This window comes from Pseudomonas sp. AC532 (assembly GCF_979258965.1).
Genome location: NZ_OZ409888.1, coordinates 2,416,716 through 2,474,386, shown reverse-complemented (window position 1 = coordinate 2,474,386; position 57,671 = coordinate 2,416,716). Strand labels below are relative to the sequence as shown.

43 protein-coding genes, 1 other RNA gene and 2 pseudogenes (2 of these 46 cut by a window edge) are annotated in these 57,671 nt (G+C 64.6%); 25 read left to right on the top strand and 21 right to left on the bottom strand.

All coding sequences use genetic code 11. The annotated features are described in order from the left end of the window. The 4 genes from fecA to ACZ0AV_RS11705 form a co-directional block, all read right to left on the bottom strand. Positions 1-601, bottom strand: partial view of a TonB-dependent Fe(3+) dicitrate receptor FecA gene (fecA, locus tag ACZ0AV_RS11720; RefSeq protein ID WP_499151177.1) — the start only. Its footprint begins 1,775 nt before the window's first position; only the first 601 of its 2,376 coding nucleotides appear in the window; the start codon lies at positions 599-601; its stop codon lies off the left edge, out of view. Positions 602-674: 73 nt separating this feature from the next. Beyond that, on the bottom strand, positions 675-1,634 hold the full coding sequence (locus ACZ0AV_RS11715) for a FecR domain-containing protein (protein WP_499151176.1): 960 nt from the start codon (positions 1,632-1,634) through the stop codon (positions 675-677). A 2-nt stretch (positions 1,635-1,636) separates the two neighbouring features. Further along, positions 1,637-2,149 (bottom strand): sigma-70 family RNA polymerase sigma factor, encoded by a 513-nt coding sequence (locus ACZ0AV_RS11710; protein ID WP_499151175.1) that lies wholly within the window; start codon positions 2,147-2,149, stop codon positions 1,637-1,639. An 82-nt stretch (positions 2,150-2,231) separates the two neighbouring features. Beyond that, a complete protein-coding gene (locus ACZ0AV_RS11705) occupies positions 2,232-3,209 on the bottom strand; it encodes an NADPH:quinone oxidoreductase family protein (RefSeq protein ID WP_499151174.1) in 978 nt (325 codons plus the stop codon). Between the two features lie 141 nt (positions 3,210-3,350). Here ACZ0AV_RS11705 and ACZ0AV_RS11700 point away from each other — a divergent pair, with 141 nt between their 5' ends. Further along, positions 3,351-3,767 carry a flagellar basal body-associated protein FliL gene (locus ACZ0AV_RS11700; protein WP_499151173.1) on the top strand — a complete coding sequence of 139 codons (417 nt, stop codon included), beginning with the start codon at positions 3,351-3,353 and terminating at the stop codon, positions 3,765-3,767. Here ACZ0AV_RS11700 and ACZ0AV_RS11695 read toward each other — a convergent pair whose 3' ends face one another. Further along, positions 3,768-4,217 carry an EVE domain-containing protein gene (locus ACZ0AV_RS11695; RefSeq protein ID WP_499151172.1) on the bottom strand — a complete coding sequence of 150 codons (450 nt, stop codon included), beginning with the start codon at positions 4,215-4,217 and terminating at the stop codon, positions 3,768-3,770. A 120-nt stretch (positions 4,218-4,337) separates the two neighbouring features. Here ACZ0AV_RS11695 and ACZ0AV_RS11690 point away from each other — a divergent pair, with 120 nt between their 5' ends. After that, complete coding sequence (locus ACZ0AV_RS11690) at positions 4,338-4,478, top strand: hypothetical protein (RefSeq protein ID WP_499151171.1); 141 nt, start codon at positions 4,338-4,340, stop codon at positions 4,476-4,478. On the opposite strand, the gene ACZ0AV_RS11685 is transcribed toward ACZ0AV_RS11690, so the two are convergent. The 4 genes from ACZ0AV_RS11685 to ACZ0AV_RS11670 form a co-directional block, all read right to left on the bottom strand. Continuing rightward, complete coding sequence (locus ACZ0AV_RS11685; protein WP_499151170.1) at positions 4,475-5,071, bottom strand: 5-formyltetrahydrofolate cyclo-ligase; 597 nt, start codon at positions 5,069-5,071, stop codon at positions 4,475-4,477. The two genes, ACZ0AV_RS11690 and ACZ0AV_RS11685, sit on opposite strands and share 4 nt — an antisense overlap. 109 nt (positions 5,072-5,180) lie before the next feature. Continuing rightward, positions 5,181-5,359, bottom strand: a non-coding RNA gene (gene ssrS / locus ACZ0AV_RS11680) — 6S RNA. Between the two features lie 33 nt (positions 5,360-5,392). After that, complete coding sequence (locus ACZ0AV_RS11675) at positions 5,393-5,707, bottom strand: cell division protein ZapA (protein ID WP_499151169.1); 315 nt, start codon at positions 5,705-5,707, stop codon at positions 5,393-5,395. Continuing rightward, entirely contained in the window at positions 5,704-5,913 is a 210-nt protein-coding gene (locus ACZ0AV_RS11670; protein ID WP_499151168.1) for a TIGR02449 family protein, read from the bottom strand. Before ACZ0AV_RS11670 ends, ACZ0AV_RS11675 begins: the two co-directional genes overlap by 4 nt. Positions 5,914-6,058: 145 nt before the next feature. Between ACZ0AV_RS11670 and ACZ0AV_RS11665 the strand changes: the two genes are divergently transcribed. From ACZ0AV_RS11665 to gcvH, 13 genes are all read left to right on the top strand, one after another. Beyond that, complete coding sequence (locus tag ACZ0AV_RS11665; RefSeq protein ID WP_499151167.1) at positions 6,059-6,613, top strand: YecA/YgfB family protein; 555 nt, start codon at positions 6,059-6,061, stop codon at positions 6,611-6,613. 38 nt (positions 6,614-6,651) lie between these two features. Next, positions 6,652-7,986, top strand: a complete 1,335-nt coding sequence (gene pepP / locus ACZ0AV_RS11660) for a Xaa-Pro aminopeptidase (protein WP_499151166.1) — start codon at positions 6,652-6,654, stop codon at positions 7,984-7,986. A gap of 4 nt (positions 7,987-7,990) precedes the next feature. Next, positions 7,991-9,181, top strand: a complete 1,191-nt coding sequence (gene ubiH / locus ACZ0AV_RS11655; RefSeq protein WP_499151165.1) for a 2-octaprenyl-6-methoxyphenyl hydroxylase — start codon at positions 7,991-7,993, stop codon at positions 9,179-9,181. Continuing rightward, complete coding sequence (locus ACZ0AV_RS11650) at positions 9,178-9,660, top strand: DUF4442 domain-containing protein (RefSeq protein WP_499151164.1); 483 nt, start codon at positions 9,178-9,180, stop codon at positions 9,658-9,660. The genes ubiH and ACZ0AV_RS11650 overlap by 4 nt, the downstream gene beginning before the upstream one ends. Before the next feature lie 13 nt (positions 9,661-9,673). Continuing rightward, positions 9,674-10,894 (top strand): 2-octaprenyl-3-methyl-6-methoxy-1,4-benzoquinol hydroxylase, encoded by a 1,221-nt coding sequence (locus tag ACZ0AV_RS11645; RefSeq protein WP_499151163.1) that lies wholly within the window; start codon positions 9,674-9,676, stop codon positions 10,892-10,894. Positions 10,895-10,979: 85 nt separating this feature from the next. Then, a complete protein-coding gene (locus ACZ0AV_RS11640; RefSeq protein WP_499151162.1) occupies positions 10,980-11,480 on the top strand; it encodes a sigma-70 family RNA polymerase sigma factor in 501 nt (166 codons plus the stop codon). A gap of 3 nt (positions 11,481-11,483) precedes the next feature. Next, positions 11,484-12,419: a FecR domain-containing protein gene (locus tag ACZ0AV_RS11635; protein WP_499151161.1), complete on the top strand. Its 936-nt coding sequence runs from the start codon at positions 11,484-11,486 to the stop codon at positions 12,417-12,419. A gap of 117 nt (positions 12,420-12,536) precedes the next feature. Beyond that, positions 12,537-14,972, top strand: coding sequence for a TonB-dependent siderophore receptor (locus ACZ0AV_RS11630; protein WP_499151160.1), 2,436 nt, complete (start codon positions 12,537-12,539; stop codon positions 14,970-14,972). Positions 14,973-15,132: 160 nt separating this feature from the next. After that, on the top strand, positions 15,133-16,134 hold the full coding sequence (locus tag ACZ0AV_RS11625) for an extracellular solute-binding protein (protein WP_499151159.1): 1,002 nt from the start codon (positions 15,133-15,135) through the stop codon (positions 16,132-16,134). A 74-nt stretch (positions 16,135-16,208) separates the two neighbouring features. Then, a complete protein-coding gene (locus tag ACZ0AV_RS11620; protein WP_499151158.1) occupies positions 16,209-16,826 on the top strand; it encodes a hypothetical protein in 618 nt (205 codons plus the stop codon). A 128-nt stretch (positions 16,827-16,954) separates the two neighbouring features. Further along, positions 16,955-18,571 (top strand): ABC transporter permease, encoded by a 1,617-nt coding sequence (locus ACZ0AV_RS11615; protein ID WP_499151157.1) that lies wholly within the window; start codon positions 16,955-16,957, stop codon positions 18,569-18,571. A 207-nt stretch (positions 18,572-18,778) separates the two neighbouring features. Then, a complete protein-coding gene (gene gcvT / locus ACZ0AV_RS11610; RefSeq protein ID WP_499151156.1) occupies positions 18,779-19,873 on the top strand; it encodes a glycine cleavage system aminomethyltransferase GcvT in 1,095 nt (364 codons plus the stop codon). A gap of 85 nt (positions 19,874-19,958) precedes the next feature. Next, positions 19,959-20,342, top strand: coding sequence for a glycine cleavage system protein GcvH (gcvH, locus tag ACZ0AV_RS11605; protein ID WP_499151155.1), 384 nt, complete (start codon positions 19,959-19,961; stop codon positions 20,340-20,342). A 70-nt stretch (positions 20,343-20,412) separates the two neighbouring features. Here gcvH and ACZ0AV_RS11600 read toward each other — a convergent pair whose 3' ends face one another. From ACZ0AV_RS11600 to ACZ0AV_RS11565, 8 genes and pseudogenes are all read right to left on the bottom strand, one after another. After that, entirely contained in the window at positions 20,413-20,715 is a 303-nt protein-coding gene (locus ACZ0AV_RS11600) for a DUF2388 domain-containing protein (RefSeq protein WP_499151154.1), read from the bottom strand. 114 nt (positions 20,716-20,829) lie between these two features. Next, positions 20,830-21,282: an NfeD family protein gene (locus ACZ0AV_RS11595; RefSeq protein WP_499151153.1), complete on the bottom strand. Its 453-nt coding sequence runs from the start codon at positions 21,280-21,282 to the stop codon at positions 20,830-20,832. Positions 21,283-21,286: 4 nt separating this feature from the next. Next, positions 21,287-22,210 (bottom strand): SPFH domain-containing protein, encoded by a 924-nt coding sequence (locus tag ACZ0AV_RS11590; protein WP_499151152.1) that lies wholly within the window; start codon positions 22,208-22,210, stop codon positions 21,287-21,289. A gap of 73 nt (positions 22,211-22,283) precedes the next feature. Further along, positions 22,284-23,117, bottom strand: a pseudogene (locus tag ACZ0AV_RS11585) (methyl-accepting chemotaxis protein); the annotation flags it as partial. A 24-nt stretch (positions 23,118-23,141) separates the two neighbouring features. Next, positions 23,142-23,465: pseudogene (locus ACZ0AV_RS11580) on the bottom strand (HAMP domain-containing protein); the annotation flags it as partial. 475 nt (positions 23,466-23,940) lie between these two features. Then, positions 23,941-25,725: a type IV pilus assembly ATPase TfpB gene (gene tfpB, locus ACZ0AV_RS11575; protein ID WP_499151151.1), complete on the bottom strand. Its 1,785-nt coding sequence runs from the start codon at positions 25,723-25,725 to the stop codon at positions 23,941-23,943. Positions 25,726-25,881: 156 nt separating this feature from the next. Continuing rightward, a complete protein-coding gene (locus tag ACZ0AV_RS11570) occupies positions 25,882-26,631 on the bottom strand; it encodes a DUF502 domain-containing protein (protein ID WP_499151150.1) in 750 nt (249 codons plus the stop codon). Between the two features lie 51 nt (positions 26,632-26,682). Beyond that, positions 26,683-28,053 (bottom strand): CYTH domain-containing protein, encoded by a 1,371-nt coding sequence (locus tag ACZ0AV_RS11565; protein WP_499151149.1) that lies wholly within the window; start codon positions 28,051-28,053, stop codon positions 26,683-26,685. 297 nt (positions 28,054-28,350) lie between these two features. Between ACZ0AV_RS11565 and ACZ0AV_RS11560 the strand changes: the two genes are divergently transcribed. The 4 genes from ACZ0AV_RS11560 to argA all read left to right on the top strand — a co-directional run bounded on the left by ACZ0AV_RS11560 (position 28,351) and on the right by argA (position 32,969). Further along, a complete protein-coding gene (locus tag ACZ0AV_RS11560) occupies positions 28,351-29,028 on the top strand; it encodes a TIGR00153 family protein (RefSeq protein WP_499151148.1) in 678 nt (225 codons plus the stop codon). Positions 29,029-29,067: 39 nt separating this feature from the next. Next, a complete protein-coding gene (locus tag ACZ0AV_RS11555; RefSeq protein WP_499151147.1) occupies positions 29,068-30,333 on the top strand; it encodes an inorganic phosphate transporter in 1,266 nt (421 codons plus the stop codon). Between the two features lie 70 nt (positions 30,334-30,403). Beyond that, positions 30,404-31,552: an acetylornithine deacetylase gene (argE, locus tag ACZ0AV_RS11550; protein ID WP_499151146.1), complete on the top strand. Its 1,149-nt coding sequence runs from the start codon at positions 30,404-30,406 to the stop codon at positions 31,550-31,552. Between the two features lie 118 nt (positions 31,553-31,670). After that, positions 31,671-32,969: an amino-acid N-acetyltransferase gene (gene argA / locus ACZ0AV_RS11545; RefSeq protein ID WP_499151145.1), complete on the top strand. Its 1,299-nt coding sequence runs from the start codon at positions 31,671-31,673 to the stop codon at positions 32,967-32,969. A gap of 72 nt (positions 32,970-33,041) precedes the next feature. Here the strand turns inward: argA and rmf are convergent, their stop codons facing one another. The 4 genes from rmf to ACZ0AV_RS11525 all read right to left on the bottom strand — a co-directional run bounded on the left by rmf (position 33,042) and on the right by ACZ0AV_RS11525 (position 38,057). Beyond that, a complete protein-coding gene (rmf, locus tag ACZ0AV_RS11540; RefSeq protein ID WP_499151144.1) occupies positions 33,042-33,272 on the bottom strand; it encodes a ribosome modulation factor in 231 nt (76 codons plus the stop codon). A gap of 139 nt (positions 33,273-33,411) precedes the next feature. Next, complete coding sequence (gshA, locus tag ACZ0AV_RS11535; RefSeq protein ID WP_499151143.1) at positions 33,412-34,992, bottom strand: glutamate--cysteine ligase; 1,581 nt, start codon at positions 34,990-34,992, stop codon at positions 33,412-33,414. A gap of 343 nt (positions 34,993-35,335) precedes the next feature. Next, positions 35,336-35,725, bottom strand: coding sequence for a PaaI family thioesterase (locus ACZ0AV_RS11530; RefSeq protein ID WP_499151142.1), 390 nt, complete (start codon positions 35,723-35,725; stop codon positions 35,336-35,338). A 4-nt stretch (positions 35,726-35,729) separates the two neighbouring features. Then, entirely contained in the window at positions 35,730-38,057 is a 2,328-nt protein-coding gene (locus ACZ0AV_RS11525; protein WP_499151141.1) for a Tex family protein, read from the bottom strand. 329 nt (positions 38,058-38,386) lie between these two features. Here ACZ0AV_RS11525 and ompR point away from each other — a divergent pair, with 329 nt between their 5' ends. The 6 genes from ompR to ACZ0AV_RS11495 form a co-directional block, all read left to right on the top strand. Further along, positions 38,387-39,124: an osmolarity response regulator transcription factor OmpR gene (gene ompR, locus ACZ0AV_RS11520; protein ID WP_499151140.1), complete on the top strand. Its 738-nt coding sequence runs from the start codon at positions 38,387-38,389 to the stop codon at positions 39,122-39,124. A gap of 323 nt (positions 39,125-39,447) precedes the next feature. Continuing rightward, positions 39,448-40,761: an ATP-binding protein gene (locus ACZ0AV_RS11515; protein ID WP_499151139.1), complete on the top strand. Its 1,314-nt coding sequence runs from the start codon at positions 39,448-39,450 to the stop codon at positions 40,759-40,761. Between the two features lie 87 nt (positions 40,762-40,848). Beyond that, positions 40,849-44,640, top strand: coding sequence for a bifunctional diguanylate cyclase/phosphodiesterase (locus tag ACZ0AV_RS11510; RefSeq protein ID WP_499151138.1), 3,792 nt, complete (start codon positions 40,849-40,851; stop codon positions 44,638-44,640). Between the two features lie 92 nt (positions 44,641-44,732). After that, positions 44,733-48,146, top strand: a complete 3,414-nt coding sequence (locus tag ACZ0AV_RS11505) for an ATP-binding protein (RefSeq protein ID WP_499151137.1) — start codon at positions 44,733-44,735, stop codon at positions 48,144-48,146. Positions 48,147-48,228: 82 nt separating this feature from the next. Next, the gene (locus tag ACZ0AV_RS11500; protein ID WP_499151136.1) at positions 48,229-48,942 is read left to right on the top strand and encodes a response regulator transcription factor; all 714 of its coding nucleotides are present in this window, start codon (positions 48,229-48,231) and stop codon (positions 48,940-48,942) included. 168 nt (positions 48,943-49,110) lie between these two features. Further along, a protein-coding gene (locus ACZ0AV_RS11495; RefSeq protein WP_499151135.1) for a leukotoxin LktA family filamentous adhesin crosses the window boundary here: on the top strand, positions 49,111-57,671 show its start. It continues 10,768 nt past the right edge of the window; only the first 8,561 of its 19,329 coding nucleotides appear in the window; its start codon is at positions 49,111-49,113; its stop codon lies beyond the right edge, outside the window.

Below are 57,671 nucleotides of genomic sequence, written 5' to 3'. Positions count from 1 at the left end.
CACGGATGCCAAAGTTCAGTGCCAGATCATGGCTGCCGGTGCCATTGTTCTCCGGGGCGTTGACGCCGGGGATACGGTTGAGCACCTCGCGGGCACTGCCGGCACCCACCTGTTCGAAGGTCTCGCGGCGGATCACGTCGCGTGCCCCGGGATGGTTGTACACGTCGAGCGCATCGGCGCTGCCCAGCCAGTCGCCGACCACGCTGGAGGGCTGTAACTGCACCGTTCCACTGCTGGCGCTGGCTGTCAGGGGTTGCAGCCGATAGCCGCCATCGATGGCGCGTTCGGTGGTCAGCTCACTGCCCTGCAGCAGCCGGGCGAATCCTTCATCGACGCCATGGCTGCCCGTGAGGCCGGCACTGCTCTTGTCCGCGGTCAGTGCCGGGTCGAAGGACAGCAGCACGCCGCTCTGCGCGGCGAAGCGCGACAAGGCGGCGCCCAGCGGGCCGGCTGGCACGTCATAGTGGCGGGTTTCTGCCTGCGGCAGGCTGCTGTCGGCGGCCAGCGCCTGATCGACCGGCAGGGCGCCCAGTGTGCCGAGGGTCAGACCGATTGCCAGGGTGAGCGGGTGACGGGTGGGAAAGGACGTGAGCGAGACCATGTTGCCCTCCAATGGGTGGTGTATTGAAGGGCCAGTCGAGCGTCGAAAAGGTACAGGCCGCGGGAAGTTTTTTTCAGCGTGGCTCGATATGCACCCAGTAACGGGTGAAACGGCGGATGCGTACCGGCAGGTTGGCGGCCAGGGAATCGAGCGCGCGGTCACTGTCATCCAACGGAAAGGCGCCGGAGATGCGCAAGTTGGCGACCGCCGCTGCGCAGGTCACCCGGCCACGCCGCTGGCGCTCGAAGGCGCTGGCGAATTCGCCCAGGGGCATGTCATCGGCGATCAGCATGCCGTGCAGCCAGGCCAGCAGGTCGTCGCTTGCCACCGTCGGCGCATCGCTGCGCGTGCGGTAGAGGCGCGACGCCTGCCCGTTTTGCAACTGGCGCTGCCGGGCCGGATCGGCGCCCGGGGTGAGCAGCACGCTGCCGCTGAACACGGCCACCCGCGTGGCGCCGAGCTCCTGGCTGACCGAAAACCGCGTGCCGATCGGGCGTACGCTGCCTTCTGCGCTGCTCACCCGGAGCGGACGCGGGTCGCGGCCGGTTTCCAACAGCAGCTCGCCCTCCAGCAGGTTGACGAGACGCTCGTGCGGGGTGAATTCGAGGGTCACCGCGCTGGCACTGTTGAGGCTCAGCAGGCTGCCATCGGTCAGGCGCCATTCGCCCCGTTCGGCCAGTCCGGTTCGGTAGTCGGCGGTCCAGCGCTGCCAGGGTTGCTCGCGCAGCGCCAGCCAACCGCAGCCGCCCGCGCCGATCAGCAGCGCCAGATGCCGGACCGCGCGGCGCCGGTTGATGCCGGTCGGCACGCTCAACGTGGCTCTGGCCAGGTCACTCGGCAGGCCCTTGAAGTGCCCGCCTACGCCATTCGCGCAGGCCCAGGCCCGCGCATTTTCCGGGCAGGCGTCGAGCCACTGGCGCCAGCGCTGCTGGTCTTGTTCGCTGGCATCGCCGGCGTGCAGGGTCACGAACCAGTGGGCGGCCTGATCCAGAGCGGCATCCGATGGGGGCTGATGGGAGGGGCGGATAGTCACGCTCAGAGGCCCGGCTGCATACAATGGCGGATGGCCTTGAACATGTACTGCTTCACCGAGCTGAGCGACACGCCCAGGCGCCCGGCAATCTCGGCGTAGGTCAGGCCGTCGAGTTGCGAAAGCAGAAATGCCTGGCGCACCTTGGCTGGCAGGCCGTCGAGCAGGGCATCGATTTCCAGCAGGGTTTCCAGCAGCAGGTAACGCGTTTCGGGATCGGGCTGCTGGTCTTGCGGCAGGTTGGCCAGGCTGTCCAGGTACGCGCGCTCGAGGGCGCGGCGGCGCAGGTGGTTGACCATCAGGCCCTTGGCGACGGTGGCCAGGTAAGGGCGCGGCTCGCGAATATCGGCCAGATCCCGGCGCGCGAAAATGCGCAGGAAGGTGTCGTGGGCCAGGTCCGCCGCATCGAACGCGCAGCCCAGGCGCTGCTGCAGGCGCAGGCGCAGCCAGCTGTGGTGCTCGGTGTAGAGGCGGTGCGCCGCGTCAGGGCCGCAAGGCGAACTGGACCGGGTCGGCATGCGCGCAATATCCGGAAATAAAGCGCGCTTTATATAGCAGTAATTCTCATTTGCATAGCCCGTGTGTGCGATCGGCCCGGCCTCAGCGCACCCTCACCACCAGCTTGCCGACCGCCTTGCGCTGCGCCAATGCCTCGATAGCCGCACCACCATCCGCCAGGGCGTAGGTCTCCGATACCAGCGGCTTGAGCTTGCCTTCGGCATGCCAGGCAAACAGCTGGCCGAAATTGGCCGCGTTGTCGGCGGGCTGGCGCTGCGCAAAAGCGCCCCAGAATACGCCCACGGCTGCCGCCCCCTTGAGCAGCAGCAGGTTGACCGCAAGCTCCGGGATGCGCCCGCTGGCAAAGCCGACGATCAGCAGGCGGCCGTTCCAGGCAATGCTGCGCGCGGCCTGATCGAACAGGTCGCCACCCACCGGGTCGTAGATCACGTCGGCGCCCTGGCCATTGGTCAGGCGCTTGACCTCATCCTTCAGGTTCTGCGCGGTATAGTCGATCAATGCGTCGGCGCCCGCCTGTCGGGCAATCTCCAGCTTGGCAGGGTTGCTTGCCGCCGCGATTACCCGCGCACCCATGGCCTTGCCGATTTCCACTGCAGCGAGGCCCACGCCACCGGCAGCGCCCAGCACCAAAAGGGTTTCGCCGGCCTGCAGCCCGGCGCGTTGCCGCAGCGCATGCATCGACGTGCCGTAGGTCATGCCGAAGGCGGCGGCACTGATGAAATCCATGCTCTCGGGCATCGGCAGCACGTTATAAGCGGGCACCGCGACCTGCTCGGCGAAGCCGCCCCAGCCGGTCAGCGCCATGACCCGGTCGCCGGCGTGCAGGTGGTTCACCTTGTCGCCCACCGCACTGACCACGCCGGCCACCTCGCCGCCTGGTGCGAACGGGAAGGGCGGTTTGAACTGGTACGTGCCTTCGATGATCAGCGAGTCAGGAAAATTCACCCCGGCGGCATGCACCTCGATCAGCACCTCGTTGGCCTTCGGCCACGGGTTGTCGACGGCTTCCAGGCTCAGAGTATGGGCGGGGCCGAAGGCCTTGCAGAGCAGTGCTTTCATGGGAATCACCTCGTGTTTCCTGCAGTCTAGGAGCGGCCGCTTGCGGGTCAATCAGCATCGCTGCTTTTGATGGGCGCCCATAAGCATTGGGATCGGCCGCAGGCGTTGCTATGCTTGCCGGCAGTTCAATGGAGATCGCCCGTGAAAACCTTTCTGACCCTGCTGCTCGCCTGTGCGTTGTCGCTGCCTGCCTTCGCCAATGAAGAAGAAAAGAAGGAAGGCGAGAGTGCCGTGCCCCAGGTGATCTATCACAGCCTGACCCCCGCGCTGGTTGGCAACTTCGGCACCGGTCCCAAGCTCAAGTACTACAAGGCGGATGTCGCCCTGCGTGTGACCGGCACCGAGGCCGAGGCCAAGGTGACCCACCATGAACCGCTGATTCGCAATCAACTGGTGATGCTGTTTTCCCAGCAGACCGAGGAAAGCCTGGCCACGCCGGACGCCAAGGAGAAGCTGCGCCAGGAAGCACTCAAGCAGGTGCAGCAGGTGCTCAGCGACGAGGAAGGCCAGCCACTGGTCGAAGACCTGCTGTTCAACAACCTGATCCTGCAGGGCTGATCACCTCAACAGCAGAATCGCCGTCCACTGTGCCTGCGTCACCGGCATCACCGACAGGCGGCTGCCCTTGTGTACCAGCGCCAGCTCCTGCAGGGCGCTCTGGGCTTTCAGCTCGGCCAGCGGGATGACCCGCGCAAAAGCCTCGACGAAGGTCACGTCTACCGCCGTCCAGGGATTCTTCTCGGCGCTGGCCTTGGCGTCGAAGTAGTGACTGCTGGCGTCCAGCGCAGTGGGGTCGACGTACGGGCTGCCTGCGATGCGGGCAATCCCGGCTACGCCTGGCTGCGGGCAGCTCGAGTGGTAGAACAGAAACTGATCGCCTGCCTGCATGCTGCGAATGAAATTGCGCGCCTGGTAGTTGCGCACACCGTCCCAGCGTGCGGTACCCAGGCGCTGCAGGTCGTGGATGGAAAGTTCGTCGGGTTCGGATTTCATCAGCCAGTAGGGCATGAACTTTGCTCTCGGATCGGGGCAATGGACGTAGCCGGCAGTTGGCAGCGGCTACGTGGAAGCTGGTCGACGAATTCTACCTTGTCAGACCCGGTCGCTTGAGCCGGGAGGGGGCGATGCATGAGGCGCAAGCCGGATCTGTTGTGGGTACTGGTGGTGGTGTTCAGCCTGGGGATGGTGACCGCCGGTTACACGCAAAGCCAGTGGCAGCAAGGCACCACCTCGTCCGCAGCGCCGCACTGGAGTGCGCCGCCGCGCTAGTACCAGCCGTGGTCGGTGACCGTGGCATCCAGGGGGATGTCCCAACTGGCCATCGTCAGTCGGTCGACCTGCTGGCAGCCGTGGGCCAGCCCGAGCAGCGTCGGTTTGTGCCAATTTTTGCGCCGTGCGCGGTAAGCCAGGCTGCGGTCATAGAAACCGCCCCCCATGCCGAGCCGGCCACCGTGCCGATCAAAACCGACCAGCGGCAGCAGAATCAGATCGAGAGCCCATACCTTGCGCTGTCGTGTGCTGTCGCGGCGTGGTTCGGGAATGCCAAAGCGATTGGCTGCGAGCTTTTCGTGCGCATCGATGCGCTGAAAGACCATGCTGGTGCGTGGCCAGGCTTTCAACACTGGCAGGTAGACCCGCTTGCCACGGGCATGGGCGGCAGCCACCAGCCGCCACGGATCGATTTCTCCGTCGTTGGCCAGGTACAGCGCCACATGCCGGGCTCGGCGAAACAGCGGGTGCTGCGCCAGTTGCCGGTAGAGCGCCTTGGCTGCGCGTTGCTGGGCTGCCGGTGCGAGGCTGCGGCGCTGCTGGCGCAGGGCGCGGCGCAGCTGGGCGCGGGTGAGCGGGGCGGCCTCGATCATGCCGCAAGCACAGCGTCGGGGGCGATCATCGAAACCCTGGTGGGTGGCGAGGAATCGCGGGCAATAAAAAGCCCGCTGCCGGCGTAAGCCAGCAACGGGCTATAAATTGTGACTCCCCAGCATGCCGCTGTCGGTTTAGCCCTTGAACCCGAAAGTTCAAGGTGGAGGTTGCAGGAAACCTTAAGGCTTTCCGTCGAGCGGACATGCACACCGGCATCAACTGACAACCCCCAGGGTTGTGCGTATCGGCTCAGGGACATCACCAACTGGCGCACACTCCAGGGAGCTGCGGCCAGTATACCGCAAACTGACGACCGTTGATCAGACACCTCGGCCATCGGTGTCGTCGACCAGCGCATTGTCGACACGACCCAGCAGGTCACGCACGTGATCACGGGTCGCGGAGGCCTGTTTATCCAGGTGTTGCTGCTTGTGTAGCAGGTCGTGGGTGATGTTCAGCGCGGCCATCACGGCGACCCGGTCGGCACCGATGACTTTGCCGGCGCTGCGTATTTCACGCATCTTGCCATCCAGGTAGCGGGCGGCACTCTGCAGATTGCTGCGTTCGTCCGCGGGGCAGGCGATGCAATATTCTTTGTCCAGTATCTGGACGGTAACGGTATTCGATTGGGTCATGAGTCCTGCTCCAGGGCTTTGAGGCGCGAAATCATCGATTCGACCTTGTGCCGTGCCATTTCGTTCTTTTCGATCAGATGAGCGCGTTCTTCGCGCCACGCCTGCTCGCTTTCCTGCAGGAGACGGTTGTGTGCCTTGAGTCGCTCGACGCGCTGGATCAGCAGTTCCAGCTTGGCCGTCAGGGCTTGTAAATCGGCGTCTTCCATTGGCTCTCGCTTTGGCAGGGTTGTCCGGAGTGTATAGGCGCGGCTTCAGGAGGGGTCAAACCCGCTGATGGTCTTGGCGCGTCTGCCGGTGCTAGGATACAAGGCCTCCATTCTAGTGATTGCGTCTCCTGGCGCCTAGTGATCGATGCCGACTTCCAGTTCTCCCTACGCTGCATTCGCCACCTTGCTCGCCAGTGGCGGCTCTTCTGTTTCTCCCGCCGAACTGCATGGCCTGCTGCTGGGCCGCAGTTGCGCCGGCGCCGGGTTCGACGCAGGCCCCTGGCTGGTCGACGCCACCGAACTGCTCGGCAGCGAACCCCCGGAAAATGTCCGTCAGGCGCTGATCGGCCTGCAGGAAATGGTACGAGGCGAGCTGACCGGTGACGATGTCACCGTGGTCCTGCTGCTGCCCTCCGACGAGGCGCCGCTGGCCGAGCGCGCCGCGGCTCTAGGCCAGTGGTGCCAGGGCTTCCTCGGTGGTTTCGGGCTGACCTCGGGCGACGCCGCGCTAAGCGCCGAGGCCATGGAAGTGCTGCAGGATCTTTCCGCCATCGCCCAGGTGCAGAATGCCCTGGACGAATCCGAGGACGGCGAAAACGATTACATGGAAGTCACCGAATACCTGCGTGTAGCGCCTCTGCTGCTGTTCGCCGAGTGCAACAAGCCGGTGGCCCCAACGCCGAAGCCCTCTCTGCACTGAGTCTGACCTCCACCCGACCGACCGGAACCTGCGTGCCCATGACCAGCATCTCCAAAGCGGAATACGCCCGTCGACGCAAGGCGCTGATGGCGCAGATGGAACCCAACAGCATCGCCATCCTGCCGGCGGCTCCGGTGTTCATCCGCAACCGCGATGTCGAGCACGTCTACCGCCAGGACAGCGATTTCCAGTACTTGTCAGGCTTTCCCGAGCCCGAGGCGGTGATCGCGCTGATTCCAGGGCGCGAACACGGCGAGTACGTGCTGTTCTGCCGCGAACGTGACCCCGAGCGCGAGCTGTGGGATGGCCTGCGTGCCGGCCAGGAAGGCGCCATCAGCCGCTACGGCGCGGACGATGCGTTCCCCATTGGCGATATCGACGACATCCTGCCGGGGCTGATCGAAGGCCGCGAACGCGTCTATTACGCCGTGGGCACCAACCCCGAGTTCGACCGTCATCTGATGGAGTGGGTCAACGTCATCCGCTCCAAGGCGCGCCAGGGGGCCACGCCACCGAAGGAATTCGTGGCGCTCAACCACCTGCTGCACGACCTGCGCCTTTACAAATCCGCCGGTGAAGTGAAGGTGATGCGCGAGGCCGCGCAGATTTCCGCCCGCGCCCACGTGCGTGCCATGCAGGCGAGTCGTGCCGGGCTCCACGAGTACCACCTGGAAGCCGAGCTGGATTACGAGTTCCGCAAGGGGGGCGCGAAGATGCCAGCCTATGGCTCCATCGTCGCGGCGGGCAAGAATGCCTGCATCCTGCATTACCGCGAGAATGATGCGCTCCTCAAGGACGGCGATGTGGTGCTGATCGACGCCGGCTGCGAAATCGACTGCTACGCCAGTGACATCACCCGTACCTTTCCAGTCAGCGGCCGGTTCACGGCCGAACAGAAGGCCATCTACGAGATCGTGCTGGCGGCCAACCTGGAGGCCATCAAGCATATCGCCCCAGGGCGCCACTGGAACGAAGCCCACGAGGCCACGGTGCGGGTGATCACCGCCGGCCTGGTCAGGCTGGGCCTGCTCAAGGGCGACCTCGACGAACTGATCGAGGCGCAGGCCTACAAGCCGTTCTACATGCACCGTGCAGGGCACTGGCTGGGCATGGACGTTCACGATGTCGGTGAATACAAGGTTGGCGGCGAATGGCGCGTGCTCGAAGTGGGTATGGCGATGACCGTCGAACCGGGCATCTACATTGCGGTGGACAACCAGAACGTTGCCAGGAAATGGCGCGGCATCGGCATCCGTATCGAGGACGATGTGGTGGTGACCAAGACCGGCTGCGAAATTCTCACCGGCGACGTGCCCAAGGCCGTCGACGAGATCGAGGCGTTGATGGCCGCTGCCCGTACACAGGTCGCCTGAGGCCATGCTTCGGGTCGATCTGGCGATCATTGGCGGTGGGCTGGTTGGTGCCAGCCTGGCGCTGGCGCTGCAGCCCGAGGCGCGCAAACGCGGTTGGCGCATTGCGCTGATCGAGCCGTTCGCGCCTGGCGAGGCCTACCAGCCCAGTTACGATGCCCGCTCAACGGCGTTGTCCTACGGCTCGCGGCTTATCTACGAACGCCTTGGCGTATGGCCTGCAATCGCCGAGCGGGCAACGGCCATCGAGCGGATCCACGTGTCCGATCGCGGGCGCTTCGCCGCGGCGCGCTTGAGCGCTAGGGAGGAAAGCGTTCCCGCCCTCGGCTACGTGGTGGAGAACGCCTGGCTTGGTCATTGCCTGTGGCAGGCACTGGATGCCGAGGTGATCCAGTGGCGCTGCCCGGCGCAGGTCGAGCGAATGGACGCCGAGATGGATGGCTACCGGCTGACCCTCGATGACGAAACCCTGATCGACTGCTCGCTGGCGGTACTCGCCGACGGCGGGCGTTCTTCGTTGCGCGAGCAGTTGGGCATCACGGTGCAGCAGCGGCCGTACGACCAGACCGCGCTGATCGCCAATATCACCCCGTCGCTTGCCCACGGCGGCGAAGCGTTCGAGCGCTTCACCGAGTCCGGGCCGCTGGCGCTGCTGCCGCTCACCGAAAACCGCTGCGCACTGGTGTGGACACACCCGAGCCGCGACGTCGAGCGATTGCTGCACCTGGATGAGCGCGCCTTTCTCGCCGAGCTGCAGGCGGCGTTCGGCTACCGCCTGGGGGCCTTGCGCCAGGTCGGCGCGCGGGTGCCGTATCCGCTGGTGCTGGTAGAGGCGGCCGAACAGGTGCGCGCCAACCTGGTGGTGCTCGGCAACGCGGCCCACAGCCTGCACCCGATCGCCGGGCAGGGCTTCAATCTGTCCCTGCGTGACGTGCGCGCCCTAGCCGATACGCTGCTGGCGAGCGCCGTGCCGCTCGGCGACCTGGCCACGCTGCAGCGTTATGCTGGCGCTCAGGCCGCTGATCAGGCCGCCACCGTGGGCTTTTCGGATCAGGTCACCCGCCTGTTCAGCACCGATCAGCCGCTGCTGGCTGCCGGCCGTAACCTGGGGCTGCTCGGCCTGGAGCTGCTGCCGCCAGCCAAACGCTGGTTCGCGCGCCAGGCCATGGGCATGGGCACCCGCGGTAACGCGCAATGAGCGCCCGCCAGTTGGCGCGCAAGGCCCGCGTGCTGCGCTGGATCATGAACCTCTACCCGCCCTACCTGGGCGCCGGCGTGTGGATCCGGCGCATCGCTCCGGACTTTCGCCAGGTCGAGGTGAAGATGGCGCTACGCTGGTACAACCGCAATTACGTGGGCACCCAGTTCGGCGGCAGCCTGTATGCGATGACCGATCCGTTCTTCATGCTGATGCTGATGGAGAACCTCGGTCGCGATTATGTAGTCTGGGACAAAGCTGCCAGCATCGATTTCATCACGCCAGGCCGCGGCCCGGTGTTCGCCTCGTTCGCCATTGGCCAGGCCTTTATCGACGATGTGCGCGAGCGCACCGCAGCCGGTGGCAAGTACCTGCCCGACCTGCAGGTGGAAGTGCGTGACGGTGAGGGCGCCCTGGTGGCGCGGGTACACAAGACGCTTTACGTGCGGCGCAAACCGCGCCTGCAGCAGGCAGCCTGAGGGAATGGACGAGATGCGCGCAGACCTGATCATCGTCGGTGCCGGAATGGTCGGCAGCGCCCTGGCGCTTGCCTTGCGCCAGCAGGGGTTGGAGTGCCTGGTGGTGGACGGCGGGTCGCTGCAGGCCGAGCCATTTGACGCCGCTTCCGCCTACGAGCCCCGGGTCAGCGCCCTGTCGATGGCCAGTCAGCGCATTCTCGAGCGCCTCGGCGCCTGGTCGGGCGTGCTGGCGCGGCGCAGCTGCCCCTACCGCGACATGTACGTCTGGGATGGCAGCGGCACCGGCAACATCCATTTCAGCGCGGCCAGCGTGCATGCCAATACCCTTGGCCATATCGTCGAGAACCGCGTGGTGCAGGACGCCCTGCTGGAGCGCTTGCATGACGGTGCTGTCGGCCTGCTCGCCAATGCGCGCCTGGAACGGCTGCGCCATTCTGGCGACGACTGGCTGCTGACCCTCGCCGATGGCCGCGAGCTGCGCACACCGCTGGTGGTCGCAGCTGATGGCGCCAATTCGGCAGTGCGCCGCCTGGCCGGCTGCGAAACCCGCGAATGGGACTACCTGCACCACGCCATCGTCACCAGCGTGCGCTGCAGCGAGGCGCACCAGGCCACTGCCTGGCAGCGGTTCACCGACCAAGGCCCACTGGCCTTCCTGCCACTGGGCGAGCGTGATGGCGAACACTGGTGCTCCATCGTCTGGTCGACCACGCCGGAGCAGGCCAGCGAACTGATGGCGCTCTCCGATGAGGCGTTCTGCAGCGCTCTCGGGCAGGCATTCGAGCACCGCCTCGGTCAGGTTTTACAGGCGGATCGCCGGCTGTGCATTCCGCTGCGTCAGCGCCATGCCAAGCGATATGTCGAGCCCGGGCTGGCGCTGATCGGCGACGCCGCCCATACCATCCACCCGCTGGCCGGGCAGGGCGTCAACCTCGGCTTGCTCGACGCAGCGGTACTCGCCGAGGTGCTGGGGCAAGCCGCCGTGCGTGGTGAACGGCTGGCCGACCCGCGTGTACTGAGCCGTTACGAGCGCCGTCGCATGCCGCACAACCTGGCGATGATGGCGGCGATGGAGGGCTTCCAGCGCCTGTTCCAGAGCGACTCGCTCACGTTGCGCCTGTTGCGCAACACCGGGTTGGGCCTGGTTGACGGGCTGGACGAAGCCAAAGCGCTGTTCGTCCGCCAGGCGTTGGGCCTGAGCGGCGATTTGCCGGATCTGGCCAAGGCCCGCTAAGCATCCTGGGATTCTCATCCCTTGCGTGACGTTGATTACTGCATGACAATGCGATGCATTATCATCTTTAATCGCTGGTGCTGCCATGTCCGGCCCGGATCATTCCGCGTTGCATCTTCTCTACGTAGAACACAGCGGCTGGCTCAAGGGCTGGCTGCGGGCTCGCCTGGGCAATGCCAGCGATGCTGCCGACCTGGCTCAGGACACCTTTGTGCGGTTGCTCAGCGCCCGTGACGTGCAGGCCATCCGCGAGCCGCGCACCTACCTGAGCGCCATCGCCCGTGCGCTGATGATCGACAAGTTTCGCCGTCAGGCCGTCGAGCAGGCCTATCTCGATGTGCTGGCGCTGCGACCTGAGCCGATGGACATTTCCCCGGAAACCCGCCTGCTGATCCTGGAAACCCTGACGGCGGTCGACGCCATGCTCGACGGCCTCGGTGAGCGCACGCGGCGTATCTTCCTGGCGGTGCAGCTGGAGGGGCTCAGTTATGTGGCGACCGGCGAGCGCCTGGGCGTGTCGGTGACCACGGTGAAGAAGCACCTGATCCGTGCCATGACCCATTGCCTGTTGCTGATGGACGACTGAGCCATGGATCGCCAAATCCTCGAGGCCGCCGCCACCTGGTACGTGCAGCTCAACGCCGCGCCGCCGAGCGAAGCCGAGTGCAAGGCGCACCGTGAGTGGCTGGCGCAGCACCCGCGGCATCGTCAGGCCTGGGCACGGGTGGAGCGCCTGCAGCATCAGCTCGGTGGCTTGCCTGCCGATGTCGCGCTGCCCGCGCTGGACGGTGTGCGAGCGCGGCGACGGATGGTGCTGAAGACCCTGGGTCTGCTGCTCGCTTCCGGGGCGGCGGGCTGGGCGTCCTTCGAACTCGCACCTAAGCAGGGCTGGCTTGCCGATCAGCGCACGGCTACCGGCGAGCGCCGCCACTTGCAGCTGAGCGATGGCAGCGTGCTGGATCTGAATACCGCCACAGCGGTGGATGTTCGTTTTGACACCAGCCTTCGTCAATTGCATCTGCATCGCGGCGAAATACTCGTGCGCACCGCTGCCGACCCGGCTGTGCGGCCCTTCGTGGTGCACACCGCGCAGGGCAGCGTACGCGCGCTGGGGACCTGCTTCAGCGTGCGCTGCGAGGGCGACAAAACTCAGGTTGCGGTGCTGGAGGATGCGGTCGAGGTACGTGCGGCCCGGCAGGCCAGTCTGGCGGTGCGCATCGGCGCCAATCAACGGGTCGATTTAGAGGCCGCTGCGGTTGGTACGCCCAGCGTATTGCCCCCGGGAGCAGGTGCCTGGGCCCAGGGCATGCTGACGGTGATCGACTGGCGCCTGGATACCTTCGTCGCCGAGCTGGGGCGCTACCGTCCCGGCTATCTGAGCTGTGCCGACGCGGTGGCAGACCTGCGCCTGTCTGGCGCTTTTCGGATCGACGACACGGACATCATTCTGGAAAACCTGGGCGCCTCGCTGCCCATTCGGGTGCGTTACCTGAGTCGCTATTGGGCGCGTATCGAGCCTGCTTGAGCTGTTCTGCAAGAAAAAAGCTAGGTGGGGTTGCCGATTTTCATTCTCATTCGGCCAAGCACATGAAGCGGTTTTGCATCACCGCGGATCTGCCCAGCTCATGACAAGGAAATGACCATGCCCCGCTTTCTCTCGCCGGCCAAGCCGATGGCTCGCGCCGTTCACCTGGCCCTGTTCGGTCTGGCCTGTGCGCCGATACCCTTGCTCTGCGCCTTGCCGGGCCACGCCCTGGCGCAAGAGGCAGGGGGGCAGAGCTACCGTATTGCGCCGGGCTCGCTGGGTACCGCGCTGAGCCAGTTCGCAACGGTAGCCGGGGTGACGCTTTCATTCGCCGCCGTGCAGACCGAAGGGCTCGATTCGCCGGGCCTGCAGGGCGACTACGGCGTGGACGAAGGACTCGCGCGCCTGCTGCAAGGCAGCGGCTTGCAGGCCCAGCGCCAGGGCAATGGCAGCTATGTGCTGGTACCTGCCAGCCGGGGCCAGGGAATTGAGCTGTCCGCACTGAGCATTTCCGGCAAGGCGCCGGGGTCGACCACCGAGGGCACGGGCTCCTATACCACCGAATCGTCCAGCAGCTCGACACGCCTGAACCTGTCCCTCAAGGAAACGCCGCAATCGGTCACCGTGCTGACCCGCCAGCGCATGGATGACCAGAACCTCGACAGCCTCACCGATGCCCTGGAGGCCACCGCTGGCATCACCGTGATTCGCGAAAGCCTGGGCGCTGACAGCACCACCTATCTGTCGCGCGGCTTCGCCATCCGCAACTTCGCCATCGACGGCGTACCGACGTCGGCAGGCATGGACAACTACACCCAGAACACCGCCATGTACGACCGGATAGAGGTAGTGCGTGGCGCAACCGGGCTGGTCAGCGGCCTTGGCAACCCTTCCGCGACCATCAACCTGATCCGCAAGCGCCCGGGCATCGAGCCCAGGGTGCAGTTGTCGGCAGAAGCCGGTAGCTGGGATCGTTACGGCCTGGGGGTAGATGTCGGCGGCGCGTTGACCGAGAGTGGCAACGTGCGCGGGCGTTTCGTCGTCGATCACAAGGACCAGCATGCGTGGATCGACCGCTTCAGCCAGGAGGTGAGCACCTTGTACGGCATCACCGAGCTGGATCTGAGCGAATCGACCCTGCTGACCCTGGGCTTCAGCCATCAGACGACCAACAGCAACGCGCCGATGCGCACCGGCTTTCCGCTGTTCACCACCGACGGCGGAAGAACCGACATCAAGCGTTCGTTCAACAGCTCGCCTGACTGGACGTACTACGACCGTCAGCAGAGCACGCTGTTCACCTCCGTCGAGCATCAGTTCGCCAATGGCTGGAGCGGCAAGGTGGAGTACAGCCACGCGCGCAACGATTACGACACTGTGGTCAGCTACATGGACGGCCTGATCAATCCGACCACTGGCTCGGGTGCCTACATCATGCCGACCCGCTGGCAGGCGACACCCGAGCAGGACAATCTCGACGCCTATCTCACCGGCTTCTTCCCGCTGCTAGGCCGCGAACACGAGCTTATCGGCGGGGTCACCCTGGCGCGCCTCGAGGAGCGGGGAACCTCCAACTATGGCGGTTGGCAGCGCCCGGGCTCCGGTTATGCCGGCAGCATCGACAACATCTACGGCTGGAACGGCCAGGCGCCGAAACCGGTGTTCAACAAGATCGGTGAAAGTGACCTGACCGAAACCCAGTACGCCGCCTACCTGACGTCGCGCTGGCACCTGACCGATGCGGCCAGCCTGATCCTCGGTACGCGTGCGGTGGACTGGAATCGCGAAAGCAAAAGCCGTTTGTACGGCGGCGCCACCAGCAAAACGGAGCGTACCGAAACCGGTATCGTCATCCCCTATGCGGGTTTCGTCTACGACCTCAGCGACACCTGGACGGCCTATGCCAGCTACACGCAGATATTCAATCCGCAGAACGCCAACATCCGCGACGTCAGTGGCACGCCTTTGGATCCTCAGGAAGGCACCGGCTATGAGCTCGGGCTGAAGGCTGACTTCTACGACGGGCGCCTCAATGGCAGCCTGGCGGTGTTTCGCGTCGAGCAGGACAACCTCGCGGTGGCCAACGGCAGCTTGCTGCAGCCCAGCGGTTTCCAGGCCTACAAGGCGGAAAATGGCACCACCAGCGAAGGTGTGGAGCTGGAGGTCAATGGTGAGTTGGCCGACGGTTGGCAGCTCACCGGGGGCTACTCCTACAGCGTCAGTTTCAATGATGACGACAAACGTATCGTCACCGAGATCCCGCGTAACAGCGTGAAGCTGTTCACCAGCTATAGGCTGCCTGGCGCCCTGGACAAGCTTACCGTCGGCGGCGGTGTGAACTGGCAGAGCGAGAGTGGCTATGACCTCAGCTATGCGACCACGCAGAGCAGCTACGCGCTGGTCAATCTCATGGCGAGGTACCAGCTCACGCGGGCGCTGTCCGCGTCGGTGAACCTCAACAACCTGTTCGACAAGGAATACCTCACCACCACGGCGGCAGGTTTGTATGGCGCCCCACGTAACGTCATGACCAGCCTGCAATACACCTACTGACCCAGCCTCAGCCGCTGCCACGCGCTTGCGCAGGATTGGCGTGCGCCGGGGGCATGTGGTTTCGGGACGAACGGTAATATCTGGCAACGACCTGCAGGTGTGCGTCTTAGATGCGAGTAACTATCATCCTCGCTTCTTTCACTCCAACAAGGTTGTTGTCATGTCGGTACGTCGCGCGCTGCTAGCAGTATTTACCCTGAGTGCCCTGTCCAGCGCCGTTCAGGCGGCCGATGAGGTGGTAGTCTATTCCTCGCGTATCGACGAACTGATCAAGCCGGTGTTCGATGCCTACACCGCCAAGACGGGTGTGGCGGTCAAGTTCATCACCGACAAGGAAGCACCACTGATGGAGCGCATCAAGGCCGAGGGCGACAACACGCCGGCGGACCTGCTGCTCACCGTGGACGCCGGTAACCTCTGGCAGGCGGAACAGATGGGCATCCTGCAGCCGATGAAGTCGAGCGTCGTCGAAGCCAACATCCCGGCCCAGTATCGCGCCACCAGCGGCGCCTGGACGGGGCTGTCGGTGCGTGCGCGGACCATCGTGTACTCGCCGGAGCGGGTAAAGAGCGGCGAGCTGACCACCTACGAGGCACTGGCCGACAAGAACTGGGAAGGCCGCCTGTGCCTGCGTACCAGCAAGAAGGTCTATAACCAGTCGCTGACCGCCACGCTGATCGAGACCCATGGCGAGGCCAAGACCGAAGCGATCATCAAGGGCTGGGTCAACAACCTCGCCACCGACGTATTTCCCGATGACAACTCGGTGATCAATGCCGTGGCCGCCGGGCAGTGCGACGTGGGTATCGTCAACACCTATTACTTCGGTCGCCTGGAGCAGCAAAATCCGGATATCAAGGCCAAGCTGTTCTGGCCGAACCAGCAGGACCGTGGTGTGCACGTCAACCTGTCCGGCATCGGCCTGACCAAGCACGCACCAAACCCGCAGGCGGCCCAGAAGCTGGTGGAGTGGATGACCAGCGCCGAAGCGCAGAATCTGTTCGCCGACAGCAACAGGGAGTTCCCCGCCAACCCGAAGGTGAAACCATCGGCCGAAGTGGCCGCCTGGGGTGACTTCAAGGCCGACAGCATTGCCGTGGAAGTGGCTGGCAAGCGCCAGGCCGAAGCCATCCGCCTGATGGACCGAGCCGGCTGGAATTAATCACCTCGATTTGTTTGAATGCTGGCCGCGGTGTATGACCGCGGCCTTTTCATTCTCCTCACAAGGACGTTCTCATGTTGCTCGCTTCGTTGCCCCGTGTACTGGGCCTGTTTTTCGTAATGGCGGTGCTTGGCGGTTGCCAGTCATCGTTGATGGTGGCGCCAAGCGACGGCGTCGAACCGCAGGCCACGGCTGACAAGGCGCTGGTCGTGTTCATGCGGCCGTCGTCGATGGGCGGCGCCGTGCAGTCGTCGGTGTACGACACGCGCGCCACCGGCGACGACGTGTTCGCCGGCGTGGTCTCGTCCAAGAGCAAGGTCGCCTACCTGGCCGAGCCGGGCGAGCATCTGTTCATGGTGGTATCGGAAAACGCCGATTTTCTCGCCGCCAATCTGGAAGCGGGCAAGCGTTACCACGTTCTGGTAGCGCCACGGATGGGGGTATGGAAGGCGCGTTTTTCACTGTTGCCCATTCGCAATGACGCCAATGCCGAGAACAGCCTGCAGTCGAGCGATTTCAGCGACTGGGACGAGTCGACGAGCTGGATGACCATCGGCCCTGACGCCCGGAACTGGTACCAGAAGAATATCGACAGCATTCGTGCGCGCAAACTCGACTACCTGCCGAAATGGCAGAGCAAGAGTGCAGCCGACAAGGCCGAGCGCACGCTGCGTGCCGAGGACGGTATCTGAATTCGGCGCTGGTCTTTGCCGTTTGACGCCCCGGCCTGTCCGGGGCGTCGTGCTTTACCGGGTTGGCGCGTGCCGCAACGTGGCTGTGCAGTGTGGCAGGTTGGCAGCCCGGTCTTCGAGGAGTGCATGTGGCTCATCCGTCCCAGCGTCGCTGGTACCCCATCGCGTTTGCCGTAGCCCTGCTGGTGCTCATGCCGCTGGCCGTGTTGCTGTCCAGCTGGCACGAGGTGGACCGGCAGATCTGGTCGCACCTGTGGCAGACGCAGATGCCGCGGCTGATCGGCAATACACTGACGCTGGTGTTCGGGGTCGGCATCGGGGTGACGGTGCTGGGCGTGAGCCTGGCCTGGCTCATCAGCCTGTGTGACTTCCCGGGCCGCCGCTGGCTGGACTGGGCGCTGATGCTGCCCTTTGCGATACCCGCCTATGTGCTGGCGTTCGTGTTCGTCGGCCTGCTGGATTTCTCCGGGCCGGTGCAGACCCTGTTGCGCGAGTGGCTGGGCAGTGGTGTGCGCTTTCCGCGGGTGCGCTCCACCGCCGGGGTGATCATCGTCCTGGTGCTGGTGTTCTATCCCTATGTCTACCTGCTGGCGCGCAACGCCTTCATGGCCCAGGGCCGGGGCCTGATGGAGGCGGCGCGTACCCTTGGGCACACGCCCTGGCAGGCTTTCTGGCGAGTCGCCTTGCCGATGGCGCGGCCGGCCATCGGCGCCGGGCTGGCACTCGCGCTGATGGAAACCCTGGCGGATTTCGGTGCGGTATCGGTGTTCAATTTCGATACTTTCACCACCGCCATCTACAAGACCTGGTACGGCTTCTATAGCCTTGGCAGCGCCGCGCAACTGGCCTGCCTGCTGCTGTTCGCGGTGATGCTGGTGCTCTACGCCGAGCGCCGTTCCCGCGGTGCCGCGCGACCCGGCGCCGAGCGCGCGCGCACTGGCGCCTTGTACCGGCTGACCGGCCTGCGTGGCCTTGCGGCCAGCGCCTGGTGCCTGCTGGTATTCGCCTGCGCCTTCGTCATCCCGCTGCTGCAACTGCTGGTGTGGTTCTGGCAGCGCGGCCGCTTCGATCTGGACGAGCGCTACCTGGGGCTGATTCTGCACACGCTCTACCTGGGCGGCATGGCGGCGCTGATCACGGTCTCGGTGGCGTTGCTGCTGGCGTTCGCCCGGCGCATGGTGCCGACGCCCATGATGGGCGCCACCGTGGGGCTGGCCAACCTGGGCTATGCACTGCCCGGTTCGATGCTGGCCGTGGCCATCATGCTGGCCTTCAGCAGCCTGGACAACGGCGTGGTGATTCCCCTGTCGAGGTGGCTGGGCGGTGCCGGCAAGGCCATGCTGCTTGGCAGCCTCGGTGCCCTGCTGCTGGCCTACCTGATCCGCTTTCTGGCGGTGGCCTACGGGCCGCTGGAGACCAGCCTGGCGCGCATCCGCCCATCGCTGCCCCAGGCGTCACGCAGCCTGGGCGTTGGCGGCGTGGCGCTGTTCCTGCGCCTGTACCTGCCGCTGCTGACGCCAGGCGCGTTGGCGGCGGCGTTGCTGGTGTTCGTCGATGTGCTCAAGGAGATGCCCGCCACGCTGCTGATGCGCCCCTTTGGCTGGGACACCCTGGCCGTGCGCATTTTCGAGATGACCAGCGAAGGCGAATGGGCGCGCGCTGCGCTGCCGGCCCTGACCCTGGTGCTGGTGGGCCTGCTGCCGGTGATCGTGCTGATTCGGCGCTCGGCGCAGCGAATCGGATAAACGGTTCTCAAGCTGGTGCCAGAGCGGTTGCCGGGCCGTCGCGCCGGATTTGTTACAAGGCCTGCCAATGTCCGGGATGACCGGCCCCGACCATGCGGCTACAATGCGCGCCATTCGCTGCGGCCCGCCATGCAGCCACTTCCATGCTTACCTGGAATGGCCCTATCCGTGCGCGCTACAGCCTTGCAACGCCCGGAAGGAGATCCCATGGGACAGCGCACACCTCTTTACGACCTGCACCTCGCGCTCGGCGCGAAGATGGTCGATTTCGGCGGCTGGGACATGCCGTTGCACTACGGCTCGCAGGTCGAGGAGCATCACCAGGTGCGTCGTGATTGCGGGGTTTTCGACGTTTCGCACATGACCGTCGTCGATGTGCTGGGCGCAGACGCCTGCGCCTACCTGCAGCACCTGCTCGCCAATGACGTGGCGCGCCTGCAAGTGGCCGGCAAGGCCTTGTACAGCACCATGCTCAACGAGCAGGGCGGGGTAATCGACGACCTCATCGTCTATCGGCTCGACACGGCGCCGGCAGCACGCTATCGCCTGGTGGTCAATGCCGCCACGCGTGACAAGGACCTGGCCTGGATGCGCGCGCAGAGCGGCGATTTCACGGTCGAGCTGCACGAGCGCAGCGACCTGGCGATGTTCGCCATTCAGGGCCCCAAGGCGCGGGCCAAGACCAGCGAACTGGTCAGCCAGTCGCGGGCCAATCTGATCCACGAGCTCAGGCCATTCCAGGGCCTGCCCGATGGCGAGTGGTTCATCGCGCGCACCGGCTACACCGGTGAAGACGGCCTGGAGATCATGCTGCCGGTCGGCGAAGCAGTGGCGTTTTTCAATGACCTGGTGGGTGCCGGCATTTCGCCGATTGGCCTGGGCGCACGCGATACCCTGCGCCTGGAGGCCGGCATGAACCTCTACGGTCAGGACATGGACGAACAGGTGTCTCCGTTGGCCGCCAACCTGGCATGGACAGTGGCCTGGGAGCCCGCCGCGCGTGCCTTCATCGGCCGCGAGGCGCTGCAGCGTCAGTATCAGGACGGCCTGCATTCGCGGCTGGTCGGCGTGGTGCTGGAAGAGCGCGGCGTGCTGCGTGCCCATCAGATGGTACGGGTCGATGGCGTAGGCGAAGGCGAGATCACCAGCGGCAGCTTCTCGCCGACCCTGGGCAAGTCGATCGCCCTGGCCCGTGTGCCGGCTGGCACTGGTGACCGTGCCGAGGTCGAGATTCGCGGCAAGTGGTATCCGTTGCGCGTGGTGCAACCGAGTTTCGTGCGCCACGGCAAAGTGTTGATCTGATGATGTGCGCCTGACAGCGGCGGCCTGCACCTGCTAAATTTCCCTGACGGCGCGGTCGCCGTCCTGTCTGATGAGGAACGACAACATGAGCTCTATCCCCGCCGATCTGCGTTACGCCACCAGCCACGAGTGGGCGCGACTGGAGGCCGACGGCAGCGTGACCGTGGGCATTTCCGATCATGCTCAGGAGGCCTTGGGCGATGTGGTGTTCATCGAGTTGCCCGAGCTCGGCAAAGTGCTGGACGCCGGGCAGGAAGCCGGTGTGGTGGAGTCGGTGAAAGCCGCTTCAGACATCTATGCCCCGGTCGGCGGTGAAGTCATCGCGATCAACGAGGCGCTCGCCGACAGCCCTGAAAGCGTCAACAACGACCCCTACGCAAGCTGGTTCTTCAAGCTGCAGCCGAGCGACGCTTCGCAATTGCAGAAGCTGCTGGACAGCGCCGGCTACGCGGCGAGCATCGACGGCTAAGCTTTCGACGCGGCATGCAAAAGCCGGCCCCTGGGCCGGCTTTTTTATGGCTGTTCGGTAGCGAGCATTATCACTGCTCGGCAGTGAGAATCGCGGTGGCCAGCTCCAGGTCGCTGGCTTGCAGATCCGGATGATCGGCGCGGATCTTCTGCAGTGCTGCCTCCAGGTAAGGGCCACGGATCTCGCCGTTGCTGGCGATGTAGCTGGTGGCGTCATCCTGGGCAGGCACGATCATCTTGTTGTCCTTGAACGTCAGGTACGTCGAGGCGGTGGTTGCCCCCGATGACAGAACGTCGCGCAGATTGACAGCGTATACCTGGGTGGAAGCGGCCAGAAAAAGACCGGCGATCAGCAGCGAACTTGAACGGCGCATAGCGTTGACTCCTGTTGGTTTTCCTACTGCTTAAGAGTGTGCCGCTGCGCAGCTGGTTCCACTGTACGCCCGAATACCGCCCTGCAGGCTGCGCGAGCTCGTGCCTGCAGGCGGTCAGGCATTCACTGCGCAGACTTTCAGCAGCACGCCATCCTGACCGATGACCACCACTGGCGTGCCGGCCGGCATGTCCGGGCCGATCACCAGCCACAGCGAGTCGCCTGCCTTGATCTTGCCGCGCCCGCCGGCGATGGCTTCATGCAGAATGAACTGGCGTCCCTGCAGCTCCTGGCCGCGTTTGTTGAGGCCCGGCTGGTCGGAAGCTTCGGCGCTGCTGCGCTGACGTCGCCACCAGAACACCGCCGTGAGGATGGAAAAACTGCCGAACAGAATGAATTGCAACGCCCAGGGCAGGTCGGGCATCACGTAGGTCAGGACCCCGACACTGGCCGCGGCCACGCCGATCCACAGCAGGTAACCGCCGGCACCGAACACCTCGAGAATCAGCAGCACAGTGCCCAGTGCCAGCCAGTCCCAGAATGTCAGGTTCTGCAGATAAGCCAACATGATCTCAGCCCTTCTTGTCGCTGAACGTAGCTTTGACGATCTCGCCAATGCCGCCCACAGCGCCGATCATTTGGCTGGCTTCCAACGGCATCAGGATGACCTTGCTGTTGTCGGCACTGGCCAGTCGGCCCAGGGCGTCGATGTACTTCTGCGCGACGAAATAGTTGACCGCCTGCACGTTGCCCTCGGCGATGGCCAGCGACACCACGCGCGTTGCCTCGGCTTCTGCTGCTGCAGCCCGCTCGCGTGCTTCTGCCTCGAGAAACGCAGCCTGACGCTCGCCTTCGGCTTCGAGAATCTGTGCCTGTTTCTTGCCTTCTGCGGTGAGGATGGCGGCAGCGCGCAGGCCTTCAGCTTCGAGAATCTGCGCACGCTTGATGCGTTCTGCCTTCATCTGGCCTGACATGGCGGCCATCAGGTCAGCGGGCGGGCTGATGTCCTTGATCTCGATACGGGTGATCTTGATGCCCCAGGGCGCGGTGGCTTCGTCGACGGTTCTCAGCAGCTTCTCGTTGATGCCGTCACGCTGGCTGAGCATCGCATCCAGCTCCATGGAGCCGAGCACGGTGCGGATGTTGGTCTGCAGCAGGTTACGGATGGCGTGCTCGAGGTTGTTCACCTCGTAAGCCGCCTGGGCCGAATTGATCACCTGAAAGAAGCACACCGCATCGATCTGCACCGTGGCGTTGTCGGCGGTGATGACTTCCTGTGGCGGAATATCCAGCACGCTTTCCATGACGTTGAGCTTGCGGCCAATACGATCCATCACCGGCACGATGATGTTCAGGCCCGGTTTGAGCGTGGTGGTGTAGCGTCCGAAACGCTCCACGGTCCATTCGGAGCCCTGTGGGACGACCTTGAAACCCATGAACACGATGGCGAAGGCCAGGCCGACGAAGAGGAAGATGACTGCGGTACCGATTTCCATGTAGAGACGATCCCTGTTGTAGATAGGCAAATGAACGCCAAGGGTACTGGAGATTGCCCGGCAATGATGCGCTTTACAGCACGAAGCGCCTCACCGAGGCCTGCATGGCCTCGGCCGAGCTGTCCATCTTCGCCAGCATGCGGGCCAGCTCCTGCATGGCCAGGTTATTGCGCTGGGCCACCTCGCTGATCATTTCCACGCGCTCGGCGACCTCGTTGCTGGCCTTGGACTGCTCGGTAATGGTGTGGGAAATTTCGTCGACCCTCTGCGCCGCGTGCTGCACGCCAAGGCGAATCTCGCTGATCGAGTCGCTGGCCTGCCGGGCCATGCCCACGCCGTCGGCCACCCGGTTGACACCCTGCTCCATGCTCTTCACCGCCAGCGCGGTGGATTCGCTGATGCGCTGGATCATCACGGTGATCTCCTGGGTCGATTGCGCGGTGCGCCCTGCCAGGCTCCTGACTTCGTCGGCCACCACGGCGAAGCCGCGGCCGGCCTCACCGGCACGCGCGGCCTCGATGGCCGCGTTGAGGGCCAGCAGGTTGGTCTGTTCGGCGATGCTTCTGATTACCTGGATGATCGAATTGATCTGCTCGGAAGACTGGCCCAGTGCGGTTACCGTCTGCGCGGACTGATTGACCGCATCGGCGATGCCGTTCATGCCTTCGACCACGCCGAGAATGACCTGGCCACCGCTGCCTGTCAGGTGCTCCGACTGTTCGGCGATGTCTCGTGCGCTGCAGGTGTGTTCGGCAATCTGCGCGATGTTACCGATCATCTGCTCCATCGCGGCGGCCATGCTGGTGGCGGCATCGGCCTGTTCACCGGCGCCAGCGGCCACCTCGCTGGCGGTTTCGCTGAGGCTGTGTGAGGCGGTGCGCAGCTCCTCGCTCTCGGCGCGAATGGTCTCGATCATCCGGCGCAGGCCGCTTTGCATGTCTGCCAGCGCCTGCTGCAACTGCCCGGCTTCGTCATGGCTGTCGACGCTGATGGGGCTGCTCAGGTTGCCCTGGGCCATGGTGCGTGCGGCCCGGGTTATGTTCGTCAGCGGCTGCAGGACCGCCCTCAGCAAGTGCCGGGTGATCCACAGGATCAGCAGGCAGGCCACGGCGAGGCTACTCCACTGCCACCAGGAGGCCTGGCGTACCGTGGCTTCGCTGTCGGCTCGAGTCTGCGCCACGCTGGCTTCGATCTGCGCGCTGATTGTTTCGTTGCGCACCTCCAGTTCGCTGAAACTGCGCAGGAAATCGGGCATCAGTGCTCGCGCGGCCGGCGGATCGGAAAGGGCCTGATCGACGACCCGTTCGGCCGCGCGGATATAGTTCTCGAGCACCGGGCCCAACTGGTCGATGGCCTGGCGGATGTCGCTGGCCAACGGCAGTGTGCCGTTGCGCGTCATCGCCTGTCGGAAGCGCTCGCTGTGTTCGCGCAGGTCCTCGCGAACCTGGGTGGCCGCGGCCGTATCGCCGGGTGCGGTCAGAAAGGCGCCGAGCACATCGGCACGCAGGGCGTCGTGCATCATGTCGCCGTCGAGGTGATTGCGCAGTGCACTGGCATTCACCTCGTTGGCCACCAGCGCCTCGCCCAGCAGCGCCTGGCCCCACAGGCCAATGCCGCCGACCAGCAGCGTGGCCACGATACTCACGGCGCCACAGGCAAGCATCTTCTGGCGGATATTCATGGCGCCGCTCCTGCAGGATGATCTCGGCTGAGCTTAGCTCAGTCGCGGATTAACGCTGCTCGCTTTGCGGAGTGACGCGCAGTACTTCCTCGATGGTGGTCTGGCCGGCCGCGATCTTCTGCGCACCCGACAGGCGCAGGCTGCGCATGCCGTCCTTGAAAGCCTGGCGGCGCAGCGGTGTCAGGTCGGTGTCGTTGCTGATCAGCGGTTTCAGGCTGTCATTGAGCAGCATGATCTCGTAAACCCCGGCACGGCCGCGGTAGCCGGTTTCCCGGCATTCGGCGCAGCCCACCGCGCGGTGGGCACCGGTGGGCAGCGGGGCGTTCCAGGGGCGGGTCAGTTCCTGCCAGTCGGCTTCGTCGAGCTCCAGCGGCGCCTTGCAGTGCGGGCATAGCGTGCGCACCAGGCGCTGCGCCATGACGCCGAGCAGGGTCGCCTTGAGCAGGTAGTGCGGCACGCCCAGTTCGAGCAGGCGGGTGATGGCGCTTGGTGCGTCGTTGGTGTGCAGCGTGGACAGCACCAGGTGGCCGGTCAGCGCGGCCTGGATGGCCATCTCGGCGGTTTCCAGGTCGCGGATTTCGCCGACCATGATGATGTCCGGGTCCTGGCGCATCAGGGCGCGCACGCCGCTGGCGAACGTCAGGTCGATATTGTGCTGGACCTGCATCTGGTTGAAGGCGCCCTCGATCATCTCGATGGGATCTTCGATGGTGCAGACGTTGACCTCGTCGGTCGCCAGTTGCTTGAGGGTGGTGTACAGCGTGGTGGTCTTGCCGGAGCCGGTGGGGCCGGTGACCAGGATGATGCCGTTGGGCTGGCGGGTCATGCTCTCCCAGCGCTTGAGGTCGTCCGGGCTGAAGCCCAGCTGATCGAAGCCGCGCAACAGCACGTCGGGGTCGAAAATGCGCATGACCATCTTCTCGCCGAACGCTGTTGGCAGGGTGGACAGGCGCAGTTCTACTTCGTTGCCGGCCGGGGTCTTGGTTTTTACCCGGCCATCCTGGGGTTTGCGCTTTTCGGCAACGTTCATCCGCCCCAGGGTCTTCAGGCGGCTGACGATGGCCATGGTGACCTGGGCGGGGAACTGGTAGACGGTGTGCAGCACGCCGTCGATGCGAAAGCGTACGCTGCCCTGTTCGCGGCGTGGCTCGATGTGAATGTCGCTGGCGCGCTGCTGGAACGCGTACTGGAACAGCCAGTCGACAATGTTCACCACGTGGGCGTCGTTGGCATCCGGTTCCTGGTCCTGGGCGCCCAGATTGAGCAACTGCTCGAAGTTGCCGACGTTGCTGATCTTCGCATCGTTGTTGGTGGCCCCGCTGACCGAGCGGGCCAGGCGATAGAACTCCACGGTGAAGCGCTGGATGTCGGCCGGGTTGGCGACCACCCGCTTGATCGGGCGTTTCAGCACGTGGGTCAGGTTGGCTTCCCAGCTGTGCATGAACGGTTGTGCGCTGGCGATGGTCACGGAGTCGGCATTTACCGCCACGGCGAGGATCTTGTGGCGCTGAGCGAAGGCGTAGGACATCAGCGGGGTGACTGCGGCCGCGTCGATCTTCAGGGGGTCGATGCGTAGGTAGGGCTGGCCCGCCTGCTGCGCCAGCCACTGGGTCAGGCTTTCCAGGTCGAGCTTGCGGCCCGGTCGGGACAGGTCGTCCAGTTGCTGCGCCGCCATGAACTCCAGTGGATGCAGGTCGTTGTTGGCGCCGCTGCGGCGGATCGCCAGGCATTGCTCGGCGCTTTCCTGGGCGATGCGCCCCTGGCCGACCAGTTCGCGCAGCAGTTCGTTGAGGTCGAGCAGGCGATCGGGCGTGGAGGGCGAGAGGCTGGACATGCGGGCTCCTGAGTATCCGGTAAAGGGCGTGCTCCGTGCGGGGCGTCAGCATGCCTGATTGCCGCGGCCCTGACTAAGCGCCGGTTCAAGGTTTGCGCTGCGACTGCTGCCAAGCCTGGCAGGCGGCAGGGGCCTGAGGCGTCGTGGGGCGCCGGCTCAGGCTTTGGGTACCGACTCTGGCTGCGGTGCGCTGCCGGCAGGAAGCGCTTCAGGTTCGGGCAGCGTGTCCTGCGCCTGCCCCTTGCTGCCGTCCTCCTCGAGGCTCTGCACGGGCAGTGTCGGGGGCGGTGTCAGGCCCATGGAGACGTAGATGCTGGTCAGCGCGTCGACACCCATGTTGGCGGGTTTTACCCAGTCGGCAGGCACATAGAGCAGGCCGCCGCCAACTGGAATCGGTGCGGTCGGAACCAGAATCGCGAGGTGCGGACGGCCTTCCAGTTCCACAGGCTCCGAGGTGGGCTGCAGGGCCAGCACCGCCACCCCGTCACCGCCGCCAAAGAAGCACCACACCGGTCGCATGCTGGTGATGTCGGTATTCTTCTTGTCGAGCAGCCCGACGAAGCGATCGGCAAGGTTATAGAAGTTGCCGATCAGCGGCGTACGCCGCAAGGTCACGTCGATCAGCCAGCCAAGCGGCTTGCGCAGCCCCAGTTTCACGGCCAGCCCCAGTGGGTACAGGCTGATCAACAGCACCAGGGTGCCGAGCAGGTAGGCCAGAAACGGATTGCTGGCAAACGGTGTACCGAGTGCGGCGAACAGCCGGCCGATCGCGGTGGAAGGGCCGATCAGGTTGTTCAACAGGCTGACGATCCAGGTCAGCAACACCATGGTCAGGACCAGCGGCAGCAAGGCCAGCAGGCCGGCGAGCCAGGTTGCGATGATGGATTTCAGGCTGTGCTTGAACATCTGTGTAGTCCTATTGGGTGGGCATAGCGCGCTGCGATCTGCCCGAGTCCATCAGCCGTTTTTCAGCAGGGTTTTCCAGGGTTTCAGGCTCATAAGGATCTGCGCCTGGGTCATGCGCAATTCCAGTTCTTCTGGACTCAGCGGGCGCCTTGCCAGTTCAGCCAATTTGTTCAGCTCGCCGAACAGGCGGTCGGTCTCGGTAACCTCCAGCACGTTGCGCGCCAGGTGCAGCCAGAGCAACAGGCGCTCCAGGCGTGGCAGTTGCTCGGCGAGGTCTTCGGGCTGTTGCTGGTAGCGCTTGAGCTGCAGGTCGCGGCCTTCTTCGGCGATGAAGGTCGGCAGCCAGCTCTGCAGGGCAGCGGCGCCCTGGCGGTCGCCGCGTTTGGTGCGCGCGGCGGTCCAGGCGCGTGCGAGCAGCCAGCGCGAGGTGTTGAGGGACAATAGCCCCCAGCGCGTCTGCTCCAGTTCGGCGGCGAAGAGGGCAGGCGCATCCTGGCGAGCGGCGTCGTCCTGCTGGCCGGCCAGTACCCGTGGCCGCCAGTCTTCCAGCAGCGCATCGAGCACCTTGCGCAGCTCGCTGCTGCTGGCGCGTGGCGCAGCCTGGCCGAGGCTGCCGAGCAGGGCACGCAAGTCGACCAGGCAGTTCAGCCAGTCGACCAGCAGGCGCCAGTGGCCATTGTGCCGATACTGTTCAGCCAGACGCTGGCTGTTGCCGAGCAGGAACCAGCCGACAGCGGCGACTGCATCGTCCAGACTCTGCTCGGGCTGCAGCTCAGGCGCGGGCAGGTGCAGGTTGTAGCTGCCTTCGTCGAACAGGCGGTAGCCGCGCTCGGCCTTGCTGATGTCGCAGGGCATCAGTGGCAGGTCGGCCGCCAGCTCGGCTGCCAGTTCCAGCAGCGCCTCGGGCTCGCCCTGGCGCAGTTCCAGTTCCAGCTCGCAGATTTCTTCCTGCTGTTTGCCTGCGACGACCTTGCCCAGGTCCAGAGCTGCCTCGATGATCACCCGAGCCTTGCCGCGGCCCCAGGCGATCTCGGCGCGCTGGCGGACGAAGTTGGTGGTGAACACCGGCTTCAGCTGTTTCTTGTCGAGCGCCGCCAGGCTGGCCGGCCAGCAGCTGTCGTCGAGTTTCTTGAGGTCCAGCTTGGCCTTGGTCAGGTACCAGTCCCACTCGTTGCGTTCCGATAGGCCAGCCACGCTTTGCCCGCGACTCTTGAGGGTCTGAATCACTTGCTCGCCATCCTTGCGAATACGCAGGGCCACCCGGGCGCCAGCAAGGTCGCGCGCCTCGGTATCGAAATACTGGTTGGACAGCTCGCTCGTCTCCCAGCCCGCCTTGCTGCGTTTTTTGAGCAGGGGATGGGTTTGCAGGGCGGCCAGGGTTTCGCGACTGGCGCGCAGTTTGATTTCGGTTTCTTTATTCATGGCGAGGGCTCGGTGAAGCGGCGACGGCGGCGGGGGTGGCACGGTGCGAGGCGCTGCCCCACACGTTAGGCCGTACAGGGTAGTGGAAAAGCGCGACGGATGCAGGTCGGCGAGCACTGTTGGCGTTTGTATAGGCGAGGGGGAATGCAGTCATATCTGCATATTTCCTGATTTTTATCTGCTTTTCGCGTTGAATCAGTGACGAAATACGACTTTATGACCAAACGATGACACGCGCTGGCGAGCCTGGAACCTGATCCGTATACTTGCCGCCTTCTCAAAGCCGGGGTTCACCCTATGCCAGTCAATCCGTTTGCCAGCCTGTTTGGCCGTTCACCCATCGGGCCGATGCAGCAGCACTTCGCCAAAGCCCATGAGTGCGCGGCGAATCTTGTGCCGTTCTTTGAGGCCGTCATGGCTCAGGACTGGACCAAGGTGGAACAGGTACAACAGGAAATGGCCAGCCTCGAATATGAGGCCGACAAGCTCAAGAAAAGCGTGCGTCAGCACCTGCCCAAAAGCCTGTTTCTGCCCGTGCCGCGCTCGGATTTACTCGAGTTGCTGAGCGTGCAGGACAAGGTTGCCAACCGCGCCAAGGACATCGCCGGCCTGATGCTGGGCCGTGAGATGGCCATTCCGCAGGCGCTGCAGCCACTGATGCGCAGCTTCGTGCAGCGCACCGTGGATGCCAGCGCTCAGGCGCTGAAGGCCATGAATGAGCTCGATGAATTGCTGGAGACCGGCTTTGGTGGCCGCGAGGCGGCATTGGTCGAAGCCATGGTGCTGGAGTTGGAACAAATCGAACGCGACACCGACAAGATGCAAATCGAAGTTCGCCGTGCGCTGTTCAAGCTGGAAAAGGATCTCCCTGCTGTCGATGTGATGTTTCTCTACAAGATCATCGAGTGGATCGGCGACGTGGCCGATCGGGCAGAACGTGTCGGCAACCGACTGGAACAACTGCTGGCGCGCTGAGCGCCAGTGTCCTTTCTGGAATCTACGGGTTAACTATTTATGTCTCTGATTGCGGACTACGGCCTCGTATTGCTGCTGCTTGCCTGTCTCTTCGGCTTTTTCATGGCCTGGGGGGTGGGCGCCAATGACGTCGCCAACGCCATGGGTACATCGGTGGGCTCGCGCGCCTTGACGATCAAGCAGGCGATCCTGATCGCCATGGTGTTCGAGTTCGCTGGCGCCTACCTGGCCGGTGGCGAGGTGACCGAAACCATCAAGAGCGGCATTGTCGATGCGTCGATGATCTCCCCGGATCTGATGGTGCTGGGCATGATGTCGGCTCTGCTGGCGGCCGGCACCTGGCTGCTGATCGCATCGACCAAGGGCTGGCCGGTTTCCACCACCCATTCCATCGTCGGTGCGGTGATTGGTTTTGCCGCCGTTGGCGTATCCATGGACGCCGTGCACTGGAGTGGCGTTGGCCCGATCGTGGCCAGTTGGGTGGTGTCGCCGGTGTTGTCCGGGTTCGTCGCCTTCGGTCTGTTTGTCAGCGTGCAGCGGCTCATCATCGATACCGACAATCCCTTCCTCAACGCCAAGCGTTTCGTGCCGCTGTACATGTTCGCTACCGGTTTCATGGTCAGCATCATGACCCTGACCAAAGGCCTCAAGCACATCGGCCTGGACCTCTCCACCACTGAAGGTTTCTTGCTTTCCGTGGGCGTTGGTGCCGTGATCATGCTGCTCGGCATCGCCTTGCTCAGCCGCATCAAGGTCGACGTCGAAGCGGACAAGGCGTTTCACTACGCCAGTGTCGAGAAAGTCTTCGCCGTTCTGATGATCTTCACCGCTTGTGCCATGGCCTTCGCCCACGGTTCCAACGACGTGGCCAACGCCGTCGGCCCGCTGGCGGCCATTGTCGAGGTGATTCAATCCAGCGGTGACATGGCCGTTGGCGCCCAGTCCGCCGTGCCAGGCTGGGTGCTGCTGCTCGGTGCGGTGGGTATCGTGATCGGCCTCGCCACCTACGGCTACAAGGTGATCGCCACCATCGGCAAGGAAATCACCGAGCTGACCCCAAGCCGTGGTTTTGCTGCCGAACTGGCCACCGCCACCACCGTGGTCGGCGCCTCTGCCATCGGGCTGCCCGTCTCCACCACCCATACGTTGGTCGGTGCGGTACTGGGTGTCGGTCTGGCGCGCGGCATTGGTGCGTTGAACCTGGGGGTGATCGGCAAAATCTTCATGTCCTGGCTGGTTACCTTGCCGGTCGGTGCGGCGCTGTCGATCGTCTTCTTCTATATCCTGCGCGGCATTTTCCTCTAGGAAATCCCCTGGCGGTTTCATCTCGGCGGGCGATGCCTCTATCATGGGGCCTCGCCCGCGGAGACCGCTTATGCCCCTGCCTTCCTTGAAAGATCAGTTCGCTGCGCTGATCGCCACGCCTTCGGTGAGCTGCACCCAGGCTGACTGGGACCAGAGCAACGGTCCGGTAATCGAGTTGCTCGCCGGCTGGCTGCGCGACCTTGGCTTTACCTGCGAGATCCAGACTATCGAACCCGGCAAGTTCAACCTGCTTGCCAGTTATGGCAGCGGGCCGGGCGGGCTGGTGCTCGCTGGCCACAGTGATACCGTGCCCTTCGATGCCGCACTGTGGCAGACCGACCCACTGAAACTCACCGAGGTGGACGGCCGCTGGGTTGGTCTGGGCGCTTGTGACATGAAGGGCTTCTTCGCGCTGGTGATCGAGGCGGTCCGTCCGTTGCTCGAGCAGCGCTTCCAGCAGCCACTGCTGATTCTCGCCACCTGTGACGAAGAGAGCTCGATGTCCGGTGCGCGCGCGCTCGCCGAGGCCGGTCGGCCATTGGGCCGCGCCGCGGTAATCGGCGAACCGACCGGACTGCGGCCGATTCGCCTGCACAAGGGCGTGATGATGGAGCGCATCGACATCCTCGGGCAGAGCGGTCACTCCTCCGACCCGGCCCTGGGCCACAGCGCGCTGGATGCCATGCACGAGGCCATGGGCGAGCTGATGCAGCTGCGTAGCCAGTGGCAGCAGGAGTACCGCAACCCGCAGTTCAGCGTGCCGCAACCGACCCTCAACTTCGGCTGCATCCACGGCGGCGACAACCCCAACCGCATCTGCGGGCAGTGCTCCCTGGAGTTCGACCTGCGCCCGTTGCCGGGCATGCAGCCCGAAGCGCTGCGTGCGGCGATCCGCCAGAAGCTGCAACCATTGGCCGAGCGACACGAGGTCAGCATCGACTTCGCCCCGCTGTTCCCCGCGGTGCCGCCGTTCGAGCAGCGCGCCGATGCCGAACTGGTGCGCCTCGCCGAGCGGCTCACCGGGCATACTGCCGCAGCGGTGGCCTTTGGCACCGAGGCACCGTATTTTCAACAACTGGGTTGCGAGACCCTGGTGCTTGGCCCGGGGGATATCGACTGCGCCCACCAGCCGGGCGAATACCTGGATACCGACCGCCTGTTGCCCACGGTGCAGCTGCTGCGCCAACTGATTCAGCATTACTGCCTGACCCCGGCCTGATATGAGGAGCATGTCCCTGATGCCGTTGCGACGACGATAACGCACCGAGTACGCCTGCGAGGCCCCGCGCTTCGCGCCCATTGATGCTTCTTTCGTTTTCACAAGGGTTGCGCTGCACATGCACGACTACGTCAACTGGCTTCGCCACGCTTCGCCCTACATCAATGCCCACCGCGACTGCACCTTCGTGGTCATGCTGCCGGGGGAGGGGGTCGCTCACCCGAATTTCGGCAATATCGTTCACGACCTGGTGCTGCTGCACAGCCTTGGCGTGCGGCTGGTGCTGGTGCATGGCTCGCGTCCGCAGATCGAGGCGCGCTTGGCCGGGCGTGGCCTGCAGCCGCGTTACCACCGTGACCTGCGAGTGACCGACAGCGCCACGCTGGAATGCGTGATCGACGCCGTCGGCCAGCTGCGCATCGCCATCGAAGCGCGCCTGTCGATGGACATCGCCGCCTCGCCGATGCAGGGTTCGCGCCTGCGGGTCAGCAGCGGCAACTACGTCACCGCCCGGCCGATCGGCGTGGTCGATGGCGTCGATTACCACCACACCGGCGAGGTGCGGCGCATCGACCGCAAAGGCATCAACCGCCAGCTCGACGAGCGCAATATCGTGCTGCTGTCGCCGCTCGGCTATTCGCCGACCGGCGAGATCTTCAACCTGGCCTGCGAGGATGTGGCGATGCGTGCGGCCATTGACCTGGCGGCCGACAAACTGATCCTGTTCAGTAGCCAGCAGGGCCTGCTCGATGACGACGGCAGGCTGATTCGCGAGTTGCGTCCGCAGCAGGTGCCGGCCCATGTGCAGCGCCTGGGTAGCGATTACCAGGGCGAATTGCTGGACGCTGCCGCCCAGGCATGCCGCAGCGGGGTCAAGCGCAGCCACATCGTCAGCTATACCGGCGATGGCTCGCTGCTGACCGAACTGTTCACCCGAGACGGCGGCGGCACGCTCGTCGACCCCGAGCAGTTCGAATCGCTGCGCGAGGCCAATATCGGTGATGTCGGCGGGCTGATCGAGTTGATCAGCCCGCTGGAAGAGCAGGGCATTCTGGTGCGCCGCTCGCGGGAGGTGCTGGAACGCGAGATCGGTCAGTTCAGCATCGTCGAGCGTGACGGCATGATCATCGCCTGTGCGGCGCTGTATCCGATCGCCGACTCCAACTGTGGCGAGCTGGCCTGCCTGGCGGTCAACCCGGAGTACCGACATGGCGGGCGCGGCGACGAACTGCTCGAGCGCATCGAGGAGCGCGCCAGGGCCATGGGCATCAACACCCTGTTCGTGCTCACCACGCGCACAGCGCACTGGTTCCGCGAGCGCGGTTTCGAGCCCAGCAGCGTCGAGCGGATGCCGGCAGCGCGGGCATCGTTGTACAACTTCCAGCGTAATTCGAAGATCTTCGAGAAGGCGCTCTAGGCCGCCCTGGAGTCAGGTCGGCGCGGCAGCCTCCTGGCTTCTGCGGCCACCTTCATGTCGGCCCGGCGCAGGTCAGGCGCGTTTCTTGGCAGAGGCGCTGTCGGAGCGGTTGAGCTTTTCTTCGCTGAGCCGGCGCTGGCCTTCGCCATCGGTCCAGCCGGCCTCCCAGGCGGCAGCCGGTACGCTGCTGTCGAATGGTTGCGTGTGTGCCGCGTGGCCGGCCAGACCTGCCATGTAGCCCTGCTGGTAAGCCTTGGTAAGGCTTTCCAGGCTCCAGTGCTGGTCGTGTTCGCGGTGGGTCATGAGGTGGGTTCGCATTGAGTGCCTGTTTCAATGCTAGCCAAATCCATTGCCGAGAACCGGGCCGCCGGTCTCGGTTTTATGACCGCTGGCTGTTTTTGTGACGCAGTTGACGCGAATGGCCGGGCATGACGGCCCTTTCTCAGACGGCCAGTGCCAGGATGCTGGCCTGGTAGGCTGCGGCAAAGCTGTCGAAATCGCCGTCTTCGTGCGCTTCGAGTTCTGCCTGCTCATCGAGCGAACGTTGCGCCGCCTGCTCGAATTCGGCCTGCTTCTCCGGGCTCAGCGGCTGTGCACGAAAGTAGTCGGCGTGGCGTTTGCTCTGGCGCAGGGAGAACGCTGCAAAGCTTTCGCCCTGCTGCAACTCGCTCAGCACCTGGGCCGAAGGCGTCAGGCTGGCGTCGTTGACCTTAGCGCGCTGCGCCTGCAGGGCCAACGCATGGGTATCGCCGCCCTGGCTGGCGTCGAGGAGCCGGGTGATGGCTTCGATGCCGTCGAGCAGCTCGTGCGCCCAACCCTGCAGCACCACGGGCACGCCCTGGCGTTGCAGGTGCAGGCCGGGCCTGCGGCCTTCCTTGACCACCTTGAGGAAGTTGTCGGAGCAAGCGCTGCACTCGCCATTGCTCAGCGCCGGGCTGTCCTGCAGGGCGCAAAACAGCAGGAAGGCGTCCAGGAAGCGCGATTCGGCAAGGTCGATACCCAGCGGCAGGAACGGGTTGATGTCCAGGCAGCGTGCTTCGACGTACTGCACGCCACGCGCCACCAGTGCCTGGATCGGCCGTTCGCCGCTATAGGTTACGCGCTTGGGACGAATGTTGGAGTAGTACTCGTTCTCGATCTGCAGGATGTTGGTATTGAGCTGCAGCCACTCGCCATCCTTCTTGGTGCCGATGTCGACATACGGCGGGTAAGGCGTGCCGACCGCCTGGCGCAGGCTGTCGGTGTAGCTGGCCAGGTTGTTGTAGCAGGGGGTCAGCCCGGCCTGCGCTTCGCTCTGGTAGCCCAGGTCGCTCATGCGCAGGCTGGTGGCGTACGGCAGGTACAAGGTATCGGCGTCGAGCTCCTGCAACTGGTGGGCGCGGCCCCGCATGAAGTTCTTGTCCAGCGCTGGCGAGGCCCCGAACAGGTACATCAGCAGCCAGCTGTAGCGACGGAAATTGCGGATCAGTGCGATGTAGCGCGACGACTGATAGTCGCGGGCGCTGCGCGAGTCGCCTTCGGCCTGCTGCAGCACGGCCCACAACTGCTCCGGCAGGGAGAAGTTGTAGTGAATGCCGGCGATGCACTGCATGGTCTTGCCGTAACGCAGGGCCAGGCCCTTGCGGTAGACGTATTTGAGCTGGCCGATGTGCGAGTGGCCGTAGCGCGCGATTGGAATCGTCTCTTCGTCCGGCAGCGGGCCGGGCATCGACGGGCTCCACAGGTATTCGCCGTCGAGCTTGCTGTAGACGAAACGGTGGATGCGGTCGAGCTCGGCCAGCGTCTCGCTCGGGTCAACCGAGGTGGACGTGATGAACTCGAGCAGCGACTCGGAATAATCGGTGGTGATCTGCCCATTGGTCAGGGCCGAGCCCAAGGCGACCGGGTGCCCGCTCAGGGCCAGCTCGCCGTCGCCATCGACACGCAGGCATTCGCGCTCGATGCCGTGCAGGCACTGGGACAGCAGGGAAAGGTTGGCGTGCTCACCGAGCAGGGCCAGACGGCGGGAGAACAGGTCGCTCAAGATTGCATTCCTTCACGCAGCGGTCGCCCCAATATGGGGGTGGACGCTGGACTCTACAAGGGGCGAATGGCTGACGTTGGTCGTCTGGCGAAAGGCATGTACGTTTTAGCGACACGCGCAGACGGCTTTCACGGTGCCGCTGCCCGTGGACATGGGGCCTCGGAGCCTGTTCATGATCTTCATGAGCATGACGCGGCAGCTACAAGGCAGAAGCGGACGTAGGGTGGATGACGCTCTTTTCATCCACCGTTGCGATCACCGGGGCGGTGGACGGATGAAGCGTCGTCCACCCTACGAGCTGCCAAAATCGACGAATCGCTACTGAAAGATCATGAACAGGGTCTTAGAGGCAGGCGAAGGTCGCCTGGGCCTTGGCGACCAGCTTGTCGTGCTGGTGTACTTCGGCCTCGATCACCTGAGTGCGCCGCCCCGCATGCACCACCCAGGCGCGGCAGCTCAGGTCGCCCTCGGTGACGCCACGGATGTAATTGACCTTGCACTCCAGGGTGACGCTGGTCGGCTCGCCGTCGCTGAGGCTATGGCTGGCCTGACCCATGGCGGTGTCGATCAGCGAGAACAGCGCGCCGCCATGCAGCTTGCCATGCAGGTTGCGCAGGCCATCGTGCATGCTCAGCGCGATGATCGCCTCGCCGCCTTCAGCCTTGACGATACGCAGCCCGAGCAGACGCCCGAAGGCGCTGCTCTTGCCGATGTGTTGCTGGGGCTCGCTCACGGGTTCACTTCCTCAGTTGCTTGGCGTTGGCGAACAGCGACGCCATGGCGGCATTGGCGGGCGCCGGCTTTTCCTGGCCAGAATGGCGCTCGCTGCGCGGTGCCTGCCCGCCCTTGCTACCGCCCTGGCGGGCTCCACCGCGCGGGCCCTCGACCTTTTCCCCAGGCGTATCGCTCATGCGCATCGACAGGGCGATGCGATTGCGCGGGATGTCCACTTCCATGACCTTGACCTTGACCACATCGCCGGCCTTGACCGCTTCGTGCGGGTCTTTGATGAACTTCTCCGACAGCGCTGAAATGTGTACCAGACCATCCTGATGCACGCCGATGTCGACGAAGGCGCCAAAATTGGTCACGTTGGTGACCACGCCTTCGAGAATCATCCCCAGCTCGAGGTCCTTCAGCGTTTCCACGCCCTCCTGGAACTCGGCGGTTTTGAACTCGGGGCGCGGGTCGCGGCCGGGTTTTTCCAGTTCGCTGAGGATGTCGCCAACCGTCACCAAGCCGAAGGTCTCGTCGGTGAACTTCTTTGGATCCAGGCGCTTGAGGAAGCCCGCGTCGCCGATCAGCGAACGAATGTCGCGGCCGGTGTCGACGGCGATGCGTTGCACCACCGGGTAGGTTTCCGGGTGCACGGCGGAGGCATCCAGCGGGTTGTCGCCGTTCATCACGCGCAGAAAGCCTGCGGCCTGCTCGAAGGTCTTGTCGCCCAGGCGCGGGACTTTCTTCAGGGCATCACGGGTCTTGAAGGCGCCGTGGGCATCGCGGTGCGCGACGATGTTCTGCGCCAGGGTCGCGTTGAGGCCGGAAATACGCGCCAGCAGGGCGCTGGAGGCAGTGTTGACGTCCACGCCCACGGCGTTCACGCAGTCTTCCACCACGGCGTCCAGGCTGCGCGCCAGCTTGAGCTGGGACACGTCGTGCTGGTACTGGCCGACGCCGATGGATTTCGGGTCGATCTTCACCAGCTCGGCCAGCGGGTCCTGCAGGCGACGGGCGATGGAGACCGCGCCGCGCAGCGACACGTCGAGGTCGGGGAATTCCCTGGCAGCCAGTTCCGAGGCCGAATACACCGAGGCGCCGGCTTCGCTGACCATGATCTTGGTCATCTTCAGGCCCGGGTATTTCTTGATCAATTCGATGGCCAGCTTGTCGGTCTCGCGGCTGGCGGTGCCGTTGCCGATGGCGATCAGGTCGACACCATGCTTGGCGCACAGCTTGGCCAGCACGTTGAGGGTGCCGTCCCAGTCGTTGCGCGGCGCGTGCGGGTAAACGGTGGCGGTATCGAGCACCTTGCCGGTGGCGTCGACCACGGCCACCTTGCAGCCGGTGCGCAGGCCTGGGTCGAGGCCCAGGGTTGCGCGCGGGCCGGCCGGGGCGGCCAGCAGCAGGTCGTGCAGGTTGCGGGCGAAGACGCTGATCGCCTCGTCCTCGGCGCCTTCACGCAGCTCGCCGAGCAGGTCGGTTTCCAAGTGGGTGTAGAGCTTGACCTTCCAGGTCCAGCGCACCACCTCGCCCAGCCACTTGTCGGCGGCGCGGCCCTGGTTGGCGATGCCGAAACGCTCGGCGATCATGCCTTCACACGGGTGCAGGGTGCCTGGCAGCTCCTCACCGACCTTGAGGCTGGCGCTGAGAATGCCTTCGTTGCGGCCGCGGAAAATTGCCAGGGCGCGGTGCGAAGGCGTGCTCTTGAGCTTTTCGTCATGCTCGAAGTAGTCGCGGAACTTGGCGCCTTCGGTTTCCTTGCCGGCGACCACGCGGGCACTGAGGGTGGCGTTGTCCTTGAGGTAGCCGCGCAGGTTGCTGAGCAGGCTGGCGTCCTCGGCAAAGCGCTCCATGAGGATGTACTTGGCGCCTTCGAGCACCGCCTTGGTGTCGGCAAAGCCCTTCTCGGCATCGATGAAACGTGCCGCCTCGGTTTCCGGGGTCAGGCTCGGGTCACTGAACAGTGCGTCCGCCAGCTCGCCGAGGCCGGCTTCCAGGGCGATCTGGCCCTTGGTGCGACGCTTCTGCTTGTAAGGCAGGTAGAGGTCTTCGAGGCGCGTCTTGGTGTCGGCGAGGTTAATTTCGCGGGTCAGCTCCGGGGTCAGTTTGCCCTGTTCCTCGATGCTGGCGAGGATGCTGGCGCGGCGATCATCGAGTTCTCGCAGGTAGCGCAGGCGCTCTTCCAGGTTACGCAACTGGGTATCGTCGAGGCTGCCGGTGACTTCCTTGCGGTAGCGTGCGATGAATGGCACGGTGGAGCCTTCATCGAGCAGGGCGACAGCGGCGGCGACCTGTTGCGGGCGCACGCCCAGTTCTTCGGCGATACGGTTGTTGATGCTGAGCATAAAAAAGAAATCCACCCGGAGAACCCGCCCATTCACTGCTGCGGCCCGGAAGATGCCGGGTGCAGAGGTCGTGAACGTATTCTTTAACTGTAAAAACCAGCCTCGCTCATGATTGGCTGGACGATGAAGCGGCGCATTATAGCCACGCCTGGCGGCGTGCATGCACCTGCGGCAAGCAGCCGTCAGACCGTGAAAGTCGTTGAAGTACGCCAGGCGCAGCGAAAAATCTGCTAACAATGGACAATGGGTGGTCCAAACGGCCTCTGAGCCATAATGCCACCGTTCGAATCGCATGCGCCGTGGCGCGGATTCTCGGTTAAGGAGCCTCTATGAGCAGCACAGCAGCACAAACGGCCGAAGGTGAGAAAATCCTGATTGTCGACGATGATGCCCGTCTGCGGCGTCTGCTCGAGCGGTTCTTCGATGAACAGGGTTATCGCGTTCGCGCTGTGGAAAACGTCGAGCAGATGGATCGCCTGCTGTCGCGCGAACTGTTCAACCTGGTGGTGCTCGACCTGATGCTGCCCGGCGAGGATGGCATGAGCGCCTGCCGCCGCCTGCGCGCATCCAACAACCAGGTGCCGATCATCATGCTCACCGCCAAGGGCGACGAGGGCAGCCGTATTCAGGGCCTGGAACTGGGCGCCGACGATTACCTCGCCAAGCCGTTCAACCCCCGCGAACTGCTGGCACGGATCAAGGCCGTGCTGCGTCGTCAGGCACCGGTTGTGCCAGGGGCGCCGGGTAGCGAGGACGAAAGCGTCACCTTTGGTGATTACGAGCTGTCGCTGGCGACCCGCGAACTGAAGAAGGGTGGCGAGGTGCACATGCTCACCACCGGTGAGTTCGCCGTGCTCAAGGCGCTGGTGCAGCACGCCCGCGAACCCTTGACCCGCGATAAACTGATGAACCTGGCCCGTGGCCGCGAGTGGGATGCACTGGAGCGCTCCATCGACGTGCAGATATCCCGTCTGCGCCGTCTGATCGAACCGGATCCGTCCAAGCCACGCTACATCCAGACGGTCTGGGGGGTGGGCTACGTGTTCGTGCCGGACGGCAACAAATAACAGGGTGAAAAACTACCTGCGTTGCCATCGCGGCGGTGAAAGCAGACCAGGTCGCCAGCCCGGCCAAAATGCTCGTGCACGACGGGTACGGTCGCCCGCGGCTCTGATCGGTTTGCGCTTGTTGTTGCGGGGCCGCCATCGGTATTGCGCTGGCTGCCCCGGCTCGGGCTTCCTGCTTCGCTCTACCTCCTGCATCCGTGCAGTCGTCGCCTACGTTTCTCAACGGCCTGTTGGCCAATCAGACGCATGAGGGCTGGGTATCGAAACCAGCCCTTTTGCGTTCAGTTTCCCGCCTTCAGCGTTCTGCCACGGCTCTTGCTCTTATGAAAGCTCCACTCTGGTTCCCGCAAAGCTTCTTCTCGCGCACCCTCTGGTTGGTGTTGATCGTGGTGCTGTTTTCCAAGGCGCTGACGCTCATTTATCTGATGATGAACGAGGATGTCCTGGTCGACCGTCAGTACAGTCATGGGGCTGCACTGACATTACGCGCCTATTGGGCGGCTGATCCGGCTGACCGCGCCAACGTCGCCGAGGCCGCTGGCCTCAAGCGGGTACCGCGCAACGAAGTACCGGACAGCGAGGAGCACTGGCCGTACAGCGAGATTTTTCAGCGGCAGATGCAGTCCGAGCTCGGCCCGGAAACCGAGACCCGAGTGCGCGCCAAGAGCCCGCCTGCGTTATGGGTGCATGCGCCGACCCTGGGTGATGACTGGCTGCGCGTGCCGCTCTATCCTCATCCGCTGCGTGGTCAGCGGATCTGGAGTGTGCTGGGCTGGTTCCTCGGCATCGGTCTTCTGTCCACGGCGGCGGCGTGGATTTTCGTGCGCCAGCTCAGTGCCCCGCTCAAACGGCTGGTGTTCGCCGCCCGGCAATTCGGCCAGGGGCGCAGCGTGCGGTTGCCGGTCAGCGATACGCCGAGCGAGATGACCGAGGTCTACCGGGCCTTCAACCAGATGGCCGAGGATGTCGAGCAGGCCGCCCGCGAACGCGAGCTGATGCTGGCTGGCGTTTCCCACGACTTGCGAACGCCGCTCACACGGCTGCGGCTGTCACTGGAGTTTCTCGACCACGACTCCGAGCTCACTGACGATATGGTGCGCGACATCGAGGACATGGACGCCATTCTCGACCAGTTCCTCGCATTCATCCGCGACGGCCGTGACGAGCCGGTCGAGGAGCTGGATCTGCCGGAATTGATTCGCGAAGTGGTGGCGCCCTACAACCAGAAGCAGGAGCAGGTCAGCCTGTTCCTGGGAGAGGTGCCGCCCTTCCCGCTGCGCCGGGTGTCGATCAAGCGCTTGCTCGTCAACCTGATCGAAAATGCCCTGCGCTATGGCGGCAGCGGCCTGGAAATCGTCCTGTCGGTGGCCGACGACCACAGCGCACCGTACGTGGTGCTCAGCGTGCTTGACCGCGGTCCCGGCATCGACCCCAGCGAGCTGGACAATATCGTCAATCCATTCATCCGCGGTGACAGCGCGCGGGGTGGGCAGGGCGCCGGGCTGGGCCTTGCCATCGTCAAGCGCATCGCCTCGCTGCACGGTGGCAGCGTCGAACTGCGCAACCGCACCGGGGGCGGATTGGAGGCACGCATATGCCTGCCGCTCGGGCTGCTGTTGCCGCGCGACGCGGCGTGATTTTGGGCTAGGCTTCTATCGAGGCATGCAGCTGCCAGCCAAGGCTGGCTGACTTATGCTGTACTGGCATATCGATATGAGGTCTGCATGCCCCCCACTTCAAAGCGCCTGTCGTCGTTGACAGGGTGGTTGCCGTTTCCGGTGTTTCATCTGGCTAGCCTGCTGTCCCTGACCACTCAGGTAGAGGGTGGCGTCGCCATTGTTTATCTGCCCTTTGCCCTGGGGCTGGTGCTGGCGCTCTGGTGGGGGCCGCGCGTGTTGCTCGGGTTGTATGTGAATGCCGCGCTCTGCGCTCCACTATGGGGCCTCGACTGGCGCTGGGGGCCGGTGCACGCGTTGCCCGAAACCCTTGGGGTGGCCTTCTGTTATGGGCTGATGCGTTGGCGACCCTTCGACCCTGCGCTGCCCGATATCAGTCACGTGCTGCGCTTCATCCTGCTCGGCGTGCTGCTGCCTGCTGCGCTGACGTGCCTGACATTGCTCGGCAGCCTGCTGCTGCTGGGGGATTTGTCCGCGCACGAGGCGCCCCAGCTGGTCCTGAGCCTGTGGCTCACCGATAGCCTGACGGCTGTGGTGATCGCCACGCCGTTGTTGGTGTACGGTAGCCCGTGGTTGCGCCGTCGCGGCTGGTTGCCGCCTGCCGAGGGCGTGCCGGCGCCACTGCTGAAGGTGCCCGAGGTACTGCGCGCGCTGCCGTCCAGGCCGTTGCTGGCGCTGTTGCTGGTCGGCCTGCCGCTGCTTCTGGAATTTCTGCCGGCGCCCCTCAAGCTGCCGCTGATCGGTCTGGTGATGCTGAGCCTGGCGCTCGTATGGGGTTTTTCCGGCGCGCTGTACGGTGCGGTGATCAGCGTGCTGACGATTCTTGCCTTGCCATGGTTTCACGGCGCCGTCGGCAGTGCGCGCTGGATCGAACCGCAGCGTCTGGAGCTGCACTTCAGCATCCTGCTGTTCACCGTCGCCGCGCTGCTGGTCGGGCGCAGCCTCAGCGATTTGCGCCTGGCGCTCAGCCGCAGTGCCGCCATGCAGCAACAACTGGCGTTGGCCAATCTTGCCCTGGACGCCAGCCCGCTGGGCGTGGTGATCGCCGATGCACGATGCGAAGAGCTGCCGTTGATCTACTGCAACCCGTCGTTCGCGCGTATCACCGGACGGGATGCCGGCGGCAGCCTGGGGCAAAGCTTGCGCCGTTTGCTTCGAGACGAGCAGCGCCCCGAGGAAATGCGCGGGCTGGAGACCGCTATTCGCCGCGGTATGCCTGGCAACGCAGTGCTGCAGTTGCAGCGCAAGGATGGCCAGCCGTTCTGGAGCGAGGTCATTCTGGCACCGATGCGCGATGAGCAGGGCCTCAGTCACTTTATCGTCATGCAGCAGGACGTCACCGCGCGCGAGCGACTGGCACAGGAAGTGGCCCGGCAGCGTGAGGAGCTGCTGCAGCAGAGCCATCTGTTCAGCCAGACCGAGGACATCGCCGACATCGGTGGCTGGGTGCTCAACCTGCATGACATGAGCATGTACTGGAGCGCCGGCTGCTTCAAGATCTACGAACTGGACCCGCGCAACGCGACGCTCACGTTCGAGGAGTCGGTCGGCCAGTTCGATGCCGCCGGCCAGGTGCTGGCGTACCAGACCCTGCAGCAGATGATCGAAGGCGCCGAGCGCTTCGATATCGAGGTGCGCGTCAACACCTTCCTCGGCAAGACCCGCTGGATTCGTCTGCGCGGCGCTGCCGAGCGCGACGGTAGCGAGCTGGTCCGCTTGTACGGTGCTGTCCAGGACATCACCGCACGGCGCCGCACGGCGCAGCAATTGCGCGAACGCGACGACCGCCTGCGTCTGTTCTTCGAGGCGCCGCTGATCGGCATGGCGCTGATCACGCCCACGTTCGGCTGGGATGAGGTCAACCCCAAACTCTGCACAATTCTCGGCCGCAGCCGGGAGCAGCTGCTCGGATGCAGTTGGGAAGCCGTCAGCGTCGACGACGACCTGGAGGTCGAACGCCTGCTGCTCGACGATGTGCTCTCCGGCAGCCGGGAGGGCTTCGAGCGTGACCGGCGTTTCGTCCGCGCCGATGGCGGTGAAGTGCACACGCGCCTCAACCTGCGCGCCGTGCGGCGTGACGATGGGGCGATCAGCATGTTTCTGCTGCTGGTGGAAGACATCAGTGCGCGCTTCGAGGCCGAAGCCCGTTACCGCACCATCGTCGAGCACGCGCCCGAAGCCATTCTGCTGTACACCGAAGAGGGTGGGATGGTCGATTTCAACGAAAATGCCCTGCGCCTGTTCGGCTGCCGCCGTGAGGATCTGCTCAGCCGCCGACCGTTCGAGCTGAGCCCGCTGCGTCAACCCGGCGGCGCCCTTTCCTCGGAAGCCGCCAAGGGGCACCTGGAGGCTGCGCTGCGCGGTGAAGTACCGGTGTTCGAGTGGGTGCACCGCGACAGCAGCGGGCGTCGCTTCCCTTGTGAGGTGCGCCTGGTTCGCCTACCCGGCGAGCCGGCGCTGATCCGGTGCAGTGTTTCCGATATTTCGGAGCGCCAGCGCTATCAGCGAGAAATCGAGCGGCTGGCCTACAGCGACGAGTTGACCGGCTTGCCCAATCGGCGTTTGCTGCTCGATCGCCTGCAGCATGCCATGGATCGCGAGCTACGCGACGGCAGCCTGGGCGCCTTGCTGTTCATCGACCTGGACCACTTCAAGACGGTTAACGACAGCCTTGGTCATGTTGTCGGTGACGGGCTGCTGCGTGATGTGACCGTCAGGCTGGCCGGCCAGCTGCGTGCCGAGGACACCCTGGCGCGCATGGGCGGAGACGAATTCGTCGTGCTCCTCGAAGCCCTGGGCGGCAATCCGCAGTTGGCGGGTGAGCAGGCCGCGCTGACCGCGGAGAGGCTGCTCAAGAGCCTGGAAGCGAGCTGCCTGGTCGACGGGCACGAGTTGTCGGTCAGCGCCAGCATCGGCATCGCCTTGCATCCCTTCGGCGAGCAGAACGCCGCCGACGTGTTGAAACAGGCCGACACTGCCATGTATCGAGCCAAGCAGGCCGGGCGCAACGCCCTGCATTTCTTCGCACCCGAGATGCAGGCGGCCATCGACCAGCGCCTGCAACTGCAGGGCGAGCTGCGCCAGGCGATCGCCCGCAATCAGTTGTACCTGGCGTTCCAGCCGCAGTTTCAGCTCGGTGATGGCCGATTGATCGGCGCTGAAGTGCTGGTTCGCTGGGCGCACCCGCAGCGCGGAGAGGTCCTGCCCGGACAGTTCATCCCGCTGGCCGAGGAAACCGGGCTGATCAGAGACATCGGCAACTGGGTACTCGAGCAGGCCTGCATGACCCTGCAGCGCTGGTTGCCGGAGCGGCCGCACCTGGTGCTGGCAGTGAACCTCAGCCCGCGCGAGCTGCGCAGCCGTGGTTGCGTGGAGCGGGTCAGCGGTTGTCTGCAACGTTATGCAGTGCCTGCGGCCGCGTTGGAGTTGGAACTCACCGAAGGCGTGCTGCTCGAGGATGTCGAGCAATGCATCGCCAACATGCAGGCGCTCAAGGCATTGGGCGTGCGCTTCTCCATCGACGATTTCGGCACCGGTTACTCGTCGCTGACCTACCTCAAGCGGCTGCCGCTTGATCGCCTGAAGATAGATCGCAGTTTTACCCAGGATCTGGGCGCCAGCGAAACAGGCAGCAATGCGCTGCTGGTCGAAACCATTCTGATGATTGCCCGTAACCTTGACCTGGAATGCGTCGCCGAAGGCATCGAAACGCCCCAGCAACTCGAGCACCTGAAAGCCTTGGGCTGCGAGTTTGGCCAGGGCTACCTGTTGGCAATGCCGATGGGCGAGGCCGAGTTCTGCCGCTGGGTCAATGCAGTGAACCCTCTTGAACGGCGGTAAACGCCGTGTGTTCTGCGCACGCGTCGCCCGCTGTGCAGAATCGGTGGGCTGTGTCTTAATCCGCTCCCTCGTTCACCTCTCGCGGAATCAGCATGTCGCCTGTCTTTCGTATCGTTTGCGTGCTGCTGTTCGCCATGCTCTGGCCGGCAGCCGGCACCCTGGCTGCGCCTGCGGAGAATGATCTGCGTGGCTGGGAGGTTGCCAGCGGGCCGAGGGTTCTCGACGGCTACTGGCAACTGAGCTGGAAACAGCCTCAGCGAGCCTCCAGCCAGGTGCGGCTTCCTTACTTCTGGGTGGACGGCACGCACTTGCCCTGGGCGGAGGTGGGGTTCGGGCAGGTCGAGCTGCGTACCCGCCTGCTGCTGCCCATCGAGAACCAGGCTGCGTTGTCGCTGCGCATCGATGACGTCAAGTCAGCGGCACGGGTGTGGGTCGATGGCCGCCTGGTGGCCGAGCGCGGTATCGTCGGCGACGCCGAACACGAGCAGGCGAAGCTGGTGTCCATGCTGGTACCGCTCCCGGTTGGGCGGCCAACGGTTGACGTACGCATCGAACTGTCCAACCATTTTCACCGCCTGGGCGGCATCGAGATGCCGCTGCTGATCGGCGAGCAGGCGCAACTGGAAACCCAGCATTCGCGTGACAGCGCGTTGTATCTGTTGACCCTGGGCGGTGCGCTGTTCATGTGCCTGTTCATGGTAGCGCTGGGGCGTAGCAACGTTCGCGACGTGGGGGGCGTAGAGTTCAGCCTGATCCTGCTGCTGGCGGCGATGCGGGTCGCCTCCACTGGCGAGTTGCTCGACACCGTCCTGGATTGGCCGGCATTGTGGGTCTACCGCCTGGAGTACATTGCGGGGATGTTGTTTCCCGCCGCCTACCTGATGTTCCTCTGGCGGCTTTTCCCGCTCGAGGTCAACCCCATGATTCTGCGAGCAGTGCAGGTATATGGGCTGACCACTACCGTGGTTACTCTGCTCGGCCCAGCCTCGCTGTTCACATTCCTGCTGCCGCCCACCAGCGTGGTGTTGCTCGCCAGCAGCCTTTACTCCCTGTGGGTCGTGGTGCGTGCCATTCGCTCCGGTCGCCAGGGTGCCTGGCTGATCTTGCTCGGTGTCCTGCCGATCTGTGTGGCGGTGCTCAATGACCTGCTCATCTACAACATCCGCGTCATGTCGCTCAATCTGATCCCGCTGGCGGTGCTTGGCGCGTTCCTCTCCCACGGCCTGGCGATCGGACGTCGGGTGCTGGCGGCGTTATCGCACAACATTCAGCTATCGGAGCATCTGCGCGGCCTCAATGCGTCGCTGGAAGCAAGGGTCGAGAAGCGCACCGATGGCTTGCGCAAGAGCCGAGACCTGCTCGACAGCACCCTGGCTCATGTGCAGACGCCGCTGCTGTCGGTGGATGCGCGAGGGCATATCAGTGCGCTCAACGAGCAATTTCTGTCCTTGTTCGGGATCGACAAACAGGCACGCACCGCCGCCCAGTTGCTGGCTTCCCTCGGCCAGGGGCGCGTGCTGTTGCTGCCTGCCGAGTGCAGGGCGCTGGTGCCCGCTGCCAATCACCGTTGGCGTGGGCCTGTGCTGCTGCGCCTGAGCAATCGGCAGATCATCGAGCTGGCTGGCCGCAGCCTGCGCGAAGGCGGTTGGGTGTGCACCTATGTCGATGTCACGGCACAGCACATGGCCGAGCAACGCATCCAGGGCGGTGGCGTCTGCCACTGGAGCCTGGACATCGCCAGCCGTCAGTTGCAGGTGACCGAGCGGTGCTGGCAAATGCTCGGCTACCCGGTGACGCCTCCGCTCGCGGCCCGGCCGGGTGAATGGCTCAATCCAGAGGACCGCATGGCCCTGCTGCTTGGCATGCGCCAAGCCCTGCGTGACCAGGGCGAACTGTATGTGGACGTACGCCTGCTGCGCCAGAACGGCAGTTGGCTCTGGGTTTCGGTGCGTGGGCGGTGCATTCTGGGCCGTAATGGACGGCCGTCCTTCTGGGTGGGCGCAGTGGAGGATATAGACCGTGACCGGCGGTCCCGTGAGGCGCTCGAGCAGGCACGTGACCAGGCGCAACGTGACGCCCGACAGACCGGCGAATTGTTCTCCATCCTCAGTCACGAGTTGCGCACGCCTCTGGTCGCCATCCAGGGCTACCTGACGCTGCTCGAAGCCGATGCCGAAGATCTGCGAATGCGTGACCGGCTGGCGACCGTATCGACCGCTGCAACTGGCCTTACCGACGTGCTCGACGGCCTGGCCGCCCTGGCACACGCCGAGGGCGCGCGGTTGCCGGCCTATGCACCCTTCGACTTGCGTGGCCTGTTGCATGAATGCATAGCGCTGGTGCTGCCTCAGGCGCAGAGCCGCGGCCTGAGTATCGAACTGCAGCTCGACCCCGGGGCGCCGACTCGGGTGGTCGGGTCGGTGATGGTACTGCGACAGGTGGTCAGCAATCTGCTGAGCAACGCGATCAAGTTTGGTGGCGCCGGGCTCATCAACGTCAGCGTCGACGTGCTCGGCGACCGGGTCACGTTCAGCATCCGCGACAACGGACCAGGAATCGCGCCAGACCTGCAGCGCAACATCTTCGATGCGTTCGTGCGACTGGACCGTGATCGCCATATATCGGGAACCGGGCTGGGCCTGTATGTCGTGCGCCGTCTCGTGGATCTCAGCGAGGGGCGAGTCAGGCTGGACAGCCAACCCGGCGCAGGCCTTTGCGTCACGATCGAGCTGCCCTGGATCGCTTCGACCGCCGCGCCTGTCCAGACGTCGGCGGGCCCTGGCAGGCTGGATGGCATGTACATACTGCTGGTCGATGATATCGAAGTTAATCTCGACGTGACCCGCGAACTGCTGATGCGCTGGGGCGCGCGCGTGGGCACCGCCTCCAGCGGCGGCTCGGCAGTGGCGCGCTGTCAACAGGAGGAGTACGACCTGGTGCTGATGGACATGCGCATGCCCGACATGGATGGCCTGGCCGCCAGCCGGGCGATCCGCCAGACAGCTCCGCAAGGCGGGCCGCTTATCGTCGCGCTGACAGCCAACGCCGCTCAGCTCGACCATCAGGCCTGCCAGGAAGCGGGTCTCGACGGGGTGCTGGCCAAACCGCTGCAACTGCCTGCCCTGCTGCGTATCTTGCAGGGCGAAAATGGTTTTGCCTCCATCCCCGGGGAATCCTCCGGGTTGTCACCCATGCGCCTGGCGCAGCTGCGTGCATGGCTTGGGGAAGAGGCGTGCGATCGTCTGCTCCCTGTACTCAGCCGCTCACTGAGTGAAGTGCGGGCCAAATTGAGCGTGCTCATCACCGAGAGCTCAGCGGGCGACATCGAAACACTGGTGCATCGGCTGCGCGGCAGTGCCATGAATTTTGGCCTGCAGGGCCTTGCCGGGATAGCCGCTGCCACCCAGGAATCCCGGGACCTTCCCCGCCTGCTGGATGCACTCGACGAGCATCTGGTGCTGATCGAGTCCTGGATTGACGAAGCCTCTCTCCCAGAGGAGCGGTAACAAGGCGCTTAATAATCGTGCTGGTTTTTTTTGATCTGGCAGCATCACAATCTTGCGCACACAGGGGCGAGGGGCGGAGTGAATGAAGGAAACGCTATTGATCGTCGAGGATGCACCGGACATCCGCGAGATGCTCGCGGTGTATCTGGCGAATGCCGGCTACCAGGTGCTGCAGACCGAGTCCGGGCGTGAGTGTCTGCGACTGGTCGAGGCCCACCGTCCCGCTGCGGTGATCCTGGACATCGGCCTGCCTGACCTGGATGGCTTCGAGGTGGCTGCCTCGTTGCGGGCCAGTCATCCCTCCCTGGGGATCATTCTGGTGACGGTGCGCGATGACGATTTCGACCGCATTGCCGGCCTGGAAACGGGCGCCGACAGCTACATCACCAAGCCGGTCAACATGCGGGTGCTACTTGCCCAACTGCGTAGCCTGCTGCGTCGCAAGGGCTCTGACGAAGCGCCGATGTCGGTCAGCCTGGGTCTGTACCACGCCGATCTATTGCGCAGGCGCATCGTCGACCAAGGTGGCAACGAAGTGCCATTGACCCACGGCGAGTTCACGCTGCTGGTGGGGTTGATCGAGCGCAGGGGGCACCCTGTCAGCCGCCAGGAACTGTTCGCCTCGTTGCGCCATGGCGGCGCGGCCGAAGATGCGGGCGATCAGCGCACGGTGGACACCCTGATTGCCCGCTTACGCCGCAAGCTCGAACCCAACCCCAATCGACCGGTGCTCATTCAGACCGTCTATACCAAGGGTTATCGATTGGCGGAAGAGCACGAGCTGCATCTCATCTAACATCGGTGTGAATGGTCGTTCACATCATTGAACGATGACGATCTACTGGCCGGTCTAAAGTTCCCGGAGAATCCTGATTACGTGTAAATCGACGTATTCAGCGAGGCTCCAACCATGTCTTCCAAGCGCACCCCAGCGTCTGCTCCTGCATTTAAAGACGAGGCGGGAGTGCGCTTCAAGCCCAACCCTATCACCGCTGCCCTGCTGGCCGCGTTCGGCGCGATGCCGGGCTGGGCGCAGGCCAACGACATCACGCTGCAGGCCGGCTGGACGGCTACCAAAATCGCCAACCCCACCAGTGGCGTTACCGATATCACCACCACTGCGGTTCGCGGAACGACTGGTTTCAACCAGTTCGGCAATTTCACCGTGGATGCGAACAATACGGTGAACCTGCACGTGCCTAGCGGCGCCGGTACGCTGGTCAATCTGGTGCACAACGCCAGAACGCAGATCAACGGCACCCTAAACGGTCTGACTGACGGCAAGATTGGCGGCAACATCATCTTCGCCGACCCGCATGGCATGGTAGTGGGTGCCAGTGGCGTGGTGAACGTCGGCAGTCTCACCGTGACCACCCCAAGCGCGGCGCAGATGAGCCAGCTGGCCGCCGTGGCCAGCGGCGCCAGCGGTCCCGATGCCGACCGGGCCGCCGCCGAGCTGATGGCCGGCAAGTTCAACGACGGCTCCGGCACGGTGGAGATCAACGGCAAGATCAACACCGCCGGTTCGATCAACCTGTTTGGTGCTTCGGCCATCGTCGCCTCGGGCGCCTCGTTGCAGGCTGGCACCAGTGCCGCCGAGACAGTCTTCGTCAACACCGTCAACCTGCAGGGCGTTTCGGTCGGCACCGGTGTGGCCCAGGCCGATGGTTCAATCAAGATCGTTGGCCGCGATGGTGTGCAGGTCAGTGGTGAGCTGGCGGCCTTGATGGCCGATAACAGCGGCGGCCGAGTCCAGATCGCCAGTGCCGACAGCGTGGCTTTGAAGAGCGGTGCGCTGGTCAATACCAGTGGCGCCGCCGGCAAGAATGCCGGTGCGGTTATCGTTGAGGCGCCGCATATCACCATGGCCAGTGGTAGCAAGATCAGCACCACCGCCAGCGGCGCGGGCAAGGCCGGAGACATCACCCTGCAGGCCCTCAGCGATGTCAGCTGCACCTTCTGCGGTGACGACAACACCACCCCGGCCGACCTCGACGATCTGCCCACCAAGCCCAAGGCGATCTTCGCCGGCATGTCGGGCAGCGCCACCATCGCCCTGGACAGCGGCTCCACCCTGGACGCCAGCCACGCCAGCGATGGTAGCAAGGCCGGCACCGTTACCGTGCAGGCCCTGGCCACCGACCAGCAGCTGGCCGGCTGGACCAGCGCCAACGCCAGCATCACCGTCAATGGCCTGATCAAGGGCCGCGATATCGTCATCGATGCGCAGAGCAAGGCGATCATCAAGCCGCTGTGGGCCAGCAGCCTGTTGAGCCTGGACAACCTCACCGCTTTCGGTGAGCTGTACGAGTCGGTCAACGCCTACAATCGCGACGATTTCAAGTCGATGTTGGCGGCCGATCCGGGCAACTTCAGCGAGCTGCTGGCGCTGCAGGACATCATCGGCCTGCAGGTGGTCAGCTCCGACGCCAAGGTCAGCGTCGGCGCCAGTGCCGACCTCAACGCCAGCAACAACCTCAGCGTCACCGCCACCAGCACCCGGCACATCGACAGCAATATCAACGGCAAATTCGAGGGCATCAACAGCCTGGTCCCGTTCGGCCTGGGCCTGACCTACGGCAGCCTCAAGGGCAGCACCTCGGTGGAGGTGGCCAGTGGCGCCACGCTCACCGCCGGCAACGACCTGCTGCTCGAAGCGGCCAGCGACAACGTGCTCGACCTGGAAACCAAAGCGGTCAACAGCCACGATGCCGGCGGCAATGCCCTGACCACCATGGGCTTTGCCTTTGGCATGGCGGTGACCGATCTGGACACCCATGTCACCGTCAACAAGGGCGCGCAGGTCAATGTCACCCGCGATATCACGGCCCGCGCGGTGGCCGAGCAGACGCTGATCAACAACGTCTCGTTCGAGGCCATCGGCCTGGGCGCCAGCGGTGGCCCGGCGGTGGCGTTGTCGATGTTCGAGAGCAACACCAACAGCCAGTTCAATGCCGACCTGAGCAAGGGCCGTCACCTCAACGTCAGTGCCGTGGACGTGATTTACCAGCAGGCCAGCAAAGCCGAAGTCACGGTGGGCAAGGGCACGTCGAGCTTCCTGTTCTCCAAGCTCACCGACCCGGCCATCAGCTTCATTACTCCCAAGCTCACCAACCTGCTGGGCATCGCCCTGGACGAGAGCCAGCCCACCAATGGCAGCAAGCTGCGGGTGGGCTCGGCGGTGGCCATCACCCTGGCCGAGCATAACGCCCAGGCTTTGCTGGGCGCCGCGGGTAATACCACCCTGGGCGTGGATGTGAGCGGCGATGTCAGTGTGCAGGCCCTGCAATACCAGGCCAGCCTGCGCAACACCGCCTCCAGCACAATCAACTCCAACGTCAAGGAAAAGGATACCGCCGCCCGCTCCATGAGCGTGGCCATGGTCTATAGCCAGTTGGAGCAGAACACCAAGGCGCTGATCGGCGATAACGTCACGCTCAAGGCCAGTCATATCGGCGTCGGCGCCAAGAACGAAGTGCCGATCAACGACAAGGCTGCCGAGCCGTTCAAGGTCAGTGAATGGAACTCGCTGAGCGATGTGTACACAGGCCTCAAGGATATGGTCGGCGCCCTGAGCAGCCCGGGCGACCTGCCCAGCCAGTACGCCAACGCCACCGGCGATGCCGACAAGCTCGGCCTGGCCGGCGCCGTGTCGGTGATGAAGAACGACATCAATGCCGCCGCCTGGGTGGGTGACAACAGCAACCTGACCACCACCGGTAGCGGGGCATGGAGCAGCGAGCTGTGGCGTGACGTCGACCGCGACGGCAAGTTGCTGAAGCTGTGGACCCTGCAGACCGACAGCTGGAGCAACGTTACCCCGGCCAGTGGCAGCAACAACTGGGTAGCGCCGCTCAGCCTGTTGGCGGAAAACCGCGTGGAACGCCTGGCGGTGGCGGGCAACTTCGGTATCGCCCTGTTCGGCTCCAAGTCGGAAAAAGGCAACGCCGTCGGCGCTGGCCTGAACATCATCCTGCACGACAGCTCGGCGGTCGCCGGTATCGGTGCCGCTACCCAGGTCACTACCAAGGGACTCTCGGTGGCGGCCAAGGAAAAGGACCTGATCATTGGCATCAGTCCGTCCGCCGGCAAGGGGCCGAGCGCTGCGGGCAACGGCTCGCTGGTGCTGGCACTGCTGAACACCCGGGTCAATGCCTCGGTCAACAATGGCGCCACGGTGAAAGCCGATCGCGTGGACCTGGATGCCAGGCATGTTCTCGGCCTGTGGAGCGCCTCCGGCGCCCTGGGCTTCTCGGAAGACACCGGCGTGGGTGTCGGCGTGGCGGTCAATCAGGTCACCAGCGATATCCAGGCGCTGATCGGCGACAACCGCCGATGGCGGGCCCTGAGTGGCACCGGCGCATTGGGCGTGAAGTCGACCTGGAGTGTCGACGAGCTGGACCTGCAGGCCACTTCCAGTGGCCAGAGCAGCGCGTTTTCCCTGGCCGGTGGCGTGGCCCGCACCGACAAGGAAAAACAGGACGCCGACACGGCCAACCAGGACGCCTCCGGGGGTGCCCTGAGCAAGGCCACCACCTTGCTGGAGGCCGTGACCCAGGGCGTGTCCAATGTCCTGGCCGAAGCCAAGGCCAAGTGGAACCAGGTGAAGAGCCTGCTCGACGACGACCCGACCCGCACCGGCAACATCCCGGAATCGGCCCTGGCCGCGTCCGGCTCGGCCAGCGTCAACGTCTCGCGGCAGACTACCAGAGCGCGCATCGCCGATATCGTTCTCGACCCGCGTGACCCGAGCAAAGGCAGCAAGGTCTCGGTGCTGGCCCTGAACCAGACCCACCAGCTCAGCGGTTCCGGTGCCGGCGCCTTGACCCTGGCCAAGAACGGCAACCAGTCGCAGACCAGCTCGGCCATCTCCGGGGCCATCGGCGCCAACCTGTTGGCCAACGTCACCAGTGCCGAGGTGGTCAATTCCACCTTCGGCAGCAGCGATGTACTCAAGGTGCAGGCCGCCACCGATGGCGACCTGATCGCCATGGGCCTGGGCCTGTCGGCGGCCACCTCCGGCTCGCAATCGAACAAGGCCATTGCCTTGTCCGGCTCCTATGCCGACTTTGGCAACACCACCCAGGCACTGCTGCAGAACAGCACCGTCACCGGCCGTCAGACAGCGCCGGGCCTGATCCAGGTGCTGGCCTATGACCGCAGTCGCGCCCTGCTCGGTGGTGGCGCTTTCGCCGGCTCCACCGACAAGGGCAGTGCCTCGGGTGGCGCGGTCACCCTGGGCAACTTCCACAACACCATCAGCGCCGCCTGGCTGGGCAGCACCGCCAGCACCTTCGCCACCCTCGACGTCGGCGCCTACAGTGCCACGCAAACCCTGGTGGCCGCCCTCGGCGCTGCCGTCAGCGGGGCCAGCGGCGAAGCCAACAGTGGCTCGATCGTCGGTGCCTACCTGGACAACCAGGTCAGCGCCAGGATCGATGGCTACACCCCTGCTGGCGGCTCGCTGAAAACCTCCAGCCTGACCGGCGCTGCGGTCAACCTGCAGGCGCGCAGCGTCTCCAGCCTCAGCGACCTGGACAGCCAGTTCGACAGCAACGCCAGCGACACCTTCGCCGGTATCGGCGTGGATGCCGAAGACACCCTGGGCAACGTTTCCGTGGACGCCGACACCTCCGCCGGGCAGCAGGCCAACAGCAGCCAGTCGCTGTTCGACGGCAAGGTTTCGGGTGAGGCCATCATCGCCGTGGCCGGCAGCCTGGCCACCAGTGGCAAGAGCTCCGGTGGGGCGTCCTTTGCCATGATCTATGCCGGCAGTGACTACCTGGCCAGCATGGCCAACGTCACCACCGACCTCAGCGGCGCGTTGCAGGTGCAGGCTTACAACGCCACCGAAACCCTGGCCATCGCCGTGGGCGTGGCCGGCAGCGACAGCGCCGACTCGATCGTCGGGTCCGGTACCGCAGTCATCGACCGCGGCACCGTCAAGGCGCAGATTCTCGGCACCGCGACCAGCCATTCGAACATCAAGGCCAAGAGCCTCGATCTCACCGCACAGAAGGCCGGTGGCTATTACTCCCTGGCTGGTGCACTGGCCGTCAGCAAGGGCGATGCCCTTGGTGCGGCGGTCGCCCTGAGCGATATCGAACAGACCGTCGAGGCGCGCCTGCACTATGCCGACGTCACCCTGGATGGCAATGCCCTGATCCAGGCGGCGCAGCAGAGCAAAGTGCGCACCGCTGCCGTTTCCGGCGCCACGTCTGGCAAGGCCACCTATACCGGTTCCGTCACCTACAACCGCATTGCCGGTAGCACCAATGCGCTGCTGGCCAACAGCCTGTTCAGCGCCAAGGCGCTGAACCTGCAATCCGCCGAGCCTGGCCTGGGCGCCAGCATCTGGTCGCTGGCCGGCGCGGTTTCGGCTTCCACCGGCAACACCGCCGTGGGCGCGGCCGTGGCCACCAACCTGCTGACCACTACCCGCAACGCGTCGCTGCTCGACAGCACGGTGAACCTCAGCGGCGATCTGAACGTACTGAGCAGCCTGGACGGGGAGATCTACGGTATCGCCGTGGGCCTGACCGGCTCCAGCAAGGGTGGCCTCAACCTGTCCTCGGTGAACAACATCATCCAGGGCTCGGACACCGCCACCATCGGCAACAGCACCGTGACCCTGACCGGCACGGGTGATGTCACCGTCAAGGCCAGCAGCGACAGCGGCCTGACCATCGGCTCTCTGGCCGGTTCGGCCGGCGCTGCCGGCAAGACCTCCATCGGCGCAGCCGTGGCCTACAACGAGATCGCCGCCAACCGTACGGCGAGCATCACCGCCTCCACCGTCAAGGGTTTCCAGGATGCCCTGGTGCGCAGCGGCGCCGATCACCAGATCGACACCCTGGCCATTACCGCCGGTGGTGCCGGTGACCTGGCCGTCAACGGCGCGGTGACCACCAGCGTGCTCAAAGGCACCGACAGTGCATTGATCAGCGACTCCACGGTGGAAAGCGATGATCTCGATGTACGCGTCGAAGGCGATCGCACTCTCAACTCCCTGGCGCTGACCCTTTCTGGCAGCGGCAAGGTCGCAATCGGTGGTGCCGACAGTAATAACCTGATCACCCAGGTGCGTGACGCCAGGATCAGCGACAGCACCCTGAAGATCACCGAAGTGCTGAGCGTGCAGGCGATCGGCGATATGGCCGTCAAGTCGGCAGCGTTGGGTGCCGGTATTGGGGGCAATGTCGCTGCCGGAGCTTCGGTCGCCGTCAATCTGCTCAAAGGCAAGGACTCCGCCACGCTGAGCGGCGTGACCCTCACGGCTGCCAACACCGTGAAGGTGCTGGTGGAAGAAGGCGAGGCCACAGTGAAAACCCTGGCCGGTAACGTTCAGGGTGCGGGTACTGGCGCCGGCGCAGGCGCCGTAGCCGTCACCCAGGTCAATCAGGAACGCAAGGCGCTGGTGGAAAACAGCAATTTGAACTTGGGCGCCAACGCCAATTTCAGGGCCATCACCGTATCTGCCCTGACCGCGGCCGAGATCGATACGCTGGCTCTGAGCGGCGCGGGCGCAGGTACGGGGGCGGCGGTATTCTCCAACACCACCAATCTGATCGGTGCGGTCACCACCGCAGCGGTCGATACCAGCACAGGCAACGCCGACAATATCGCCATCACTGCCAAAGACACATCGACCATCAACGCGCTGGCCGGTGGAGCAGTAGCCGCTGGTAGCGTGGCAGTCGGCGTGGCAGCAGCGGTCAATCGCATCACCAATCAGATTGAAGCGCGCCTGTCGGGCAGCAAGGACCTCAGCACCTGGACGGTCAGCCAACTGTTGGTAACCGCCGGTTCCGAGGCGTCGATTCAATCGGCGTCGATTTCCGCAGGTTTCTCCGGCACCGCAGCGGTGTCAGCCGGCGTGGCGACCAACCTGATTCAAACCTCGGCCAAAGCGCTGATTAACGGCGGTGCGCTGGTCAAGGCCAGCGAAGACGTTGGTGTTCTCGCAAACAACCGCGACGTGATCCGTTCCGCGGCCATGGTCGTTGCTGGCAGCGGCAACGCAGCGGTGGCGGGGCTGGTTTCGGTCAACCAGTTGGAAAGTACCACCGAGGCGGGGATTTCCGGCGCTGCCACCCGGGTCGACGCACTTGGCGGTGGCACCAATGGGCTGCTGGTAGACAATGGAGTGTTGACCAACGCGCCGGACGTCAACAGTTGGGCCGATTCGAAGCAGTTCAATCCGGTTCTGGATCTGAAAACTGGCCTGGAAACCGTACACGGCCTTGCTGTTCGCGCCGGCTCGTTGCAGCAGCTTGGTCAGCTGAGCCTGAGTACTGCGGTATCGCTGGTGCCGATTGCCAGCGCTGCCGTTTCGGGCCTGAGCAATACCAGCCTGGTCAGCGGTAAAACCACGGCGTACATCGAGGACGCCAGGATCAACCAGGACGCCGGCAATGCCAGCAACGCCAGTGCTGGCCAGCAGGTCAGCGTGGCCGCGTCCAGCCACAGCTTCACCTTTGGCGGCGTGTTCAGCGGCGCGGTGTCCCTGGGTGCCGCCGCCGTTGCGGCCGCCATCGACACGGTGATCATGGACCGCGCCACCACCGCGCGCCTGAGCAACGTGACGCTCAACAGCCGTGGCCAAACCCTGGTTCGCGCCAACTCCACGCAAGCGGCGAGTGACATCGTCACCACGCTTGGCGGCGGCATTGTCGGCGTGGCCGGCAGCGGCGGCGTGCTGATTCTGAAAGGCAGCACGCAAGCGCTGGTTAACACCGGCAGCAAGCTCAATGTCGGCTCGCTGAAACTGAACGCAGCCTCGGTAAATCGCCTGGCGCCAAACGTCGCCACGTTGTCCGGTGGCGTAGTGGGCGCGGGTGCCAGCGTCGGTTATGCCAGCAACCAGAGCCTGGTGCGTGCCTGGCTCGGCGAGCAGGCCGGAGGCAGTGCGCGCACCAGCGTCGCCAGCAATGGCCAGATTGATGTCGACGCGAGCACCCACACCGGCATTCTCGCCACCGCCACCAGCGCCTCGGGTGGCGCAGCTGCGATGGCCGGCTCCACTGCCGTGGTGATGCTGGAAAACACCACCGAAGCCGGCGTGGGTTACGCCGATATCGGCACCAGCTCCACCTACGCCGGTGGCCTGAGCATCACCGCCAGGGACCGTCTCGATGCCCTGCTGGTCGGCGGCTCGGCGGCGGTCGGTGGCGGCGGCTCGGCAGGCGCAGCGGCCAGCGTGTTGGTGGCCAACAGCGCTACCCGCGCGCAACTGTTGAACAGCACCGCGTACCTGACCAATAAGCTCAACGTGGATGCGCAACGCGAAGTCGATGCGCGCCTGACCACCGTCACCGGCAGCATCTCCGGAGGCAGCTCGCTGGGCGGCAGCATCGGCCTGTTGTTGCTCGGCTCCGGCGTGCTCACGCAGGAGGGCAGCAACCCGCTGGACGAGCTCGACAACGGCGGCAACGGCACCCTGAGCTTGAGCGACAAACTCGGTTCGCACAGCAACGCCAACCTCGATTACCAGACGGTCAGCCAGCCGGCCAACGGCGACCGCGC

Bases quoted from the DNA above. Each gene is read 5' to 3' on its own strand.
- ACZ0AV_RS11710 (WP_499151175.1), bottom strand. From the start codon at position 2,149: ATGCCGACCCGGTCCAGTTCGCCTTGCGGCCCTGACGCGGCGCACCGC.
- ACZ0AV_RS11705 (WP_499151174.1), bottom strand. From the start codon at position 3,209: ATGAAAGCACTGCTCTGCAAGGCCTTCGGCCCCGCCCATACTCTGAGC.
- ACZ0AV_RS11695 (WP_499151172.1), bottom strand. From the start codon at position 4,217: ATGCCCTACTGGCTGATGAAATCCGAACCCGACGAACTTTCCATCCAC.
- ACZ0AV_RS11690 (WP_499151171.1), top strand. From the start codon at position 4,338: ATGAGGCGCAAGCCGGATCTGTTGTGGGTACTGGTGGTGGTGTTCAGC.
- ACZ0AV_RS11685 (WP_499151170.1), bottom strand. From the start codon at position 5,071: ATGATCGAGGCCGCCCCGCTCACCCGCGCCCAGCTGCGCCGCGCCCTG.
- ACZ0AV_RS11675 (WP_499151169.1), bottom strand. From the start codon at position 5,707: ATGACCCAATCGAATACCGTTACCGTCCAGATACTGGACAAAGAATAT.
- ACZ0AV_RS11670 (WP_499151168.1), bottom strand. From the start codon at position 5,913: ATGGAAGACGCCGATTTACAAGCCCTGACGGCCAAGCTGGAACTGCTG.
- ACZ0AV_RS11665 (WP_499151167.1), top strand. From the start codon at position 6,059: ATGCCGACTTCCAGTTCTCCCTACGCTGCATTCGCCACCTTGCTCGCC.
- pepP (WP_499151166.1), top strand. From the start codon at position 6,652: ATGACCAGCATCTCCAAAGCGGAATACGCCCGTCGACGCAAGGCGCTG.
- ubiH (WP_499151165.1), top strand. From the start codon at position 7,991: ATGCTTCGGGTCGATCTGGCGATCATTGGCGGTGGGCTGGTTGGTGCC.
- ACZ0AV_RS11650 (WP_499151164.1), top strand. From the start codon at position 9,178: ATGAGCGCCCGCCAGTTGGCGCGCAAGGCCCGCGTGCTGCGCTGGATC.
- ACZ0AV_RS11645 (WP_499151163.1), top strand. From the start codon at position 9,674: ATGCGCGCAGACCTGATCATCGTCGGTGCCGGAATGGTCGGCAGCGCC.
- ACZ0AV_RS11640 (WP_499151162.1), top strand. From the start codon at position 10,980: ATGTCCGGCCCGGATCATTCCGCGTTGCATCTTCTCTACGTAGAACAC.
- ACZ0AV_RS11635 (WP_499151161.1), top strand. From the start codon at position 11,484: ATGGATCGCCAAATCCTCGAGGCCGCCGCCACCTGGTACGTGCAGCTC.
- ACZ0AV_RS11630 (WP_499151160.1), top strand. From the start codon at position 12,537: ATGCCCCGCTTTCTCTCGCCGGCCAAGCCGATGGCTCGCGCCGTTCAC.
- ACZ0AV_RS11625 (WP_499151159.1), top strand. From the start codon at position 15,133: ATGTCGGTACGTCGCGCGCTGCTAGCAGTATTTACCCTGAGTGCCCTG.
- ACZ0AV_RS11620 (WP_499151158.1), top strand. From the start codon at position 16,209: ATGTTGCTCGCTTCGTTGCCCCGTGTACTGGGCCTGTTTTTCGTAATG.
- gcvT (WP_499151156.1), top strand. From the start codon at position 18,779: ATGGGACAGCGCACACCTCTTTACGACCTGCACCTCGCGCTCGGCGCG.
- gcvH (WP_499151155.1), top strand. From the start codon at position 19,959: ATGAGCTCTATCCCCGCCGATCTGCGTTACGCCACCAGCCACGAGTGG.
- ACZ0AV_RS11600 (WP_499151154.1), bottom strand. From the start codon at position 20,715: ATGCGCCGTTCAAGTTCGCTGCTGATCGCCGGTCTTTTTCTGGCCGCT.
- ACZ0AV_RS11595 (WP_499151153.1), bottom strand. From the start codon at position 21,282: ATGTTGGCTTATCTGCAGAACCTGACATTCTGGGACTGGCTGGCACTG.
- ACZ0AV_RS11590 (WP_499151152.1), bottom strand. From the start codon at position 22,210: ATGGAAATCGGTACCGCAGTCATCTTCCTCTTCGTCGGCCTGGCCTTC.
- tfpB (WP_499151151.1), bottom strand. From the start codon at position 25,725: ATGTCCAGCCTCTCGCCCTCCACGCCCGATCGCCTGCTCGACCTCAAC.
- ACZ0AV_RS11570 (WP_499151150.1), bottom strand. From the start codon at position 26,631: ATGTTCAAGCACAGCCTGAAATCCATCATCGCAACCTGGCTCGCCGGC.
- ACZ0AV_RS11565 (WP_499151149.1), bottom strand. From the start codon at position 28,053: ATGAATAAAGAAACCGAAATCAAACTGCGCGCCAGTCGCGAAACCCTG.
- ACZ0AV_RS11560 (WP_499151148.1), top strand. From the start codon at position 28,351: ATGCCAGTCAATCCGTTTGCCAGCCTGTTTGGCCGTTCACCCATCGGG.
- ACZ0AV_RS11555 (WP_499151147.1), top strand. From the start codon at position 29,068: ATGTCTCTGATTGCGGACTACGGCCTCGTATTGCTGCTGCTTGCCTGT.
- argE (WP_499151146.1), top strand. From the start codon at position 30,404: ATGCCCCTGCCTTCCTTGAAAGATCAGTTCGCTGCGCTGATCGCCACG.
- argA (WP_499151145.1), top strand. From the start codon at position 31,671: ATGCACGACTACGTCAACTGGCTTCGCCACGCTTCGCCCTACATCAAT.
- rmf (WP_499151144.1), bottom strand. From the start codon at position 33,272: ATGACCCACCGCGAACACGACCAGCACTGGAGCCTGGAAAGCCTTACC.
- ACZ0AV_RS11525 (WP_499151141.1), bottom strand. From the start codon at position 38,057: ATGCTCAGCATCAACAACCGTATCGCCGAAGAACTGGGCGTGCGCCCG.
- ompR (WP_499151140.1), top strand. From the start codon at position 38,387: ATGAGCAGCACAGCAGCACAAACGGCCGAAGGTGAGAAAATCCTGATT.
- ACZ0AV_RS11515 (WP_499151139.1), top strand. From the start codon at position 39,448: ATGAAAGCTCCACTCTGGTTCCCGCAAAGCTTCTTCTCGCGCACCCTC.
- ACZ0AV_RS11510 (WP_499151138.1), top strand. From the start codon at position 40,849: ATGCCCCCCACTTCAAAGCGCCTGTCGTCGTTGACAGGGTGGTTGCCG.
- ACZ0AV_RS11505 (WP_499151137.1), top strand. From the start codon at position 44,733: ATGTCGCCTGTCTTTCGTATCGTTTGCGTGCTGCTGTTCGCCATGCTC.
- ACZ0AV_RS11500 (WP_499151136.1), top strand. From the start codon at position 48,229: ATGAAGGAAACGCTATTGATCGTCGAGGATGCACCGGACATCCGCGAG.